Origin of the sequence: Stenotrophomonas maltophilia (assembly GCF_002799245.1) — a bacterium.
In the GTDB taxonomy this organism is placed as follows: Bacteria; Pseudomonadota; Gammaproteobacteria; order Xanthomonadales; family Xanthomonadaceae; genus Stenotrophomonas; species Stenotrophomonas maltophilia_S.
In genome coordinates this window covers 57,672-112,437 of record NZ_NEQV01000005.1, presented here as the reverse complement: position 1 = coordinate 112,437, position 54,766 = coordinate 57,672, and the positions used below count along the sequence as shown (strand labels likewise).

Here is a 54,766-nt window from a genome sequence, read left to right as displayed (position 1 = left end):
GAAGCCGAGCTGGTAGCTTTCACTGAACACCCGCTGCCCACCCAGCTGCGGATCGGGTTGCTTGCGGCGGTCGTAGCTGCCGCCTGCGGTGATGTGCGGCGCCTGGTCAAAGCGGCTTTCGACGAACACCGCGCGGGCCTGGCTGACGCGGGCCACGGCGACGCGAAGATCCAGGTTGTCCGACAGTGCGCCGTGCACCAGCTGTTCCAGCACCGGATCATCGAACTGCGCCCACCAGCTGGCCACCGGCGAGACGGTACTGAAGACCGGCTGCTGAGCGCTCTGCAGGACCACCGGTTCCTGCACCGGGGCCTTGTAGTTCGGGCCGACGCTGACACAGCCCGCCAGCACCAGGCTGGAGACGGCCATCGCCAACGTGCGGATCACCATGGCAGCACCTCGCCCAGGTAGGTGAAGCTGCCGTTCGGGCCTTCGTGGCCGATCAGCGCCATCTGCACGCTGGAGCGTGCGCCCTCGGCGATCTCGATTTCGCCCTGGCCACCGTTCATATCGGTTTTCACGTAACCCGGATGCACCGTGTTGACCTTGATCTGCGAGCTGCGCAGTTCATGTGCCAGGGCCAGCGTCCAGCTGTTCACCGCCGCCTTGGAGGCGTTGTAGGCCGGGATCTTGAAATCGTAGATGCCCGATGCCGGATCGGCGTGCAGGGTCTGCGAACCAAGGATGCTGGAGACGTTGACGATACGCCCGGCCTTGGCCTGCTGCAGCAGCGGCAGGAAGGCCTGGGTCACCGCGACCAGTGCATAGACGTTGGTGTCGAAGGTGCGGCGCCAGGTATCCAGCGACTGCTCCGACGGCAGCTGCGCCGGGTTCTCCAGCAGCACGCCGGCGTTGTTGACCAGGATGTCGAGGCGGCCGTGGCGTTCGCGCACCTGCTGCACGGCGTCGGCGATGCTGGCGCCGTCGGTGACGTCCAGCTGCAGCGCTTCCACCGGCAGGCCCTCGGCCTGCAGTTTCAGCGCCTGCTCCACGGCGGTCTCGCGCTTGCGGCCGGCCAGCAGCGTGTGCACGCCGGCCTGGGCCAGCTGGCGCACGGTCTCTGCGCCAATGCCGCGGGTGGCGCCGGTGACCAGCGCGATCTTGTTCTGATGGGTATTCATGGATGCATGCCTTGTGAGGGGAAAGCCGCCGCCGGCCAGTGACCGGCGGCGACGGGGTTCCATGTCAGTGGTGGATGGTCGGCTCGCCGTGCTGCACCAGCTGGCCACCACCGTTGCGGGTGACGAACTTGCGCAGGGCCACGTAGAACACCGGGGTGAGGAACAGGCCGAACAGGGTCACGCCCAGCATGCCGGCGAACACAGTGATACCGGTCACCGAGCGCACCTCGGCACCTGCACCGTGCGACAACACCAGCGGCACAGTGCCGGCGATGAAGGCAATGGAGGTCATCACGATCGGGCGCAGACGCAGACGGCAGGCTTCCAGCGCGGCTTCAACGATGCCCTTGCCGCCCATCTCCAGCTCTCTGGCGAATTCGACGATCAGGATCGCGTTCTTGCACGCCAGGCCCATCAGCACCACCAGGCCGACCTGCACGAACACGTTGTTGTCGCCACCGGTCAGCCACACGCCGAACAGCGCGGACAGCAGGGTCATCGGCACGATCAGGATCACCGCCAGCGGCAGCGACCAGCTCTCGTACAGCGCGGCCAGCACCAGGAAGGCCAGCATGATCGCCACGGGGAAGACGATGAAGGCCGCCTTGCCCTGGGTCGCCTGCTGGTAGCTCAGGTCGGTCCATTCGGTGGTCATGCCCACCGGCAGCACCTTGCCGGCGATCTCGGTCAGCTTGTTCATCGCCTCGGCCGAGGACAGCAGGCGCGGGTCGGCTTCACCGGCCAGGTCAGCCGCCGGATAGCCATTGAAGCGCAGCACCGGGTCCGGGCCGAAGGTCTGCTTGATGGTGACCATCGAACCGATCGGCACCATCTCGCCGCGGTCGTTGCGGGTACGCAGCTTGCCGATGTCCTCGACCGTCTCGCGGAACGGACCGTCTGCCTGGGCGATCACCTGCCAGGTACGGCCGAACTGGTTGAAGTCGTTGACGTAAGCCGAGCCGAGGTAGGTCTGCAGGGTGTCGAACAGCTCGGTGAGCTGCACGCCCTGCGCCTTGGCCTTGACGCGGTCCACCTCGGCATCCAGCTGCGGCACGTTGGCCTGGTAGCTGCTGATCGGGAACGCCATGCCCGGGGTCTGCGCAACGGTGCCCTGCATCGCCTGCACGGCATTCTGCAATGCGCCGTAACCCAGGTTGCCACGGTCCTCGATGAACATCTGGTAGCCGTTGCCGTTGCCCAGGCCGAGGATCGGCGGCGGCATCATCGCGAACGCGAAGCCCTCCTGCAGGCCCGCGATCTTCTGGTTGATCTCGGCGTTGATCTGCGCAGCGGTGCGGCCATGGCGCTCGGCGAATGGCTTGAGCGGAATGAACGCCACACCGGTGTTCGGCGTGTTGGTGAACTGCAGCGCGTTCAGGCCCGGGAACGAGATGGTGTGGGCCACGCCATCGGTTTCCTGGGCGATCTTGGCGACCTTGCGCAGCATTTCATCGGTACGTGCGATCGACGAACCTTCCGGCAGTTTCACACCGGCGATCAGGTACAGCTTGTCCTGGGTCGGGATGAAGCCCGGCGGCACCAGCTTGAAGATCACGCCGGTACCGACCAGCAGGATCGCGTAGACCACGAACACCGCGCCGCGACGGCCGAGGATGCGGGCCACGCCACGCTCGTACTTCTCCGAGCTGGACTTGAAGAAGCGGTTGAACGGACGGAACACCCAGCCGAACAGGCGGTCGATCAGGCGGCTCGGGCCGTCCTTCGGCGCACCGTGGGCCTTCAGCAGGCGCGCGGCCAGCGCCGGCGACAGGGTCAGCGAGTTGATCGCCGAGATCACGGTGGAAATGGCGATGGTGACCGCGAACTGCTTGTAGAACTGGCCGGTGACACCGGACAGGAACGCCATCGGCACGAACACGGCACACAGCACCAGCGCGATCGCCACGATCGGGCCGGAGACCTCGCGCATGGCCTGGTGGGCCGCTGCGGTGGGCGACAACCCTTCCTCGATGTTGCGTTCGACGTTCTCCACCACCACGATCGCGTCATCGACCACGATGCCGATCGCCAGCACCAGGCCGAACAGGCTCAGCGTGTTGATCGAGAAGCCCAGCAGGTACAGCGCGGCGAAGGTACCCACCACCGACACCGGCACCGCGATGAGCGGGATGATCGAAGCACGCCAGGTCTGCAGGAACAGGATCACCACCAGCACCACCAGCGCGATGGCTTCCAGCAGCGTGGAGACCACGGCCTTGATCGAGTCGCGCACGAAGATGGTGGTGTCATACACCGCTTCGTACTTCACGTCGGCCGGCATGGTCTTCTGCATCTCGTCCATCGTGGCGATGACCGAGTCACGGATCTCCAGCGCATTGGCACCGGGCGACTGGAAGATACCGATACCGACCGCGTTCTTGCCATCCAGCTGCGAACGCAGGGTGTAGTCGCCCGCGCCCAGTTCCAGGCGGGCCACGTCGGCCAGGCGCACGATCTCGCCATCGGTGCCGCTCTTGAGCACGATGTCGCCGAATTCCTTTTCGGTCTTCAGCCGGCCCTGGGCATTGATCAGGGTCAGGAACTTGCTGTCCGGCAGCGGTTCGGCGCCGAGCTGGCCGGCCGACACCTGCACGTTCTGCTCGCGCATGGCGCGCACCACGTCGCTGGCGGTCAGGCCGCGCGAGGCCACCTTGTCCGGGTCCAGCCAGGCGCGCATGGCGTAGTCGCCGCCACCGAAGATCTGCGCATCACCCACGCCCGGAATACGCGCCAGCGCATCCTTGACGTGCAGGCGGGCGTAGTTGCGCAGGTACAGGGTGTCGTACTTTCCTTGCGGCGAGGTCAGGTGCACCACCATCAGGAAGGTCGGTGACTGCTTCTGCGTGGTCACGCCCTGCCGGCGCACATCCTCGGGCAGACGCGCCTGTGCCTGCGCCACGCGGTTCTGCACTTTCACCGCCGCCGCGTCCGGGTCGGTGCCCGGGCGGAAGGTAACGGTCATCTGCAGCACGCCGTCCGAGCCGGCAACCGACTTCAGGTACATCATGCCTTCAACGCCGTTGATGGCTTCTTCAAGCGGCGTGGCGACGGTCTCGGCGATGACCTTGGGGTTGGCGCCCGGATACACCGTGCGCACGACCACCGATGGCGGCACCACTTCCGGGTACTCGCTGATCGGCAGGATTGGAATCGTGATCAGGCCTGCGGCGAAGATCACGATCGACAGCACCGCCGCGAAGATCGGCCTGTCGATGAAGAAACGGGAAAAGTCCATGGAGGAATTCCTGGGAAAGGCATTCGGCGGGCAACAGCCACCCTGCCCCTCGCCAGGATGACGAAGGCAGGGAAGGCTGCCGCTGGCGCCGGCAGCTAAGCGGGGACGCGGATCAGGAGACGGCGGATCAGTGCTTCAGGGCGGCGGTGGCATCACGGCCCGGTGCCGGCGCGGCCTGCGGCTGCATCGCCACGGCCTTGGCCTGCACCGGCATGCCCGGCATGAAGACCTTCTGCACGCCGTCGATGATCACCTTGTCGCCGGCGGCCAGGCCGTGCTCGACAATGCGCAGGCCATCGGCGGTGCGGCCGAGCTGGATGTCGCGGCGCTGGGCCTTGCCATCCTTGTCGACCACGTAGACGTACTTGCGGTCCTGGTCGGTCAGCACGGCCTTGTCATCGATCAGCATGGCCTGGAACTGGCCGCTGCCGAGCAGCTGCACACGGGCGAACAGGCCCGGCGTGAACTGGCGGTCGGCGTTGTCCAGCAGCGCGCGGACACGGATGGTGCCGGTGCTGCGGGCCACCTGGTTGTCGAGGAAGTCGACCTTGCCCGCATGCGGGTAGCCCTCTTCACCGGACAGGCCGACCTTCACCGGCAGCTCGCTGTCACGCTCGCTCGGGCGCTCGCCCTTGCGTGCCATCTGGGCGTAGCGCAGGAAGGTGCTTTCGTCGGCGTCGAAGTAGACGAACACGGTGTCCAGCGAGACCAGCGTGGTCAGCACACTGGCGCTGTCACCCGCGGTGACCAGGTTGCCGGCGGTGACCATCGCGCGGCCGGCACGGCCGTCGATCGGTGCACGCACCTTGGTGAACTCCAGGTTGAGGCGGGCGGCATCCACCGCCGCCTGCGCAGCCTGCACGGCCGCACCGGACTGGTCAGCAGCGGCACGACGCTGCTCGGCGGTCTCGGTGGAGATCGCCTGCTGCTCGGACAGCCGCTTGGCACGCTCGGACTCGCTGCGCGCCAGCGTGGCCTGGGTACGTGCCCGGGCCAGTTCGGCGGCGGCGCGATCGTACTCGGCCTGGTAGCTGCGCGCGTCGATGGTGAAGAGCACTTCGCCCTTCTTCACTTCCTGGCCTTCGACGTAGTTGACCTTGTCGATGTAGCCGGACACGCGTGGGCGCAGTTCAACGCTCTGTACCGCTTCGACGCGGCCGCTGAACTCGTCCCATTGGCTGACCTGCTTGACCAGCACCGGCGCGGCGCTGACCTGCGGCGGCGGCGGTGCACCGGCTTCTTCGGCATGGCCGCCGCTGCAGGCCGCAAGCACGGCCGCGGCGAGGATCGACACGCCGACCATCGCGATGCGATGGCCGAAACGATGTGGGGTGGTATTGGGGGAAGTCATGGCATGCATCCGTACGGAGGGGTGGTACAGCTATATGAAAACGTGTTGCAGAAATCGGCGGCGCATACTGCGACCTCAACCATGGTCGAGGTCAAGCGACGCCTGCGGTATCGCGCCACAGTGGGGGGACATCCAGGTGCAGCAGGCCGCGCGGCAGTTCGGCATCGCTGCTGTCGCAGCGGACGATGGCGCGGTTGTCACGGCAGCCATCAAGCAGGGAGACCACGCGACGGCCCACCAGCAACGAGCTCGGCCACTCGATGCAGGCATTGGCCGCGTTGGCCGGGGTGCATACCGGGCTGCAGACTTCCAGCATCTGCGCGCGCACGCCCAGCGCCTGCGCCTCCTGGTGCACCACCTGCGCATACATGCGCAGCGCGGCGGTGGTGATCGAGGTCTCGCCATAGCCCGCCCAGGGCTTGGCGTTGGCCGGGCTGCCGATCATCACGTAGCGGCGCGCATGCACGTTGTCCTGCAGCAGCGGCAGCAGGTGGCGCACTGCGTGCACGTGCGGCATCAGGTCGGCCTGCATCGCCGCCAGCAGCTCATCGCCGTTGCGGTCCGTCACCCGGCCGCGACGGTAGGGGCCCCCCATTGCCGCGATCACCGCCGCCAGCGGACGCGGGCGCTGCGTGACGCGTTCGGCCAAGGTACGTGCCGAACCGTCATCGCTGAGCGAGCCCAGCAGCGTCTCCAGGCCGGGCTCATCGGCGAACTGTTCATGCAGCGCGGCCAGCCGGCCCGGATCGCGGCCGACCACCAGCACGGGGCTGCCAGCCTCCAGCAGTGCGCCCACCACGCCCTGGCCGACGGCACCGGTGCCGCCCAGGACCAGGACTTCGGGCGTCAGTATCCCATTCACGGGACATTTCCTCCCAAATCCGGGATAGTCCCGATTCGACGCAGGCGGTCGCCCTTGTGCGGGACCAGGCGGATTGCACCGCCACGCTGCTGACGCATGGGCGCGGTAAACTCACGGAAGTCCTTGTGTACCAAGGAACTCGGACGGGCTTCGACGGTCATCGCCTGGTCCAGGGTGTTCTGGCCGGCGTTCCGGAGTCGGGCAAGAATGTTGCGCAGGCTCATAGCGGACGGGCTCCAATTAACGAATGGCGCCACGATAGACCTCAAACCTTTACTTGATTAGTCCTGATTAAGGGGAATAATCATCCCGCTCCCGGTCCAATCGTTCTGTCACGATTGTCCCATCCCCGACGTCCAGGATCCCCGACCATGTCCCACGATCTCAACGAGACGCTGATCTTCGTCAAAGTGGTTGAGCAGGGCAGCTTCATTGCCGCTGCCAAATCGCTCGGCCTGCCCAAGACCACGGTCAGCCGCAAAGTGCAGGAACTGGAAACGCGCCTGGGCGCGCGACTGCTGCACCGGACCACCCGCCGCCTCGGCCTGACCGAAGCCGGCTCGATCTATCACGAGCATTGCCAGCGCATCGCGCGCGAGCTTGAAGAAGCCGAAAGCGCGGTGAGCCAGTTGCAGTCGGGCCCGCGCGGCTGGCTGCGCTTCACCGTGCCCTATTCGATCGGCATCACCTGGATCGCTCCGCTGCTGGGCCAGTTCCATGCGCAGTATCCAGAGATCCGTCTGGACATGCACATGGGCAACGAGAAGCTGGACCTGATCGCCGGCGAGGCGGACCTGGCGCTGCGTGTCGGCGCCCTGCCCGATTCCAACCTGGTCGCACGCAAGCTGGGCAGCCTGCGCACCCAGGTGTTCGCCAGCCCGGCCTACATCGAGCGCTACGGCGAGCCGCTGCATCCGGAAGAGCTGCAGTTCCATCGCATCCTGGCGATGCGCAAGCCGTACCACACCGGCAATTCGCCGCGCTTCACCTGGCAGCTGGGCGAGAACGGTGGCGAGCTGCGCGACTTCCCGGTCACCCCGTTGATGACTGCCAATGACATGTCCGCACTGAACGGCGCACTGGTGTGCGGCGAAGGCCTGCTGTTGACCGGCGACGTGATGGCCAAGCCATTCGTCGAATCGGGCATGGTGCGCCGCGTGCTGGCTGGCTGGACCGGCCCGGAAGTGGATTTCAACGCGGTGTTCGCAGGTGGCCGCCTGGTTTCGCCGAAGGTGCGTGCATTCGTCGACTTCCTGGTCGAGAAGCTCAACTTCGACGCCAACTACATGCTGGCTCAATGCCCGGGCGCGAAGCTGGCGCAGCAGCAGAAGGCGCAGGAAGATGCGGCGCTGGAAAGCAGCGGCAAGCGCATCCTGGAGAAAGTGGCCGCTTCGGCGGCGTAACGGGCTTTTGCAGCCTCGAGCCATGCTCGACTGCGCTTCGGCTGGATGCGGGCCCTGGTCGGCTCGGCGACAAGCGCGAAGTCGAGCATGGCCTGCCTCTACACGTGCTGTGCCAGCACGTGCTCGATCAGCGCGCGCAGTTTCGGTTCGGCCTGGCGACGGCTGGGGTAGTACAGGAAGAAGCCGGCGAAGCGCGGGCAATACGCATCGAGCACGGACACCAGTTCGCCGCGCTGCAGCCAGGGCCGCCAGGTCTCTTCCATGCCGATGGCCAGGCCCGCTCCGGCCAGGGCCAGCCGGACCATCACGCCCATGTCGTTGCTGGTGATTTCCGGCTGCACATCGACGCTGAACTCACGTCCCCGCTCTTCGAATTCCCACCGGTAGGGTGCCCTGCCCGGCGCGCTGCGCCATCCGATGCAGCGGTGGGCGCCCAGCTCCCGTGGGTGCGACGGCAGCGCGTGGGCATCGCGATAGCCCGGCGAGCACACCACCCGCTGGCGCTGCCGCGCCGATACCGGCACCGCCACCATGTCCTGGGCAATGACCTCGCCCAGCCGCACGCCAGCATCGAATCCCGCACCGACAATATCGAACTCGTCATCGGTGACGGTGATGTCCAGCTGCAACGCGGGATAACGTGCAGCAAAAGCGGCCAGCATCGGGCCCGCCAGGAACGCCTCGGCAATCGATGACACCGCGAGCCGCAACTGCCCGGACACCGCTCTCTGGCGGCGCACGCTGGCCTCCAGCGCAGTGCCCAGTTCCGCCAACGCAGGCCTGATCGACGCCAGTAGCGCCTGCCCCGCATCGGTGAGGCTGACGCTGCGTGTGGTGCGCATTACCAGGGCAGCACCCAACGATTGTTCCAGCCTGGCGATGGTCTGGCTGACCGCCGAGCGGGTCACGCCCAGCTGCTGGGCCGCACCGGTGAAGCTGCGACAGTCGGCCACCCGCTGGAAGACGGCCAGGGCATTGAGATCGACAGCCATTGGTTAGATGTACTGAACAAGGCGATCAGGAGTCGCCATCTTATCGCGACACGAGGTGCCGTCTACCGTGGCTGCACCGGGCGCCGCCCGGCTTCCCCGTCCCTTCAAGAGCACTGCCATGAGCCCCTCCCGAACCATCCTGATCACCGGCGCCTCCAGCGGCATCGGCGCCGGCATCGCCCGCTCCCTCGCCCAACCCGGCGCACGCCTGGTACTGGGGGCCCGTCGCGTGGATCGACTGCAGGCGCTGGCCGACGAACTTCGCCTGCAGGGCGCCGAGGTGCTGGTACAGGCGCTGGATGTGACCCGGCGCGCGCAGGTCGAGGCCTTCGCCGAGGCCGCACGACGGCACTTCGGTTCGATCGACGTCATCGTCAACAACGCCGGCGTGATGCCGCTGTCGCTGATGTCCTCGCTGAAAGTGGAGGAGTGGGACCGGATGATCGACGTGAACATCCGTGGCGTGCTGTACGGCATCGCCGCCGTGCTGCCCGGCATGATCGCGCAGCGCAGCGGGCAGATCATCAACATCGCCTCGGTCGGCGCGCTGTCGGTGGTACCGACCGCAGCGGTGTACTGCGCGACCAAATACGCGGTGCGCGCACTCTCCGACGGTCTGCGCCAGGAGCACCGCGAACTGCGGGTGACCTGCATCCATCCCGGCGTGGTGGAAAGCGAGCTGGCCGACAGCATCACCGATCCTGCTGCCGCCGAAATGATGGTCGGTTACCGCGCCATCGCCCTGCAGCCGGATGCGATCGGGCGCGCGGTGCGGTTTGCGATCGAACAGCCTGCGGATGTGGATGTGAATGAGATCGTGGTGCGGCCGACCGCGACCCGGTAGATGCCGACCTTGGTCGGCGCTGTTCGGGAAAGCCGCGCACCGGAGCCACCATCGGCGTGCCGAGCAACGCTCGGCACCTACAGAAATGCCGCCTGCAAGGGCGGCATTTTCGTTCCGGCTGCGCCGGGCTTCCGGTAGATGCCGACCTTGGTCGGCGCTGTTCGGAAAAGCCGCGCACCGGAGCCACCATCGGCGTGCCGAGCAACGCTCGGCACCTACAAAAATGCCGCCTGCAAGGGCGGCATTTTCGTTCCGGCTACGCCGGGCTTCCGGTAGATGCCGACCTTGGTCGGCGCTGTTCGGAAAAGCCGCGCACCGGAGCCACCATCGGCGTGCCGAGCAACGCTCGGCACCTACAAAAATGCCGCCTGCAAGGGCGGCATTTTCGTTCCGGCTGCGCCGGAACCGCAATAACGCTATGCGTTATTGCTTGAGCGGAATCACCCGAATCTCGACGCGGCGGTTCTTGGCACGGCCGGCATCGGTGCTGTTGTCGGCAATCGGATACGACTTGCCGGCGCCCAGCGTTTCGATACGCACGCTCTGCACGCCCTGGCCGATCAGGTACTGCGCGACCGAGTCGGCGCGCTCCTTGGACAGGCGGTTGTTCACCGCATCGCTGCCGATGCTGTCGGTATGGCCGACCACTTCGATCATGGTCTGGTTGTAGTCACGCAGGGTGCCAGCCACGCCGTTGAGCGAGCCATAGAACTGCGGCTTCAGGGTCGACTTGCCGAAGTCGAAGGTGATGCCGTCCGGCAGGTTCAGCATGATGTTGTCGCCCTGGCGCTGCACATCGATGCCGGTGTTGGCGGTGCGCTCGCGCAGTGCACGTTCCTGGCGATCCTGGTACTGGCCGACGGCGGCGCCGCTGAGCGCACCGATACCGGCGCCAATCAGCGCGTGCTGGCGACGCTCGGTGGCGCTGTCGCCGGTCAGCAGGCCGGCGGCCACACCAATCGCGGTACCGATCAGCGCATTGCGGCCTGTGCGGTTCTGCTGCTCGGTCGGGTTGCCGTACTGGTCACTCTGCACGTAGGAGCCGCCGGTGGCGCAGGCCGACAGGACGGCCGCACTCATCAGGGCCAGTGCGACGTTGCGGGTGGTGTTGCGGATCATGAGGTTCTCCTTGGTTTCCGGTCGGGCCGGCGGCTTGCGGGCGCAAAGAGGATAAACAGCCAAATGCGATGTCGGGATGATGATCCGGCCCGCCGACAGGCCCGCGTTCAGCTAACTGACCGGATCGTGCAGGTCACCCTTTACCCCGTCCCCGTCTGGCGATATGCCGCCAGCGCAGCATCGCGGCCAACGGCCAGGTCCACCAGCGGCGTGCGTGGATAGTCAGGCGCGTGCGCGGCCAGCAGCAGCGGATGCTGCCACGGTGCGAAGCGGGCCTTCACCGGCAACGCCGCCAGTTCGGGCACCCAGCGGCTGATGTAGCGTGCCTGCGGGTCGAACTTCTCGGCCTGGGTGACCGGATTGAACACGCGGAAGTACGGCGCGGCATCGGCACCGGTTCCGGCCACCCACTGCCAGCCCATCGTGTTGTTGGCGAGATCGGCATCGACCAGGGTGTCCCAGAACCAGCGTGCGCCGTGCAGCCAGTGCGCGCGCAGGTGCTTGCACAGGTAACTGGCGACGATCATCCGCACCCGGTTGTGCATGTAGCCGGTCTGCCACAGCTCGCGCAGGCCGGCATCGACGATCGGCACGCCGGTGTTGCCGCGTTGCCAGTCATGCAGCTGTGCTGCCGTGGGCGTGGCCCACGGGAAACGGTCGAAGCGCGGGTTGAGGTTGTCGGTCGGCGTCTTCGGGAAGTGGTGCAGCAGGTGGTAGGCGAAGTCACGCCAGCCCAGCTGCCTCAGGTAGCCATCGATGTCGGCGTCGGTGCCGGCACTGCGCAGCCCCTCCAGCGCATGGGCGATGCGCCAGGGCGCGATCTCGCCGAAATGCAGGTGCGGCGACAGCCGAGAGGTACCGACCCGGTCTGGCAGGTCACGCTGCTCGCGGTATCCGCGCAGCGCACCGTCCTCGAACACGGACAGCGCCTCCAGCGCACCGGCTTCACCCGGCTGCCAGTGCTCCCAGAAGCCGGTGTCCCAATCCAGCGCGGGCGCCAGCAGCAGCGCGTCCAGCGCGAGGCTGTCGATCGTGTGTGCCGGCAGCTTCTCCGGGGCGGCCTGCGGTGCGGGCAGGCGCCAGTGGCTGAGCACGTTGCGCCAGTACGGGGTGAATACCTTGTACGGCTGTCCCTGCTGGGTCGCGATGTCCCAGGGCTCGAACAGAAGGCTGCCATTGCAGCTCTGCGCATCGATTCCCAGTTCGCGCAGCGTGCGCTTGATGGTGGCATCGCGTGGTTGCGTGGCCGGCTCGTACTTGCGGTTCCAGTACACGGCTTCGGCGCCGGTCTGTTCGATCAGGGCCTGCAGCGTCGGCAGGCTGTCACCGCTGCGCAGCACCAGCGAGGAGCCCCGCGTGCGCAGGTCGGCATCCAACGCGGCCAGTGACCGGTGCCGCCATGCATCGGAGGCTGCGCCCGGCGCCCACTCACCTTCTTCATGCGGCGCGTGGATGTAGACCGGCACCACCTCGTGACCCGCATCCAGCGCGGCCTGCAGGGCCGGATTGTCCTGCAGCCGCAGATCACGGCGGAACCATACCAACGCTACCGACACAGACATCGCCCTGGTTGTTGAAGGCGCACATGATAGCCAGCAGCTGTGAAGTGGAGTGAAGCCTGCCGCGGCGCGCGGCGCGTCATGGCGGCTTCAAGGCGTGCACCAGGCGCGTCTGCACTGCTCCACATCATGCCCTTAGCGATCACCGCGCGAGGGCGCTGTCCCGTCACGGATCGGCCGCTGCCACGTGGCGCAGAGCATATGTGCCAGCGGCACCAGTATCGGCAGCCCCAGCAAGCCCACCAGGGCCCAGCCGGTCAGACGACCGAACAACAGGCCGACCATCAGGCTTGCCAGGCACAGCGCAACACCCACCCCGGCCCCCACCCGCGCGCCCCACGGCGAGCCACGCAGGGTAAGGCCGTTGAGCAGGAATGCACCCGTCAGCCACCAGAAACCCAGCAGGCCGATGCCTGCCAGCACGGTCCCCACCAGCGTCGGCATCCGGTCCGGATGATCATTGGGCTGCAACAGCACCAACAGGCCGAAGCCATCCAGCAAGGTCACCGGAATCGCCAGCAACAGCAGCTCCAGCACCAGCAGGGTGGCCCCGGCGCCACGTACCCATGTCGATCCACCCATCCACGCTGCCTCCGGGGATTGAGCGGCGATCATATACCGCCGGAGGGCGCCGGCCCGGTCAGGAACCCGGGCGCGCGTCGAAGCGTTGCATCGCTTCGCTGATCAGCGCCCGCGCTTCGGCGGCGTTGCCCCAGCCGTTGAGCTTCACCGGGTTGCGCCCGGCCGGCAGGTCCTTGTAGACCCGGAAGAAGGCCTCGATGCGCTGGCGCTCGATCTCCGGCAGATCCGCCAGGTCGCGGACGTTGGCATAGGTCGGGTCGACCTTGTCGGTTGGCACGCCGATGATCTTCTCGTCATGCTCGCCGCCATCGACCATTTTCAGGTAACCGATCGGCCGGAAACGCACGATCACGCCCGGATGCAGGGGCTCGCGGGTCAGCACCAGCGCATCCAGTGGATCGTTGTCACCGGCCAGCGTGCGCGGCATCGAGCCATAGTTGGCCGGATAGGCGACCGGCATCGACTGGAAGCGGTCCACATGCACCAGGCCGTCTTCCTTGATTTCGTACTTGGTGAAGCTGCCGGCCGGAATCTCCACCGCCAGATTCACCTCCTGCGGCGCCTGCTTCGGCTGGGCCACCAGGAACGGATGCAGCACGGTATCGGCAGCGGTCACCGCGCTGGCCAGCAACAGCAGGGCGCCGCCGATGGCAGCGAGAGGAAGGATGCGGCGGGGCGTGGTCATCGGCGTCTCCTCATTCCCAGCAGCGGTCGGCACGACCCTTGGCGGTCTGCGCACGCGGGCAGTCGCGCGGTGCGATGCGGCCTTCGGTCAGCTCCGTGCGCTGCTTTCCACCCTTGGCATCGCGGCGCAGTTCGAAGGCATCGTAGAGACGGCCGGTCACGGTGCGCGCTTCATAGCGCAGATGCTGCGGGTCGATGTCCAGCACCTGGAACAGCTGGGTGTCCTCGGCCACCGGATCCATGGTCTTTCGCGCTTCGTCGGAAAGGCGGTACTGCTTGGGTCCCGCCACGGTCACCACATACTGCGGCGTTGCGGCCTGCCCCTCGCCACGACGTCCATAGGTGTGATCGTGGCCCTGCAGCACCAGGTCGACGTTGTGGCGGCGTACCACCGGCAGCAGCACGTCACGCAGTGCAGCGTTCTCGCGGCCTTCGCGCGGCGAATAGAACGGCTGGTGCAGCAGCACGATGGTCCACGCCTGCCGATTGCCGGCCAGTACCTTGTCCAGCCACTGCGCCTGTGCCTTGGCCGTGCCGAGATCGAGTGCCGAGGTACCGTCAAGCACCACCACGCGCGCACTCTGCGCATCGAACCAGTAGCTGGTCTGCTGTGCGGCGGCAGCACCATTGCCCGGCAACGCGAACGTCACCGGCCAGTGGCGGCCGAGCACGCGGCGCTCCTGCGGGGTGTCCTCGAACTCCTCGAAGTATTCGTGGTTGCCGATCGCCGGCGCCACCAGCGTTTCCTGCGCAAGCCAGCCGGCGGCGGCGAACCATTCGCCCCACTCACTGTCGTCCATGTTGTCGCCACCGCTGACCAGGTCGCCGGCGAACAGGCTCACTCGCGCCTGCGGTGCAGCCTTCTGCGCGGCACGCACCACGCGGCTGACATGGCTGACGTTCTTGTTCTGGGTGTCGCCGAAGTACAGCAGGGTCAGCGGCTGATCGGCGCCGGCCAGCGTGCGCAGCTGGTTCCAGGCGCTCCAGCTGCCATTGCCCTGCACACGGTAGACGTACTGGGTATCCGGCTGCAGGCCATCGATATCTGCACGATGGTGGTGCGACAGACCGTTTTCGGTCTGCAGCGCGCGGGTCGTCGCACGCACCTGGCGGATGCCTTCGATGGCCGGCGAATCTGCGGCCGGCGCGATCTCCAGCAGCGGCGCCTGCACGCTGCCATCGGTGCGCCAGGCCACGGCGAAAGCATGACTGGCATCGGCCGACGGCGAGGCGACGATGCGGTCCGGCACCGTTGTCGCTGCGTAGTGGCGGCTACCCGCCGGCACCTGGGTATTCGGTTCGGCCGCCGCGAACGACAGCGACGGCAGCGCCAGCAGCAGGCCAAGCGCCAACGCGCGCATCACGCATTGCCCACTCATGCGCCACACTCCAGCGGCAGCGCCAACTGCTTGGCGATGCTTTCCCAGTCGAAGGCCACCACGCCCTGGTCGTCGTGCACGGCATAGAGCGCACCGTGCGGGAAGCGCGCGCTGGGTTGCTGCATCATCCAGATACCATCAGTGTTGGCCACGGTATTGCCCTGGAACGCGCCGACCGGCTTCAGCGTGTGCCGGTCGAACAGGTGGAACACGCTGCGCTGCTTGCCCTGTTCGGTGGTGATCCACCAGCCATCCTTGCCGCAGGTGCGCAGGGTCACGCCTTCGGCCTGGGCCTTGAACACGTCGCGGCCGAACGTGGTGCCGGTGAAGCGGCCCGCCAGGGTATAGACCTTGAACTCGCTGGCGTAGCTCTCGTCCTCTTCGGCGATCAGCAGCCGATCGTTGTCCGGGTCGCCCCAGATCGATTCGACCACGCGCAGCGCCCCCGCCTCGGTGGTGTCTCCGATGTTGGCCACCCGCTTCGCCTCGACCCTGGCACCGTCACGGGTCACGTGGTACTGGCGCACGCGCTTGTCCAGTTCGGCCAGCGGCGGCAGGATGTCATTGCCTTGCGCATCCTCGCCGTTGTCCCAGGAATCGGTGACGTAGACGCTGTAGCCATCGGCACGGCGGTCGACCCACAGCCCGTACGGCTTGCGCAGGTCGTCCGCAGCGAACGTCGCCAGCGGCGCGAAGTCCGGCAGGCTCAGTACCTGGACGCGGTGATTGTCGCGCTCCACGATCCACAGCAGGTCGTCGGTCACCGCGATGCCGTTTGGGCGGTCGAACTGCCCAGGTGCGGTGCCGCTGCTGCCGACGTCACGCAGGTGCTGGCCGGTGCTGCCGTCGTAGATCACCAGCTTGTCGGTGGCCTTGGCGGTGGCGATCAGCCACAGCGCGCCATCCGGTGCGCGCCAGGCCGCCGGCGAGTCGATATTGTCGGCCGGGGTCATCGGCGAAAGGAAGGCTTCGGCGATGGTGGTCACCACGCGCTCGCCACTGGCGGCCGGCGCGGCCGCTCCCGCAACCGGATCGTTGCCGGTGGCCGGCGTGCAGCCGGCAACCAGCGTGAGGGCCAGCGCCGCGGCCAGGACAGCAATGCCACGCGCCATCACAGTGCCACCTTCAGGCCCAGCGCATAGGTGCGGCCGTACTCTTCCATCTGCAGGGTGCGCGAACGGGTGCCCTGGTACAGCTCCAACGGCTTGTCCAGCAGGTTCTGCGCTTCGAAGTACACGCTCACGCGCGGGGTGAACTTGTAGTCCAGCGAGAAATCGAGCTGGGTGTTGGGTGCCACGTAGATGTCGAATGCGCGGCCCTTGCCGATGCTGTCCAGGTACTCGCTGCGGTACACGGCCGCCAGGCGCGTGCTTACACCGTATTTTTCATAGCCGATGTGTGCGCTGTAGACATGCTTGGAGGCGCGCGGCAGCGTGAAGTCCTCGCCCGCACGGTCCTTGATGCCGGCATCGAAACTGGTATCCAGCCAGGTGCCGCTGGCACCGACCAGCAGGCCATCCAGGCCGTCCGGCAGGAAGGCCAGCTGCTGCTGCCAGTTGAATTCCGCACCCCGCACGGTGGCCTTGCGACCGTTGATCGGCTGGGTCACGTCAAACCCGCCGTAGGCCGGATCGTTGGTACGCACGGTTTCCACGATGTAGCCATCGATCGACTTGTGGAACAGGCCCAGCGAAACGATGCCGCTGCTGCCGATGTACTTCTCCACCGACAGGTCGATGTTCTTCGACTCGTACGGATCCAGCTCCGGGTTGCCCAGGCGCACTTCCTCGTCACCCCGGCTGTAGCCCACGCGCGGCGAGACGTCGCCGAAGGACGGGCGCGATATGGTCTTGTTGGCCGAGGCGCGCAGCACCCAGTCATCGGCGGCGTCATAGCGCAGGTGCAGGCCCGGCAGCACATTGGTGTAGCTGCTGTTGGCCACGCGCGGGGTGACGGTGAAGCCACGGCCGTCGGCAGCCACGTCCACCTGGTTGCCGACCGCCTTGAAGCGGGTGTTTTCCACGCGCACGCCGCCGATGATGCGCAGCGCACCTACGTCCCAGGTACCCATGGCGTAGCTGGCGAAGATGTCTTCGCTGGCCACATAGTCCTCTTCCAGCGAGGTCATCGCGTTGCCACCTGCGTCCTGCGGACGGGCGCTGTACTGGCCGCCATTGGCCGCCCAGAAGGCACGCATCGCGGCCGAATCCATGCCGTCGCCGAGGTTGCCGTGGCGGTGTTCGGGCGAGGAGGTGGTCCAGCTCGACAGTGCCACCTTCGGGCCGACACGCAGTTCGCGCTCATCCACATTCACGTCGCGGTCGCGCCAGCGGCCCAGCAGGCCGAACTTGATGCTGCTGCTGTCGCCGTCGAAGCGCACGTTGACCTGTGCGCTGTGCTCCTTGTCGTTCACCTGCTTGGGCGAGAGCACGAAGCGGTCAAACGCGTAGTTGCTGTTGTCCAGCCACTGCGGATTGTCGAAGCTGTAGCTGGGCAGGCGGCTGCTCTGGTCCAGGGTGCCGTTGAAAGCCTTGCCGTTGAGCTTGAAGCGCGCCTCCATCTCGTCGTTCACGCGCTCTTCGGTACGGGTGTAGCCGATGCGGTAATCGACCACGGCATTGGTCAGCTTGTTCTCGCCACCGAGACTGGCCGCGAAGGTGTTTTCCTTCTTGGTGCGGTAGCGCATGCGCTTGTCGATCGAATCCTTCGGCATGCCATCCAGGCGGTACTGGTCGGTGACGGTCCTGACCATCTTCGCGTCGTCGAAGTTGAAGATCACGCGCTGGCGGGTCTCCGCATCGTCGAACTGGCTGTACAGCGTGCGCAGGTAGTACTTGCTGTCTTCGTTGGGGCGCCAGTCGAGGTTGAGGTTGGCGCCGATGCGCTTGCGCTCGATCTCGTACTTGCGGTGCTGCAGGTTGATCGCGGTCACGTCACCGGGGACGGCATCGTCCTCACCGTCGTACTCTACTTCGGTGTTGTCCGACTCGAACCTGCGCTTCTGGTAATTCACTCCCAGCGCTACGCCGAACGTGTCGTTGAACACTTCGCTGTAATTGAAGGCGGCCTTGGGGCTGGTCTCGCCGGACAGCTGCTGGTGGCTGCCCTCGATCTTGCCGCGCAGGCTGCGACCGTCACGGTCGAAGGCCGAAGCCGATTCCACCAGCACGGCACCACCGATGGCATCACCCGGCATGTCCGGGGTCGGCGACTTGACCACGCGCAGGCGCTCGGTGGAGTCGGACGGGATCACGTCCAGCGGCGCGGCACGGCTGGAATCTTCCGGGGTACCGACGGCAATGCCATCCACGCTGACGCTGTTGAGATTGGCATCCAGGCCGCGAATGACCACGAAGCGACCTTCGCCCTGGTCGCGGGTCACGCTGACGCCCGGCAGGCGCTGCAGTGATTCGGCGACGTTCTTGTCCGGGTACTGGCCCAGGGCATCGGAGGACACCGCGTCCTCGATGGCGTCGCTGCTGCGCTTGAGGTCGACCGCGCGGATCTGCGATTCGAGCTGGGCGCGCACTTCGATGCGATCCAGGTCGACCGCGTCGGCAGCCACGGCGCCGGTGGCGGCTACCGCCTGCTGCCCGGCTGCCTGCAGCGGTGCTGCGGCCCCCATCGCCAGGGTCAGGGTGATGGCAACGGCCAACGGAGTCTTGATATGCACTGGGAATCCCCATTCCTGTTAAGAATGGGTCTGCACGGTATGTCCGCAAGGTTGCATGGCCGTGACATGCATCTGCACATTTCATGTACGGCGGCTCCGGCCCGGTTTGGGATTCGACACGCCAATCCGGCAAAATGGCGCCCTCTCTCCCCTTTTCCCCCTTCCCGACCATGAAGATCGTCGAAGTGCGCCACCCGCTGGTGCAGCACAAGATCGGCCTGATGCGCAATGCTGCGCTCAGCACCAAGGATTTCCGCGAACTGGCCAACGAGCTGGGTACGCTGCTGGCCTACGAGGCCACCGCCGACCTGGACACCGAGCCGCACACCCTGCCCGGTTGGGCCGGCCCGGTCACCGTGCAGCGCATTGCCGGCGCCAAGATCACCGTGGTGCCGATCCTGCGTGCCGGCCTGGGCATGCTCAGCGGCGTGCTGTCGCTGATCCCGGCAGCCCGCGTCAGCGTGGTCGGCCTGCAGCGCGATGAAGAAACCCTGCAGCCGGTGCCCTACTTCGAGCGCCTGACCGGCCGCCTGGAAGAGCGCGACGCGCTGATCCTGGACCCGATGCTGGCCACCGGCGGCACCCTGATCGCCACCATCGACATGCTCAAGCGCGCCGGCGCCCGCCGCATCAAGGGCATCTTCCTGGTGGCCGCGCCGGAAGGCATCGACGCGGTCAAGGCGGTGCACCCGGACGTGGAGATCTACACCGCGGCCATCGATGCCCAGCTCAACGACAAGGGCTACATCCTGCCGGGCCTGGGCGATGCCGGCGACCGCATCTTCGGTACCCGCGTCGGTTGATCCGGTGAACCGGGGTCAGATCCCTCTCTTGTCGAGAGGGATCCGACCCCGTGTTTGCTGGGGTCAGATCCCTTTCGCCACGAAAGGGCTCTGACCCCAAGCGCGGTCCTACAGGCCGGCCGCGAACGCTTCCAGCTGGCCGATGACGGTATTCCAGCCGTCGAAGAAGCCCAGCTGCTCATGCTGGTCCCGCAGGGCCTTGTCCGGGTGCATCACCCGCGCGGTGTAGCGACAGCCCTGCCCCTCGTCCTCCATCGTGATGATGGCAGTGAAGCCCAGCCAGGGTGACTGCGGTCGCCAGCCCGCACCCAGCATCGAGGTGAACACCAGGCGCTGCTCCGGCACGATCTCCAGGAAACTGCCCGGATTGTCACTGCTGCCGCCATCCGGGCCCTGCATGAAGGTGTGGAAGGCCCCGCCGGGGCGCAGGTCGAATGCACGCACCTCGGTTGTCCACGGCTTCGGGCACCACCACTGGCGCAGCAGTTCCGGGTCGGTCCAGGCCCGCCACAAGGCCGCGCGCGTTGCGTCCAGCACGCGGGTGATGACCAGATCGGTGTCGGGGTTGCTACCTGCGTCTGCGGCCATGGGCCTGCTCCTGTCGGTGAAGGGATTCGACGAAATCGGCCATGCGGTCGGTGCGCGCTTCCCATGCGGCACGCTGCCCGGCCAGCCATTGCTCGGCCTGGCCCAGCCGCGCCGGCACCAGTTCGCAGGTGCGTATGCGCCCCTGCTTGTGGCTGCGCACCACGCCGCTGCGTTCCAGCACGGCCAGATGCTTCATCAGCGAGGGCAAGGCCATCTCGAACGGCTCGGCCAGCATCGACACCGTGCGCGGCCCCTGCCCCAGCGCAGCCACGATTGCGCAACGGGTCGGGTCGGCCAACGCCTGGAAGATTTCCTGGATTGCGGGATCATACTTACCCATATGGCTAAGTAATACGCTGATCTGAACCGCGGTGCAAGCGGGCGTGGACATGCCGCGATTCTTCACGTGGCCTTGCCAGCCGGAAGCGAATGCTCCGCGCACCCGCCACCGCTTGGAGCACCCTGATGAAAGCCTCTTTCCTGCTGGCCGCCGCCCTGCTGGTCGGCCTGCCCCTGGCTGCCAGCGCCACCACCCCGCAGCAGCAGCGCATGGCCGAATGCTCGGCCAAGAACAAGGGCTTGAAGGGTGATGCCTACAAGACCGCGCAGAGTTCCTGCCTCAGCGGCCACGCCGCCGAAACCAAGGCGGTCAATCCGCAGCAGGAACGCATGCGCAAGTGCAATGCCGATGCGGGCGCCAAGAAGCTGGCCGGTGATGCGCGCAAGACCTTCATGAGCAGCTGCCTGAAGTCGTCGTAACGGCGCCTCATTGATGTGGAGCCGAGCATGGGCTCGGCTCTACATTCATCCCAGCGCGCGCGCCTTCAACTCGCCCTGTTCGTGCAGGGTCACGAAACGTCCCTTGTCATCACGGCCCAGCTGCGCCAACGCCACCTGCGGGTCGTGGGTGAAGAACAGCCGCACGTTGCGCGCCAGCTTATCCTCCAGGAACTGCCGCTTCTCGTCGATCAGCAATTCGGCATTGCGGTCGTAACCCATGGTGATCGGCACGTGCACCCATGAACGCCCTGGAATCAGGTCGGCACAGAACACCACGCCACCGTGCGCACTCTCGCCGGCATGCGCGTGACCGACGATCTCGGCCAGCATCAGCCCCGGCGTATGCCCGTCGCTGTAGCTGAAGCGCACGCTGCGGCCGAGCGCCTTCGAGTACTCCCCGTCCACCACTTCCAGGCGACCACTGGCCTGCAGCAGGCCGGGCAGCTCCGGAATGAAACTGGCCCGATCACGCGGGTGCGGCTGCACGGCGCGCTGCCAGTGCTGCGCACCGACCACATAGGTTGCGTTGGGGAACAGCAACTCGGGCTCACGCCCTTCGCTCCATGCCGCCAGCAGGCCACCGGCATGATCGAAGTGCAGGTGGCTGAGCACGACGACATCGATGTCCTCATGCTCGAAGCCCGCTTCGCGCAACGAATCGATCAGCACGTGCTGGCTTTCCTGCACGCCGTAGCGCTCACGCATGCGCGGATCGAAGAACGCCCCGATACCGGTTTCAAACAGCACCGTCTTGCCTTCCAGCGGGCTGGCAAGCAGCGCACGGCAGGCCAGCTCGATGCGGTTGAGCTCGTCCGGTGCCGCCCATTTTTCCCACAACGCACGCGGTGCGTTGCCGAACATCGCGCCGCCATCGAGGCGCTGCGAGTTTCCACGAATAGACCAGAGTTTCATGCGTCAATTATCGACGCCGGCTCGTTAAATAATCGCTAGAAAGGAAACAGAAAACCCCGCCCTTGCAGGCGGGGTCCGGTGATCGACCAGATGGCCGGCCAGCGGCCGGCGCTACCGGATCAGCGTGCTGGTACGACCTGGGCGCTGCCCACCGGGTTGCGCGGGTCGCTGCCGCCGAACAGCGTGTTCGCCTTGCGGTCCCATTCCACGGTCTGCAGGTTGCCCCACACGTGGCTGGAACCGCGGCCGCCTGCGGCGACGTCGCCCGGCAGGTCGATCTTGTGGCCCATCGCCTGCAGCTGCTTCACCGTCGCCGCATCGAATGCATCGTCCTCGGCTTCGATCAGGTCCGGCAGCCACTGGTGGTGGTAGCGCGGCAGTGCGGCAACCTGCTGCGCATCCAGGCCGGCGTCGTAACCCAGGATGCCCAGCAGCACCATGGTGATGATGCGGCTGCCACCCGGGGTGCCCAGCACCACCACCTTGTCGGCGTTCTCCATGAAGGTCGGGGTCATCGAGCTGAGCATGCGCTTGCCCGCCTTCGGCGCATTGGCCTCGTAGCCCATCACGCCGAACGCGTTGGGCGTACCTGGCTTCAGCGCGAAGTCGTCCATCTCGTTGTTCAGCAGCACGCCGGTGCCCTTGGGAATCAGCCCCGAGCCATACAGCAGGTTGACGGTCTGGGTGGCGCCGACACGGTTGCCGTCACGGTCGATGATCGAGAAGTGCGTGGTCTCGTCGTCTTCCAGCGGCGTCGGGTTGCCCGACAACAGGTCGCTGGGCGTGGCCTTCTCCGGATGGATGGTCGCCCGCAGGCCCTGCGCGTAGTCCTTGCTGGTCAGCACCTTCTGCGGGATCTGCACGAAGTCCGGATCGCCGAGGAAGAACGTGCGGTCGCGGTAGGCACGACGCATCGACTCCACCACCAGGTGGGTGCGATGTGCAGGGTCCATCTTCTTGATATCCCAGCCTTCCAGGATCTGCAGCATGCTGGCCAGCGCGATGCCACCGGACGACGGCGGCGGCGCGGTGGTGATCTTCCAGCCGTTGTAGTTGAACACGATCGGCTCGCGCTGCTTCACGCGATAGCCGGCCAGCTCTTCAGCGGTCCACTTGCCGCCGGCCTGCTTCACGCCGGCCAGCAGCAACGAACCGGTCTGGCCCTTGTAGAAACCGTCGAAACCACCCGTGGCAAGGCGCTCCAGCGTCTGTGCCAGTTCCGGCTGCTTGAACAGGTCACCGGTGGCAATCGGCTTGCCGTTGCGCAGGTAGACCTCGCGCGTGCCGGGGTAGCGCTCCATCACTTCACGGCGTGAGGCATACCCCTTGGCCATGCGGTCATACACCGGGAAACCTTCGCGCGCGATGCGGATGGCCGGCTGCAGCGAGGCCGACAACGGCAGCTTGCCGTGCTTGGCCGACAGCTCGACCAGCGCTGCGGGCAGGCCGGGAATACCCGCCGACCAGGCACCGTTGACCGAACGGTCACGGTCCAGGTTGCCCTGCTTGTCGAGGAAGGCCTGCGGAGTGGCAGCGGCCGGTGCGGTCTCGCGTGCATCCAGCATCACGTCCTTGCCGGTGGCCGCGTCGTGCAGCAGGAAGAAGCCGCCACCGCCCAGGCCGGAACTGATCGGCTCGACCACCGCCAGCGTGGACGACACCGCCACCGCGGCATCGAAGGCATTGCCGCCCTGCGCCAGGATGTCGATGCCGGCCTGCGTCGCCAGCGCGTGGCCACTGGCAATGGCAGCACCATCCGGGCGCTCGGCACGGGCCGGGCTGTCGGCCCAGGCGATCGGGCAAAGCAGCAGGCCGAGCAGCAACAGGGGGCGGACGATCAGCGTCTTCATTCGGATGGGGGCTCCGCATAGAGTTCGGGGTGATCGTGCTGCAGCTGGCGCAGCTTGGCCAGCAGCTGGTCTTCCGTTTCCACGATCTCCGGATCCGGGTCGATGCACTCGACCGGGCAGACGACCACGCACTGTGGCTCGTCGAAATGGCCCACGCATTCGGTGCAGCGCGCAGGGTCGATCACGTAGATGGTTTCACCCATCGCAATGGCCTGGTTCGGGCAGGCCGGCTCGCATACGTCGCAGTTGACGCAGAGCTCGTTGATTTTCAGCGACATGGCGATACTCCTCGCCCGCGCCTTGGGACAAGGACCGGCCAGCGCGGGCGCGCGGGCCGGTCAGGTCATCAGCGGCGCCCTTGCGGGGCGCCGTCCGGGCCATGCCGGAGCACGGCCGCCATGGCTCGGTATTACTTGGCTTCGACGAAAATGTACTCGGCACCGGTCGGCTGGATCGCAGCCTGCACACGGGCGTTGTCGGCCGACTGACCGATGAAGACGACGCGCACGCCCTTCATCGAATCCGGCGACACGTCCTTGAACACGGCCTGGATCATGTCAGCCATCTTGCCCGAGGCCGACGAACCGAAGGCCAGCATGTTGCCCGGCTGCACGCCACGGGCCACGGCCTGGGTCGCGCTCTCGGTCTGGCGCTCGTACTTGGCCTGGAAGTCCGGGTCCGATTCCGGCGAGAGGTAGTACAGGAACGGGCTGTTGGTGATGTTGCCCATGTTCTGGATCGCCACTTCCTGCAGGTACTTCTTCCAGCCTGCATCGTCGTCCTTGGACGGAGCGACCAGGGCCTGCTTGGCCTCATCGACCGGAGCGGCCTCTTCCTTCTTGCAGGCGGTGAAGGCCAGAGCCAACGAAGCGATCAGCATCGCGCGCATGGTGGTGTTCATGGGTTTCCTCCCGGAATGGTGCGTGGTGTTGTACGTAATGGGGTGCGGGTACAGCGGGGCTTACGACTGTGCCGACTTCGCTTCGCGGACCTTGCGCAGGGCTTCGAGCACCGCGGCCGGCACGAAACCGGACACGTCGCCGCCCAGGCGCGCGATCTCGCGGACCAGCGAGGACGAAATGAAGCTGTGCTGCTCGGCCGGGGTCAGGAACAGGGTCTCGACCTCGGGGATCAGGTGGCGGTTCATGCTGGCCATCTGGAATTCGTACTCGAAATCGGACACCGCGCGCAGGCCGCGCAGCAGCACCCCGCCCTGGACCGAACGTACGAAATGGGCCAGCAGGGTATCGAAGCCGATGACTTCGACATTGCCGTGGTGGGCCAGGGCGCCACGAGCCAGCTGCACACGCTGTTCCAGCGGCAGCGCCGGGCCCTTCGACGGGCTCTGCGCCACGCCGACCACGACCTTTTCGAACAGCGGCGCGGCCCGGCTCACAAGGTCGATATGACCGTTGGTGATCGGGTCGAACGTGCCGGGGTAGACGGCAATGCGGCGGTTGGCCACGGTCATGGGCGGATGCAGATGTTCAGATGAGGTCAAAGTGTAGCAGTGGCACGGCGGTACAGGGCAAAGCGCACCTCGCGGGTGCCGCCCCCGCGGTGCAGCAGCCATTCCGGCGGCAGCACCGGGACGTGGCCGGCCGGCGATTCCAGGTACAGCCAGGCATCGGCGGCCAGATGCCGCGGCAGCTGGGCCAGCACGTCCTGCCACAGGCCATCGGCAAACGGCGGGTCGATGAACACCAGATCGGCCTGCTGCGCGGGCGCGCCCTGCAGCCAGCGCAGGGCATCCGCCTGCACGACCATGATCTGATCGGCGGCCTGCAGTTTGGCCACGGCGGCGCCCAGGTTGCGCCCCAGCTGCGCATCGCGCTCGACCAGGGTGGCGTGGGCGGCACCGCGCGATACGGCCTCCAGGCCCAGCGCGCCACTGCCGGCGAACAGGTCCAGCACCCGCGCACCGCCCAGTCTGGGCATCAACCAGTTGAACAGGGTCTCGCGCACGCGGTCGCTGCTGGGCCGCAGCCCCGGCAGGGTCGGCACCGGCAGGCGGGTATTGCGCCAGCGCCCGCCGATGATGCGGACCTGGCCGTCATTGCCCCCACGGCCGCTCATCGGCGCTCCCGGCGGGAGGTATTCGAGAATTTCAGCATGAAGGGGATTGTAGTTCGGCCGGGCTTTGCCCGGCACCCGTCGAAGCCACGGCAACGACCGAAGCAACTTCAAAAGCTGGTTCCCAGGGGGTTGGCGGGGTGGGTCAGGTTGTGGGGGACGCCGTGAACCCCGCTCCGCGGTCCGGCCCAGCCGCTGGCGGCTGTGCCGGACCGCGGAGCGGGGTTTACGGCGTGTCCTGCCAACCCACACCACCCCGCCCAACCAACAGACAGACAGCCAAGAGCCGGCTGTTGCTGTTGCTCTGGCCTCGGCGGGTGCAGGGCGCAGCCCTGCCAGAACAACCCCTTGATTTCGGGACAATCAGCCATACCCCTTGGCAAGGCCGCACGCGCTGGCGCGGCATTGCACACGGAGCCTTATCGATGACCGAGACCACCCAGACCGAAACCCTTGGCTTCCAGACCGAAGTCAAGCAGCTGCTGCAGCTGATGATCCACTCGCTGTACTCCAACAAGGAAATCTTCCTGCGCGAGCTGGTCTCCAACGCCGCCGATGCCGCTGACAAGCTGCGCTTCGAGGCCCTGACCCAGCCGGCCCTGCTGGAAGGCGACAGCGAGCTGCGCGTGCGCGTCAGCTTCGACCCCGCCGCCCATACCATCACCATCGAAGACAACGGCATCGGCATGAGCCGCGCCGACGCCATCACCCACCTGGGCACCATCGCCAAGTCCGGCACCGGCGATTTCCTGCGCCAGCTGTCCGGCGACCAGAAGAAGGACTCGCAGCTGATCGGCCAGTTCGGCGTCGGCTTCTACAGCGCCTTCATCGTCGCCGACGAAGTGGAAGTGACTTCACGCCGCGCCGGCCTGGCCGCAGGCGAAGGCGTGCGCTGGACCTCGCGTGGCGAAGGTGACTTCGACGTCGCCACCGTCGACAAGGCCGAACGCGGTACCCGCATCGTGCTGCACCTGAAGGACGGCGAGCACGACTTCGCCGATGGCTGGCGCCTGCGCAGCATCCTCAAGAAGTACTCGGACCACATCGGCCTGCCGATCCAGATGCCGAAGGAAGGCGAAGAAGGCGCCGCCGGCGAGTGGGAGACCGTCAACCGCGCCAGCGCGCTGTGGACCCGCCCGCGCACCGAGATCAGCGACGCCGAGTACACCGAGTTCTACAAGCACGTAGCGCACGACCACAGCGATCCGCTCGCATGGAGCCACAACAAGGTCGAAGGCAAGCTCGAGTACACCTCGCTGCTGTACGTACCGGGCCGTGCGCCGTTCGACCTGTACCACCGCGATGCACCCAAGGGCCTGAAGCTGTACGTGCAGCGCGTGTTCGTGATGGACCAGGCCGAGCAGTTCCTGCCGCTGTACCTGCGCTTCATCAAGGGCGTGGTCGATTCCAACGACCTGTCGCTGAACGTCTCGCGCGAGATCCTGCAGTCCGGCCCGGTCATCGATTCGATGAAGGCGGCGCTGACCAAGCGCTCGCTGGACATGCTGGACAAGCTCGCCGCCGACAAGCCCGAACAGTACGCCACCTTCTGGAAGGAATTCGGCCAGGTGCTGAAGGAGGGCCCGGCCGAGGACTACAACAACCGCGAGAAGGTGGCCGGCCTGCTGCGCTTCGCCTCCACCCGCGGCGACGGCGATGCACAGAGTGTGTCGCTGGCCGATTACCTCGGCCGCATGACCGAAGGCCAGGACAAGATCTATTACCTGACCGGCGAGAGCTACAGCCAGGTGCGCAACAGCCCGCACCTGGAGGTGTTCCGCAAGAAGGGCGTGGAAGTGCTGCTGCTGACCGACCGCATCGACGAGTGGCTGATGGGCTACCTGACCGATTTCGACGGCAAGGGCTTCGTCGACATCGCCCGCGGCGACCTCGACCTGGGCGCGCTGGAAAGCGAGGCCGACAAGCAGGAGCAGGAAGCGGCAGCGAAGGACAAGCACGGCCTGGTCGAGCGCCTGAAGACGGTGCTGGGCGATGACGTGGCCGAAGTGCGCGTCTCGCATCGCCTGACCGATTCGCCGGCGGTGCTGGCCATCGGCGAACAGGACCTGGGCCTGCAGATGCGCCAGATCCTGGAAGCCAGCGGGCAGAAGGTGCCGGACAGCAAGCCGGTGCTGGAAATCAATCCGGGCCACCCGCTGATCGCCAAGCTCGATGCCGAAGCCGACGGCGCACGTTTCGACGATCTGGGCCGGGTGCTGTTCGACCAGGCCGCACTGGCCGCCGGAGACAGCCTGAAGGACCCCGGCGCCTACGTGGCCCGCCTGAACAAGCTGCTGCTGGAGCTGTCGGCCTGATCGACGGGTGGTCGCCGGGCGTTGCCCGGCGATGCCCTGGCAGATGGCCCCCCTGGTGGGGGCCCCACGATCGGGTAGCCGCCAACCTTGGTTGGCGCCCGCACGGCAGCCGGGTCAAGGTTGGCGCCGGCCAAAGCGGGCTGCTCAGGCCTGGCGGTCCAGCAGTGAGCCCAGCATCTGGTCCTGGCGGCGGATGACCGTGGCATTGGCAGCGAAGGCCACCACCTCGGCTTTCGCCGCCAGCAGGTCCCCCAATGGCGCAGCAGGATCGGCATCGGCAGGAACCACCGCGGCCCGCACCCCACCCTGTTCCGCGGTACCGCGCTGCACCTGCAGGCGCTGGGCATCGGGGGTCGCCAGATTGGCCACGTTGTGCGCGGCCACCTGCACGCCCTGCTGGGCCGCACGCATACCGCCGAGGGCGATTCCCATCACGTTGTTCATGGCGGTCTCCGGGCCGCACGACGCAGCCCTCCGGACCGGTTAACGGCCGGCGGACCGCGACCTTGAGTCCACGTCGGCCCGACAGGCCCGAGTGGTAGCATATCCCTCTGATTTCAGCGCCTTTTGCCAATGCTCAGTTTTTTCCGCCGCAAGAAGCCCCAGGATGCCCCCGCAGCGGAGGCACCCAAGACCCAGCACTACTCGGCTGAAGAGCTGGCGGCGGCGTTCCCGTCGGCCGCGCCTGTCGAGGACAAGGAACCTGCGCCGCCAGCCGCGCCTGCACCGGTAGAGGTAGAACCGCCTCCCGCGGCGGTCACCTCCACCGCCATCGAGCCGGCCCCTGTGGTTCCGGCTCCGGTCATTCCTGCTCCCGTCGTTCCTGCTCCGGTCGTCCCCGCCCCGAGCGCCGCGCAGCCGGCGCCCCGGATCGACGTCGCCCCGGTTGCGGCCCCGGCCATCGAACCGGTGCCTGCGCCGCTGCCGGAGCCCACGCCTGCACCGCCCACGGTCAGCGACGACCTGCCTGCCGCCGCCTCGGTCGACGCCGTTGCGGCTCCTGCCGGCAAGCCGGGCTGGCGCGAACGCCTGCGCAACAGCGTCATCGCGCGCAGCTTCGGCGGCCTGTTCTCGCGCAATCCCAAGCTCGACGACGACCTGCTGGACGAGCTGGAAACCGCACTGATCACCGCCGACGTCGGCGTGGGTGCCACCACCGATCTGGTCGAGGGCCTGCGCAAGCGCATGAAGTCGCGCGAGTTCGCCGACGCCAACGCGCTGCTGGCCGCTCTGCGCGCCGAGCTGATCGCGATCCTGCAGCCGGTGGCCAAGCCGCTGGTGATCGACCGCAATGCCAAGCCCTTCGTGGTACTGACCGTCGGCGTCAACGGCGTCGGCAAGACCACCACCATCGGCAAGCTGGCCAAGCGCTTCAAGGATGACGGCCACAGCCTGATGCTGGCGGCCGGTGATACCTTCCGCGCCGCCGCCGTGGCTCAGCTGCAGGCCTGGGGCGAGCGCAACGGCGTGGCCGTGGTCGCGCAGGGGCAGAACGCTGACGCCGCTTCGGTAGCGTTCGACGCGCTGCAGGCAGGCAAGGCCCGCGGCACTTCAGTGCTGATCGCCGATACCGCCGGCCGCCTGCACACCCAGTCCGGCCTGATGAACGAGCTGGGCAAGATCCGCCGCGTGCTCGGCAAGATCGACCCCACCGCACCGCACGAAGTGCTGATGGTGATCGACGGCACCACCGGCCAGAACGCGCTGTCGCAGCTGCGCCAGTTCAATGCCGCAGTGAACGTGACCGGCCTGGTGGTGACCAAGCTGGACGGAACCGCCAAGGGTGGCGTGGTGTTCGCATTGGCCCGCGAGTTCGGCATTCCGATCCGCTTCGCCGGCATCGGCGAGCGCCCGGAAGACCTGCGCGTGTTCGACCCGGAAGCCTTCGTCGACGCCCTGCTGCCCGAAGCGCTGGGCGCCTGATACACCGCGCAGCCACGCATGGCGTGGCTCTACTGCAGCCCGGTAGAGCCACCCCAAGAGTGGCGGCCTCTCTGGAAATCCAATGCCCCGCCAGCCGCACGCCAGCGCCGAGACTGCAGAACAGGCCGGTTTCGTCGCCCGCCTGCTGCACTGGTTCGACGACCACGGCCGCCACGACCTGCCCTGGCAGCACCCGCGCAGCCCCTACCGGGTCTGGTTGTCGGAAATCATGCTGCAGCAGACCCAGGTGGCCACGGTCATCCCGTACTTCCAGCGGTTCCTGCAGCACTTCCCGACCCTGCCCGACCTCGCCGCCGCCAGCAATGACGCGGTGATGGCGCAGTGGGCCGGGCTCGGCTACTACGCCCGCGCGCGCAACCTGCATGCCGCCGCAAAGCGCTGCGTGGAACTGCACGACGGCGATCTGCCGCGTGATTTCGATGCATTGCATGCCCTGCCCGGCATCGGCCGCAGCACCGCCGGTGCGATCCTCAGCCAGGCCTGGAACGATCCGTTCGCGATCCTCGATGGCAACGTCAAGCGCGTGCTCAGCCGCTACCACGGCATCGACGGCTTTCCTGGCCTGCCGGTCATGGAGAAGCAGCTGTGGGCGATCGCCGAGGCGCACGTGACGCAGGTACCAGCCGGACGCATGGCCGATTACACCCAGGCGCAGATGGACCTGGGCGCCACCGTGTGCAGCCGCGCCAAGCCGGCCTGCGTGATCTGCCCGCTGCAGGACGACTGCGTGGCGCGCCGCGAAGGTCGTACCGCAGAGCTGCCGACACCCAAGCCGGGCAAGTCACTGCCCGAACGCGAGGCGGTCGCCCTGCTGCTGCGCGACGCCCAGCAGCGCGTGCTGCTGCAGAAGCGGCCGGACACCGGCATCTGGGCGCAGTTGTGGACGCTGCCGCAGGCCGACGCCGGCAGCGTGCTGCAGGACTGGTTCGACGCGCACGTGGAAGGTTCGCTGGAAGACGCCGAGGAGCTGCCAGTGCTGCAGCACACCTTCAGCCACTACAAGCTGCATCTGCAGGTACTGTCGCGGCAGGTACACGGCCTGCGGGTGGAGGAACCCACGCTGCGCTGGGTCGCCACCGACGAGCTGCCCGCACTGGGCCTGCCGGCACCCATCCGCAAGCTGTTCGACGGCGCCACGATCAGAACGCCGAAACGAAATTCCAAGAAACCCCGCAACCACGAGTGAGTGCCATGTCCCGAACCGTCTTCTGCCAGTACGAACAACGCGATGCCGAGGGCCTGGACTTCGTGCCCTATCCCGGCGAACTGGGCCAGCGCATCTTCAACAACATCGGCAAGCAGGCCTGGGCCGCGTGGCTCGCACACCAGACCATGCTGATCAACGAAAACCGCCTGTCGCCGCGCAACCCGGAACACCGCGCCTTCCTTGAAGGCGAACTGGTCAAGTTCCTGTTCGAGAAGGACGCGGAAAAGCCCGCCGGCTTCACCCCGGAAGCCTGACACCGAAAAAGGGGACGGAGGGGATTAAGTCGTTTTTGCCCAAATGGCCTAAAAACGACTTAATCCCCTCCGTCCCCTTTTTGATCATTTCGCGGGCGCGGTGGCTTCCTCGCGCTCCTGCACCTGCGCCTGGCGCAGCTCCTGCTCGGAGGTACGCAGTGCCTTCACATCCAGTTTGCGGATGCTGTTGATGAAGCACGGCATGCGCGGGCCTCCGGTCGGGTCGCGTACCAGCACCTTGTCGAAACGCGACGACACCCGGCCCATGCTGCTGGTCAAGCCGATGGCTGTGGCGTAGGACAGGTCCGGACACGGGCCGCTCAGCTCCAGCAGGTAAGCCTCGCTCGGTCGGGTCCAGACCGCCAGCGCACTGTCACCCAGTTCGGTCCAGCCATTGAGGCTGCCGAAGAACTGCATGTCGTTCTGCGGCGCGCCGGCGTGGGCACGGTACAGATCCAGTTTCTCGGTACTGCTGAGCCGGCCGGTGGTGGCGCAGGCGGCCAGCGCCAGGCAGAGTCCGGCGATCAGAATCGGGGTCTTCATGGCGATCTCCTCGGGGAACTGCCGCCATCATGCGCCTGGCCTGGCAACGCCGGCGCGATGACCGGAGGCCCCATTCAGCCACCGGTCGGCGGCTCCCGCAGCCGACCAGGCCGGCATCCGCCGAGGCGGGTTCGAGGCTCCGGATCCGGGTAGTCGCCAACCTGGGTTGGCGCCCGTCCGGCGGCTCAGACGTCGGCGTGGGCCAGTGCGTGCAGGCGCCCTTCGCGCAGCTCCAGCACCCGGTCCAGGCGCCGCGCCAGGCTGCGGTCGTGGGTGACCAGCACCAGGCTGGTGTGGCGCGCGCGATTGAGTTCCAGCATCAGCTCGAACACGGTGCCAGCAGTGCGGTCATCCAGGTTGCCGGTCGGCTCGTCGCCGAGCACGCAGGCCGGATGATTGACCAGCGCACGTGCCACGGCGGCCCGTTGGCGCTCACCGCCAGACAGCTCACCCGGCTTGTGGTCCAGGCGATGGCCAAGGCCGACCGCCTCCAGCAGCGTGGTGGCCCGGCTGCTCGCCTCGGCCACGGCGGTGCCGGCCAGCAGCACCGGCATCATCACGTTTTCCAGCGCCGTGAACTCCGGCAGCAGGTGATGGAACTGGTAGACGAAGCCCAGCGCCTGGTTGCGCAGCAGGCCACGCGCGGTGTCCGACAGCGCCGACATGCGCTGGCCGGTCACATAAACCTCGCCAGCGGTCGGAATATCCAACCCGCCCAGCAGGTGCAGCAGCGTGCTCTTGCCGGCGCCGGAGGCACCGATGATCGCCACCGTCTCGCCGGCGGTGACGGTCAGGTCCAGGCCATCGAACACCGGGGTCTGCATGCGCCCTTCGGCGTAGGTCTTGCCCAGTGCTTCGGCGCGGATCACTTCATCGCCACGGTTGAAGACCTTATTCATAACGCAGGGCCTCCGCCGGCTGGGTGCGTGCTGCCCGCCAGGCGGGGTACAGGGTGGCCAGGAAGCTCATCAGCAGCGCGACCACGGTGATCGCCACCACGTCGCCGGTCTGCATGTCGGTCGGCAGGCCGGTGATGTAGTACACGTCTTCCGGCAGCAGCTTCACGTTGAACACGCTCTCGATGGCGCCGAGGATGCGTTCCAGGTTGAGGGTCAGGGTGATGCCACCGATCAGGCCGGCCAGCGTGCCGAAAATGCCGATCAGCGAGCCCTGCACCATGAACACCTGCATCACGCCTCCCGGGGTCAGGCCGAGGGTGCGCAGGATGGCGATGTCGGCCTGCTTGTCGGTCACCAGCATCACCTGCGAGGACACCAGGTTGAAGGCGCCCATGGCGATGATCAGCGACAGCAGGATACCCATCACCACCTTCTCCATGCGCAGCGAGTGGTAGAGGTTGGCGTTCTGCTGGGTCCAGTCACTCACCCGGTAGGCACCACCGAGGTTCTGCGCCAGATCCACGCCCACTTCCAGCGAGCGGTCCATGTCGTGCAGTTTCAGCCGCACGCCGGTGGCACCATCGCTGCGCAGCACGCGCTCCAGGTCCTGCATGTTGGCAAAGCCGACGCCACGATCGACCTCGTTGTAGCCGGCCTCGAAGATGCCGCTGACGGTGAAGCGTTTCATTCGTGGCACCGCGCCGGCAGGCGTACCCTGCACTTCGGCAAATGTCACCAGCACCTGGTCGCCAACGTCCACGCCGAGCCAGATCGCCAGTTCCTTGCCCAGCAGCAGGTTGAAGCTGCCCGGCTTGAGGCTGTCATAGCTGCCCTTGGTGACCTTCTTGTCGATCACCGAGACGTTCGGCTCCAGCGCCGGATCGATGCCCTGGATGATCGCCCCCTGCACGCGCGGGCCGCTGATCATCGACTGGATCTCGATGTATGGCGCGGCACCGGCCACGCGCGGGTCCTTGCGGGCGATGTCGACCACACGCATCCAGTCCGGCATCGGCTCGCCGTCACGGCTGATGGTGGTGTGCGCGGTCATCTGCAGCAGGCGGCTGCGGATTTCCTTCTGGAAGCCGCTCATCACCGCCAGGGTGGTGATCAACACCGTAACGCCGAGCGCGATGCCCAGGATCGATGCCATCGAGATGAAGGAGATGAAGCCGTTGCGGCGCTTGGCGCGCAGGTAGCGCAGGCCAATGGCCACGGGAATGGGTTTGAACATGCAGGCACGCCGGTCGATTCAGCTTATGGTGCCATCGACCGGGGCCGACGGGAAACGCCGCGTGCGGCCACGGCCAGTCGCAGTTCACGTCGCTGGCCCGAATCGAGCACATCAGGCCAGAACAGCAGGCGCCGACGGTGCCGATCCTCACGCCAGAGCAACAACAGCCACGGCCCGCGCACCACCAGCTGCGGCACATCGATCTCCTGCCCGGCCACCTGCAGTGGTTCGGGAAGCGGGGGCAGCAGCACCTGCACGCGTGGCCTGCGCTGGCGCCAGGCCAGTGCGGTCAACCCGATGCCCCAGGCCAGCAACACCGCCGGCATCAGCAGCCGTGGCGGCAGATCCGATGCGCGCAGCAGCCAGGGGGCGGCCAGCAGCACCGCCAACTGGGCGGCGGCCTGCAGCCGCGAGGGGCGCCACTCAAGGCTTGAGGGCGAGGATCTTCTGCATGAGGGGGATTGCGTGCGCATGCGGGCAGGCCTCATAGCCCATGAACCAGCGCCACAACTTATCGTCCTCGCAATCGAGCAGGAACAGGAAAACCTCGCGCTCTTCGGTCGGTGCAGTGCTCCACTCACGGTCAAGGTAGCGGCCGAACAGCTGGTCCAGTTCGCGCATGCCGCGGCGGCAGCGCCAGCGCAGCTTCTTCAGCAGAACGTCTTCTTCCATTGTGTTTCTCCAGATACAGCAAAGCCACGCATGGCGTGGCTCTGCTGGGGTCATGCAACTACCCTGCGCCGTATCAGGCGCGGCGTTCCATCATCAGCTTCTTGATCTCGGCAATCGCCAGCGCCGGGTTCAGGCCCTTCGGGCAGGTCCGGGCGCAGTTCATGATGGTGTGGCAGCGGTACAGCTTGAACGGATCTTCCAGATCGTCCAGGCGCGCACCGGTGTCCTCATCGCGCGAGTCGATGATCCAGCGGTAGGCCTGCAGCAGGATCGCCGGGCCCAGGTAACGCTCGCCGTTCCACCAGTAGCTCGGGCAGCTGGTCGAGCAGCAGGCGCACAGGATGCACTCATACAGGCCGTCCAGCTTCTTGCGGTCTTCCGGCGACTGCAGGCGCTCACGGTCCGGCGGTGCCGGGGTCTGGGTACGGATCCACGGCTTGATCGACGCGTACTGCGCGTAGAAGTGGGTCAGGTCCGGAACCAGATCCTTGACCACGTTCATGTGCGGCAGCGGGTAGATCGGCACTTCCTTCTTGCCGCAGTCCGAGATGGCTCGGGTGCAGGCCAGGGTATTGGTGCCGTCGATGTTCATCGCGCACGAACCGCAGATGCCTTCGCGGCACGAGCGGCGGAAGGTCAGGGTCGGGTCGATCTCGTTCTTGATCTTGATCAGGGCGTCCAGGACCATCGGGCCACAGGCGTCCAGATCGACTTCATAGGTATCGGTGCGCGGGTTGCTGTCGTCGTCCGGACTCCAGCGGTAGATCTTGAAGGAGCGCACGTTCTTGCCGCCGTTCTTGACGGGGAAGTGCTTGCCCTTCGTGATCTTGGAATTCTTGGGGAGTGAAAACTCGGCCATGGCTGCTCTCGTTGGCTCAGGCGGCCCGCGCCCTTGGGCGCGGATTGCATGGTAGGCGGGGTCGGATCAGTACACGCGCGGCTTCGGCGGCACCACGGACACGTCGTCGGTCAACGTGTACATGTGCACCGGACGGTAGTCGAAGCTGCACTTGCCCTTCTCGTCGACGCTGACCAGGGTGTGCTTCTGCCAGTTGACGTCGTCGCGGTCCGGGAAGTCCTCGTGCGCATGCGCGCCGCGGCTTTCCTTGCGCTGTTCGGCCGAGTTGATCGTCGCCACCGCGTTGAGCAGCAGGTTGTTCAGCTCGTAGGTTTCGATCAGGTCCGAGTTCCACACCAGCGAACGGTCGGAGACCTTCACGTCCTGGAACGAGTCGAAGATCTTGTCCATCTTCTCGCAGCCTTCCTTCAACGTCTGGCTGGTGCGGAAGACCGCCGCGTCGGCCTGCATGGTGCGCTGCATGCGATCGCGGATGACCGAGGTCGGGGTATCACCGTTGGCGTGGCGCAGCTTGTCCAGCAGGCCCAGCGCCTTGTCGCAGGCATCGGCCGGCAGCGGCTTGTGCGATGCGCCCGGCTTGATGGTCTCGGCGCAACGGTTGGCCACTGCACGACCGAACACCACCAGATCCAGCAGCGAGTTCGAGCCCAGGCGGTTGGCACCGTGCACGGACACGCAGGCCGCTTCGCCGATGGCGTACAGGCCCGGCACCACGGCATTGTCGTTGTCGCCGACCTTCTGCACCACTTCACCGTGGTAGTTGGTCGGGATGCCGCCCATGTTGTAGTGCACGGTCGGGATGACCGGGATCGGCTGCTTGTGCACGTCGACGCCGGCGAAGATGCGGGCGCTTTCAGCGATGCCCGGCAGCTTCTCGTCGATCACGCCCGGGCCGAGGTGGGTCAGGTCGAGCAGGATGTGATCCTTGTGCTCGCCAACGCCGCGGCCTTCGCGGATCTCGATGGTCATCGAACGGCTGACCACGTCGCGCGAGGCCAGATCCTTGTAGTGCGGTGCATAGCGCTCCATGAAGCGCTCGCCGCTGCTGTTGCGCAGGATGCCACCTTCACCGCGGACACCCTCGGTGATCAGGCAGCCGGCGCCGTAGATGCCGGTCGGGTGGAACTGCACGAACTCCATGTCCTGCATGGCGATACCGGCACGCATGGCCAGGCCGCCACCGTCGCCGGTGCAGGTGTGCGCCGAGGTGGCGCTGAAGTAGGCACGGCCGTAACCACCGGTGGCCAGCACCACGCCCTGGGCGCGGAACAGGTGCAGGGTGCCATCGGACATGTCCAGGGCCAGCACGCCGCGGCAGGCGCCCTCATCGTCGAAGATCAGGTCGAGTGCGAAGTACTCGATCATGAAGCGCGCATCGTGCTTCAGCGACTGCTGGTACAGGGTGTGCAGCATCGCGTGGCCGGTACGGTCGGCCGCCGCGCAGGTACGCTGCGCCGCCGGGCCTTCGCCGTACTTGGTGGTCATGCCACCGAACGGGCGCTGGTAGATCTTGCCTTCGGCGGTACGCGAGAACGGTACGCCGTAGTGTTCAAGCTCGATGATGGCCGGGATGGCCTCACGGCACATGTACTCGATGGCGTCCTGGTCGCCCAGCCAGTCCGAACCCTTGATGGTGTCGAAGAAGTGGTAGCGCCAGTCGTCCTCGCCCATGTTGGCGAGTGCGGCCGAGATACCGCCCTGGGCGGCAACGGTGTGCGAACGGGTCGGGAAGACCTTGGTCAGGCACACGGTCTGCAGGCCCTTGGCGGCCAGGCCGAACGTGGCGCGCAGGCCGGCACCGCCGGCGCCGACCACGACCATGTCGTACTTGTGTTCGGTGATCTTGTAAGCGGACATCTAATCTGGATTCCTGTGTTGGTGCCTGGGCTCAGGCAACGCCGAGGGCGATGCGGCCCACCGCAAACACACTGACGATCATGCCGAGCACGGCGACGAACTTCACCGCGGTCTGCAGCACCAGGGCCAGCAGCGATTCGTGGATGTAGTCTTCCAGCACGACCTGCATGCCGAGCTGCGCGTGCCAGAACATGGCGATCAGCAGGCCGATCAGCGGCACTGCATTCCACGGCTTGGCCACGGCGGCGGCGGCGGTCGCATAGTCCGAGCCCAGCAGGCCCAGCACGAAGACCAGGAACCAGATGCCCAGCGCCACCAGGGCGGCGGCGGTCAGGCGCTGGTGCACGAAGTGCTCGGTGCCGGTCTTGGCCGAACCAAGGCCGCGCACGCTCTTCAACGGGGTACGGAACTTGCTCACGCAGCACCTCCGAACATCACATAGGCCCACACCAGCAGGGTGATCACCAGGCTGCCGATGACCGACAGCCAGCTGCTGCGGATGAAGGCGGGGATGCTGAAGCCGATGGCGAAGTCCTGCACCACATGGCGGATGCCATTGCACAGGTGATAGGCGAACGACCATGTCCACGCGAACAGGAACACGCGGCCATACCAGGCCCCGGCATGGCCGGTGAAGCAGTTCCAGGACTCGGGCCCCATCATCAGGGCCAGCAGGCCGGCGGCGATGATGAGGGCACCAACAGACAGAAAGACGCCAGTGGCTCGATGCAGGATCGAGGTGGCCATCTGAATCTGCCAGCGATACACCTGAAGGTGCGGGGAAAGTGGGCGTTGTCTGGTCGCCATTCGCTGGGCTCGTTGTCTCGGCTGGGCGGCACGCGGCCGCGTTGGCTCAATGCTGATCAGAAATCGATGCAGCGTCCGTTTTTCTCCCAATCGCCGTACCGCACCGGATCAAGTCCGCCGCGGCCGCCGAATTCCTCTGCCTTCTCATGTTCCACGGGCACGGGTGCCGCGGGGACCAGCGGGGCTTCAGATTCGTCGTCGGGAGTGGGGGTTGTTTGGCCTATCATGTTCGGTCTCGCAACGCACAAATTTTAGACCTCGTTCACGTGCCTGACAACCTGCCCCCTGCTTTCGTTGGATATCCGCGCCTGCCCGGCCACCAGCTGCTGAGCCTGCAAGGCCCGGATGCGGCTGCCTTTGCCCACGCCCAGTTCAGCAGCGATGTCACTGCCCTGCCCCTGCTGCACTGGCAGTGGAGTGCCTGGCTGAGCGCCAAGGGCCGCACTCTGGCGGTGTTCCAGCTGCTTCGGCTGGCCGACGACCATGTGATGCTGGTGCTGGCTGACGGCGACGCCGATGCGATTGCGTCGCAACTGCAGCGCTTCGTGTTCCGTCGCAAGGTGAAGGTATTGCTGCGCGACGATCTGGCGGTGGCCGGGGCCTTCACCGCGCCCGAGGCCGCCAGCGGCGCTGCGATCGCGCACACCGCAGGTGACGGCTGGGAACTGGATCTGGGCAGCGATGCCCTGCCGCGCAGCCTGCGGCTTGGCAATGCCGATGCCTTTGCCCCCACCGGTGAAGCCGATCAAGCCGCTTTCGCCCTGGCCTGGCGCCAGGCCGACCTGCGCTACGGCCTGCCGCGGCTGGAAGAAAGCCAGCGCGAAGTGTGGACCCCGCAGCAGCTGGGCCTGGACCGCCTGAACGGCTACAGCGTGAAGAAGGGCTGCTATCCGGGCCAGGAGATCGTCGCCCGCACCCACTTCCTCGGCAAGGCCAAGCGCGCGGTGCAGCTGCTGCACACCGCTGCACCGGCGCAGGCCGGCGATGGCGTGCAGCAGGACGGCGCGGCACTGGGCACGATCGCCAGCGTGGCCGGCGACCTGGCACTGGCGGTGCTGCCGCTGGAGGCCAGCGACGCCGACCTGCAGGTGGGCGATGCCATCGCGCAGCGCGTGCCACTCCTGGATGGCTTGGCACGCTGAGCCTGAAGGGCTCTCATCCACGCATGGCGTGGATCTGCTGAACCCACCTTCTGTAGAGCCGAGCCCATGCTCGGCTTCTCCCTGAAATGCAGCCGAGCGTGGGCTCGGCTCTACAGAATCAGAGGCGCTCGCCGCTCTCGGCGTTGAAGAAATGCAGGCCCTGCGGGTGGATCGCCACGCGGATCTCCTCGCCTACCGCTGGCAGCGCCTGCGGCGCCACGCGCATGGTCAGCGCATGCTGGCCACTGCTGAGGTTGACGAAGATCTCGTTGCCGACCGGCTCGATGCCCTCAATGCGCGCGGTGAACGCGTGTGCATCATCAGCAGCCGCCGGCTGCAGGTGCTCCGGCCGCACGCCCACCGCGATCGGCTTCTGCAGCCATGCCGGATCGATCGTGGCCTGGCCCAGCGGTGCACGCCATTCGCCGTCGACCACGGTCACGCCGCCGGCATCGCCCTGCAGCGTGCCACGCAGCACGTTCATCGCCGGGCTGCCGAGGAAACCGGCCACGAACAGGTTGGCCGGGCGGTCGTACAGCGCCATCGGCGTATCGATCTGCTGGATGACACCGTCCTTCAGCACCACGATGCGCTGGCCCAGGGTCATCGCTTCGACCTGGTCGTGCGTCACGTAGATCATGGTGGTGCCCAGCTTGCGGTGCAGCTGCGCGATTTCGGTGCGCACGCTGTGGCGCAGCTTGGCATCCAGGTTGGACAGCGGCTCGTCGAGCAGGAACACCGCCGGCTCGCGCACCAGCGCACGACCCAGCGCAACACGCTGGCGCTGGCCACCGGACATCGCCTTGGGCAGCTTGTCCATCATCTCGGTCAGGCCCAGCGTCTGCGCCGCTTCGGCGATGCGCTTGTCGATGGTCGCCTTGTCATGCCCACGCAGCTTCAACCCGAAGGCCAGGTTCTCGGCCACGGTCATGTGCGGGTACAGCGCGTAGCTCTGGAACACCATCGCGATGTCGCGATCCTTCGGCGCCACGTCGTTGACCACACGATCACCGATGGTCAGCGTGCCGCCGCTGATTTCCTCCAGGCCAGCCACCATCCGCAACAGGGTCGACTTGCCACAGCCGGACGGTCCGACCAGCACCATCAGCTCGCCATCGGCGACCTCGAAGCTGGCGTCCTTCACCGCGACCTGGCCGTTGTCATAGACCTTGCGCACACCCTGCAACTGCACTTTTGCCATATCACCTATCCGGTCCGCCCGAAGCCGGGCTGTCTTTTGGGACTGCCTCGGCCCTCCCGATGGCAGTGATGATTGCGCGCCTGCCGCATGGCGGCGAGCACTGCAATCGAATACAGTTGCCCATTCTGCCATGTAAACGTTTTCACGTGGCACTATCCGATGATCGGTGCGCACCGATCTGCGTCGGCGGTTGAACGAAGGTTCCGCCGAGGTAGTGGTTTCGAATGGAACGATCCTCCGGTAGCCCGGAGAACGCCCCCGACGAACCTCGGACAGGCAGTTGCGCGGATGTCCCCCGAACCCAGCCATGAAGCGATTGACAACGATGTCACCCGGATCTGAAACTCGAGCGATGCACGACACCCTCTTCCTGTTCGGTGCCACAGGTGATCTGGCCCAGCGCTACCTGTTCCCTTCGCTGCTTCGCCTGCTTGGCGACGGCCTGCTGCCGGAGGACTTCCGCATCCGCGCACTGGCCCTGTCCGGGCATGACACCGAAGCCTTCCATGACATCCTGCGGCCGCGCCTGCAGCAGGCCATGCCGATGGCCACGCAGGACGATATCGGTGCCCTGCTGCGCCGCATCGACTACCGTTCGGTGGACCTGCGCGACGTCGACTCGGTCGCCGCTGCGGTCTCCGACCTGGTGCACCGCAAGTGCGTCAGCTACCTGGCCATTCCGCCGGGCCTGTACATCTCCACCTGCGAAGGCCTGGCCAAGGGCGGCGCCCTCGCCGCGCCGGCACGGCTGATGCTGGAGAAGCCAATCGGCAGCGACAGCGAGAGCGCCGAGGAAATCATCAGCACCATCGGCCAGTGGATCGACGAGGACCGCGTGTTCCGTCTCGACCACTACCTCGGCAAGGCCGCAGTGCAGAACCTGATCGCGCTGCGCTTCGGCAATACGCTGCTGGAAGCGGTATGGAACCGCAACTACATCGAATCGGTGCACATCCTGGTCGCCGAGAGCGAAGGCGTGGACGGCCGCGACGCCTACTACGCGCGATCCGGCGCGCTGCGCGACATGGTGCAGAGCCACATCCTGCAGCTGCTGTGCATGGTGGCGATGGAACCCCCGGCTTCGCTGGAAGCCGACCGCATCCGCGACGAGAAGGTCAAGGTGCTGCGCGCCCTGCGCCCGCTCGATGCGAAGCACGCCGCGCGTGACAGCATCCGTGGCCGCTACACCGCCGGTACCATCAACGGCCAGCCGGCCCAGGCCTACCAGCCGCCGGAAGGCAGCGATGTGGAGACCTTTGCCGGTGTCACCGCGCACATCGACAACTGGCGCTGGAGCGGCGTGCCGTTCCACCTGGTCACCGGCAAGCGCCTGCCCGAGCGCACCACCCGCGTGGTGGTCACGCTGAAGCCGGTCACCCACTGGCTGTTCGAGCGCCCGCAGCGCGCGCAGGCCGCACCGAACCGCCTGGTGTTCCAGCTGCAGCCGCAGGAAAACATCGAACTGGGCCTGATGAGCAGCCTGGCCGGCCCGGAATGGGGTGCACTGGAACTGCATCCGCTGGAACTGGAACTGTCGGTGCCGACCGGCCTGCACCGGCGCATCGCTTACGAACGCCTGTTCCTGGATGCCTTCAACGGCAACCACACGCTGTTCGTGCGCGACGACGAAGTGCGCGCAGCGTGGGCCTGGATCGACAGCGTCGCCGACGCCTGGAAGGACGCCAAGCTGCCGCTGGAGCCCTACCCCGCTGGCCAGTGGGGCCCGAGCAACGCCGGCGAGTTCCTGCCGCAGGGCGTGGACGCGCCGGACAACGGAGCCTCGGCATGAGTGCCAGCTCGCAGCCGGTGCTGGTCGCCGACATCGGTGGCACCAATGCCCGCTTCGCCCTGGCCGACACCGCGCAGGACGCACCACTGCAGAAGGACAGCATCCGCGAGTACGCGGTGGCGGAGTTCCCTTCGCTGGGTGATGCCGCGCGCCACCATCTCGAACAGATCGGTGCCACCGCAAGCCGCGGCGTGTTCGCGGTGGCCGGTCGCGTTGATGGTGACGAAGCACGCATCACCAACCATCCGTGGGTGATCTCGCGCAGCCGCACCGCAGCGATGCTCGGGTTCGACGAGCTGCACCTGATCAACGATTTCGCCGCACAGGCGATGGCGATTTCACTGCTGCAGCCTGATGATGTGGTCCAGGTCGGCGGTGCCGCCTGGGTCCCGGGCAAGCCGGGCCAGCCGCGCAACTACGCGGTGATCGGGCCGGGCACCGGTCTGGGTGTCGGCGGCCTGATCCTGCGTCATGGCCGCTGCTACCCGCTGGAAACCGAAGGCGGCCATGTCAGCTTCCCGCCGGGAACCCCGGAGGAAATCCGCATCCTGGAAATCCTGTCCGAGCAGTTCGGCCGCGTCTCCAACGAGCGCCTGATCTGCGGCCCCGGGCTGGTCAACATCCATCGCGCCGTATGCGAGATGGCCGGCATCGATCCGGGCCAGCTGCAGCCGGTGGACGTGACCGCCCGCGCCCTGCACGGTGATCCGCAGGCGATGCGCACCGTGGATGTGTTCTGCGCCGTGTTCGGCGCCATCGCCGGTGATCTGGTACTGACCCAGGGCGCCTGGGACGGCGTGTTCCTGACCGGCGGACTTACCCCGAAGATGCTCGATTCACTGCAGCACTCCGGTTTCCGCCAGCGCTTCGAACACAAGGGACGCTTCTCCTCGATCATGGCGCGCGTGCCCTCATTGGCGGTGATGCATCCCCACGCCGGATTGCTGGGTGCCGCCGCCTATGCCGCCGACGCCGAACGTGACGCACCAGGAGTTGCCGCATGAACCCCAGCTTCCACGACGACCGAATCGAGTTCATCCAGCACGGCGATGCCGATGGCTGGATCGAGGCGGTGGCCGCCGAGATGGCACAGGCCCTCAATCACGACATCAATGAAGTGGGACGCGCCCGCATCCTGCTGTCCGGCGGCACCACGCCGGCGCCGGTCTACCGCGCGCTGGCCGAACTGGACGTGCACTGGGACCGGGTTGAAGTGAGCCTGGCCGACGAGCGCTGGCTGTCTCCGCAGGATCGCGACAGCAATGCCTGGCTGGTGCGCGAGCACCTGCTGAAGCGCGCCGAAGGTGCCCATTTCGATCCGCTGGTGCGGATCGGCAAACCGCTGCCCGAATGCGTGTACACCGCCAACCTGCAGGCCCAGCACAGCCAGCCACCGAGCCTGGTGGCACTGGGCATGGGCAACGACGGCCACACCGCCTCGTTGTTCCCGGGCTCCAAGGACCTCGCCCGCGCACTGGAAAGCACCCTGCCCTATGCCGCGCTGGATGCTACCGGCTGCCCGGGCGCGAACCAGTGGCCGCTGCGCATCACCCTGACCCCACACGGCCTGCGCCAGTGCCGCCAGCGCCTGCTGCTGCTGCGCGGCAAGCAGAAGCTGCAGGTACTGCGCCAGGCGCTGGACAGCAGTGACGCCCAGCAATATCCGATCCTCAACGCCATCAACCTGGAAGGCGCGCGCCTGCGCGTCCACTGGGCTGATTGATGTCGGCGGCGGCGCCCCGCCGCCGCTTGCCTCTCGCCACCTCGAACGCCGGTAGCCAATGAGCCTCCATCCGCAACTGCAAGCCATCACTGAGCGCGTCATCCGTCGCAGCGCCGCCTCGCGCGCCGCCTACCTGGCCGCGATCGACGCCTCCCTGCGTGACGGCCCGTTCCGCAGCCGCCTGAGCTGCGGCAACCTCGCCCACGGATTCGCCGCCTGCGGCGGTACCGACAAGAGCCGCCTGCGCGGCGGCGTGACGCCGAACCTCGGCATCATCACCGCGTACAACGACATGCTGTCGGCGCACCAGCCGTTCGAGACCTATCCCGAACAGATCCGCGAGATCGCCCGCGAGCTGGGTGCCACCGCACAGGTGGCCGGCGGCGTGCCGGCGATGTGCGACGGCGTCACCCAGGGCCGTGGCGGCATGGAACTGTCGCTGTTCTCGCGTGATGTGATCGCGCAGGCCACCGCGATCGGACTCAGCCACGACATGTTCGATACCACCGTCTACCTCGGTGTGTGCGACAAGATCGTACCCGGCCTGCTGATCGGTGCGCTGGCGTTCGGCCATCTGCCGGCGGTGTTCGTGCCGGCCGGCCCGATGACCCCGGGCATCCCGAACAAGCAGAAGGCCGAAGTGCGCGAGCGCTACGCTGCCGGTGAAGCCACCCGCGAAGAGCTGCTCGAAGCCGAGTCCGCGTCGTACCACGGCGCCGGCACCTGCACCTTCTACGGCACCGCCAATTCCAACCAGGTGCTGCTGGAAGCGATGGGCGTGCAGCTGCCGGGTGCGTCGTTCGTCAATCCGGGCACGCCGCTGCGCGATGCACTGACCCGCGAAGCGACCGAACGTGCGCTGGATATCACCGCACTGGGCGACGACTTCCGTCCGCTGGGCCGGATCATCGACGAGCGCGCGATCATCAACGCGGTCATCGCGCTGATGGCCACTGGCGGTTCGACCAACCACACCATCCACTGGATCGCCGTGGCGCGTGCGGCCGGCATCGTGCTGACCTGGGACGACTTCGACGAACTGTCGCAGCTGGTTCCGCTGCTGGCCCGCGTCTATCCGAACGGCGACGCCGATGTGAATCGTTTCGCCGCCGCGGGCGGCCCGGCGTTCGTGTTCGGCGAGCTGATCAAGGCTGGCCTGATGCACGGTGACCTGGTCAGCGTGGCGCGCGGCGGCATGGCCGACTATGCGCGCGAGCCGCAGCTGCGCGACGGCCAGCTGGTCTATCTGCCCGGCCTGGAACGCAGCGCCGATGACGAGGTGGTGCGTGGCGTCGACCATCCCTTCGAGCACCATGGCGGCCTGCGCCTGCTGCGCGGCAACCTGGGCAAGTCGCTGATCAAGCTGTCGGCGGTGAAGCCCCAGTACCGCACGATCGAAGCACCGGCGGTGGTGGTCGATGCACCGCAGGTGCTGAACAAGCTGCACGCCGGCGGCCTCCTGCCCGAGCACTTCGTGGCGGTGGTGCGGTACCAGGGCCCGCGCGCCAACGGCATGCCGGAACTGCATTCGCTGGCACCGCTGCTGGGCCTGCTGCAGAACCAGGGCCGGCGCGTGGCGCTGGTCACCGACGGCCGCCTGTCCGGCGCCTCCGGCAAGATTCCGGCGGCGATCCACGTGACACCGGAAGCAGCGCGCGGCGGCCCGCTGGCCAAGGTCCGCGAGGGCGACATGATCCGCCTGGACGGCGAGGCCGGCACGCTGGAAGTGCTGGTGGATGCGGCCGAATGGGCAGCGCGTGCACTGGCGGCGAACACCGCACCTGCCGCGCATGACCTGGGCCGCAACCTGTTCGCGATCAACCGGCGCGTGGTGGGCCCGGCCGACCAGGGCGCGATTTCGATTTCGTGCGGGCCGGCGGCTGCCGATGGCGGGCCGTGGAACTACGACGCGGAATACGAGCTGGGGCACGATGCCGCGGCGGCGGCGGCGCCGCATGAGGCGAAGGACGCCTGAAGGTTGAAGAGCGTTGCGGGTTTGTCGCGGCGGTGAGTTTTCTGGCTGAGGGCGCGGTCAGCCCCAGCCGGGACACGCCGTAAACCCATCCATGGGGGCTCGGTCGCGGCATCCATGCCGCTCACGGTCCCGTCTGGGGCTGACCGCGCCCTCCTGACACTCTCCGGCGCATCAACGCCGCGAAGTGATCACTGAAAATCAAATTCAAAAGCAGAAGCAAAGGCAGAAGCAGAGCTATGGGTATCGAACAACATCAGGTGAAGGCGGCGGAGCTGTTGCATGCGGCGGGCATCCTGCCGGTGGTGACGATTCATACGCTGGACCAGGCGCGTGCGGTCAGTGCGGCGCTGCTGGAAGGTGGCCTGCCGGCAATCGAGCTGACGCTGCGCACCCCGGTGGCGATGGAAGCGCTGGCAATGCTCAAGCGCGAGCTGCCGGACGTGGTGGTGGGTGCCGGTACGGTGCTGACCGTGGAGCAGATGCAGCAGTCGATCGATGCGGGTGCGGACTTCCTGGTGACCCCGGGTACGCCGCCAGCCTTGGCCGATGCACTGGCCGCCGCCCCGCTGCCGGTGGTGCCGGGTGCGGCGACGCCGACCGAACTGCTGTCGCTGTATGCGCGGGGCTTCCGCGTGTGCAAGCTGTTCCCGGCCACGGCCGTGGGCGGGCTGGCGATGATCAAGGGTGTGGCAGGCCCGATCGCCGACCTCAAGCTGTGCCCGACCGGCGGCATCACCGAAAACACCGCCGCCGAGTATCTCGAGCAGAAGAACGTGGTCTGCATCGGCGGCTCGTGGATGGTGCCGGGCAACTGGATCGCCGACGGCCAGTGGGACAAGGTGCGCGCCAGCGCCGCCGACGCGGCGAAGATCATCAAGCGCGTCCGCGGGCACTGAGCCCCGGATCGGGGTCAGATCCCTTTCCCGACGGGAAAGGGATCTGACCCCGCGCTACGAATTCCTTCAGGTGTAGAGCCGAGCCCACGCTCGGCTCCGCGCCAGCGGACCGGAAAGCAGCCGAGCATGGGCTCGGCTCTACAGAACCAACCTGCCGAGCGCGCGCAGCGCGCGGGGGGCTCAGCCGTTGGGCGAAACCCTCACAACGGCCGTGCCGGATCCACCAACCCGTACTGGCTGGCCATGCGCGCCAGCGCGATGTTGTCGTGGATCCCCATCTTCTCGAACAGCCGTGCCTTGTGCGTGTTCACCGTCTTCGCACTCAGGCTCAGGCGCCGCGCAATGTCTTCCTGGCGTAGGCCCTGGGTCAGCAGCAACGCCACTTCCAGCTCGCGCGGCGACAGGCTGTCGAACGGCGAACCATTGCCTTCCACGGTCGACAGGGCCAGGTTCTGCGCGATGCTGGTGCCCAGGTAACGACGCCCCACCGCCACATCGCGCACCGCACGCAGCAGCTCCTGCGCATCGCAGCCCTTGCCGATGTAACCGGCAGCCCCCGCCTCCAGCAGGCGCTTGGGCAACGGCCCGTCTTCCAGCACCGATACGATCACCACGCGGGTGTTGCGGTGGCTGCGGACGATGCGCTCGGTCACTTCCATGCCACTCACACCGGGCAGGTGCAGGTCGCACAGCACCACGTCCGGCAGCAGCTGGCGGACGTCACGCAGTGCGTCTTCACCGGTCTCGGCTTCGCCCACCACCTCGATGTCGGTCTCCCCCGACAGGATCATCTTCATCCCGGTGCGGACCAGCGCGTGGTCATCCACCAGGTAGACTCGAATCGTCATTCCCGTACCTCTTCGAATGCGGCCATTGCAGGTCAAGCTAGGCAGGGCGCCGATACCCCTGCAAGCGCGTTCGAGATGCGGCCCAGGCGTTCTGCCTTGCGCATCACAATACCGCGCGTTGTGCTTGCCCCCTGTCTTGCAGAACCTGCTGCAACGAAACAATTGATCTATTACGTAGACGCCCCGGAAGGGCCATCCACGTCAATCCCCCTGTGATGATGCTTCGCTGGCCGTCGCTGGCGGCGAATCCTGACGTCGCCAAGGATGCCGGCGACTGAACATGACCAGATAGCACCCTACCACCCAAACCAGCGCGGCACACCATCCGGCCAGGATGTCCGAGGGGTAATGCACACCCAGATAGACCCGCGATACGCTTACCAGCAGGCTGAACGAAGGCGCCAGCAGCAGCACCGGCCAGCGCCAGCGGGTGTTCCAGGCCAGCAGCACCAGGGTCACGGCCAGGGTCATCGAGCCCATCGCGTGGCCGCTGGGAAAGCTGAACGTCGATTCCGGCGCGATCGATTCCCACAGGCTGGGGCGTTCACGCTGGAAAAAGTGCTTGCTGCCCATGTTCAGCAACGCCGAGCCGACGAAGCTGACCGCCACGAACGTCGCCTCGCGCCACCGCCGGTAGCCCAGCAGCACGCCGATGATCAGCACGTCGGCCGGAATCAGGAACCATTCGTAGCCCAGTTTCGAGATGAGCACGAAGAAGCGGTCCAGCAGTGGCGAATGCAGGCCATGCATCTGCCACAGCAGCGGTGCATCGAAATGGAACGATTCAAACTCGTGCACTTCGTCGGCCAGAGCGACGAAACCGGCCAGCGGCAGCAGCACGCCCCCGAACAGCAGCACCAGGCGCCAGGCATTGCGTGCCATCCAGTGGCGGAAACCGGAGGCGGACTCCGGCGCAGCGAGGATCGCGGGCTTATCCGGCGCTTCGGGCATAGGTGCGTTCGACGTAATCGTCGATCAGGGCGACGAACTCCTGGGCGATGTTGTCGCCTCGCAGGGTCACCTTCTTCTCGCCATCGACGAATACCGGTGCAGCCGGCGTCTCGCCCGTACCCGGCAGCGAGATGCCGATGTTGGCATGGCGCGACTCACCCGGCCCATTGACGATGCAGCCCATCACCGCCAGGGTCATGTTCTCCGCCCCCGGGTGATGGATCTTCCACAGCGGCATCTTCTCGCGCACGTGGTTCTGCACCACTTTGGCCAGTTCCTGGAAGAACTCGGAGGTGGTGCGGCCGCAGCCCGGGCAGGCCGTGACCAGCGGCGTGAAGGCGCGCTGGCCGGTGGTCTGCAGCAGCTCCTGGGCGACGATCACTTCCTGCGTGCGCGACTGGCCCGGTTCCGGGGTCAGCGAGATGCGGATGGTGTCACCGATGCCTTCCTGCAGCAGCACGCTCAATGCTGCCGACGAGGCGACGATGCCCTTGCTGCCGATACCGGCTTCGGTCAGGCCCAGGTGCAGGGCGAAGTCGGAGCGCTGGGCCAGGTCGCGGTACACCGCGATCAGTTCCTGCACGCCGCTGACCTTGGCCGACAGCACGATGCGATCGCGCGGCAGGCCGAGTTCCACCGCCTGCTCGGCCGAATCCAGCGCCGAACGGATCAGCGCCTCGCGCAGCACGCGGCCGGCGTCCCAGGGCTGCTCGCGCAGGTTGTTCTCGTCCATCAGCTTCGCCGCCAGGGCCTGGTCCAGCGAGCCCCAGTTGGCGCCGATGCGCACCGGCTTGTTGTAACGGATCGCGAACTCGATCAACTGGGCGAACTGCAGGTCCTTCTTCTTGCCGAAGCCGACGTTGCCCGGGTTGATGCGGTATTTGGCCAGCGCTTCGGCGCACGCCGGTTCGGCGGTGAGCAGCTGGTGGCCGTTGTAATGGAAATCGCCGATCAGCGGTACGTCGATGCCCATCATCGCCAGCTTGTCGACGATACGCGGGATGGCCGCAGCCGCTTCCACGGTGTTGACGGTCAACCGCACCATTTCCGAACCGGCACGCCACAGCTCGGCCACCTGCTTCACGCTGGAGGCCACGTCGGAGGTATCGGTGTTGGTCATCGACTGCACCACCACCGGCTTGCCTCCGCCTACGGTGACCCCGCCGATCTGGACGGCATGGGTCTGGCGACGGGGCCAGGCGGTGGCATCGGAGGGGGGAGTCGGGCGGGTGACGGCGTCGTGCATGCGGGCATTCTAGCGCCCGGCCCCGCATTCCGGGTGACTCGCATTCAGCCGGCGGCACGGCTGCGGCCGATTGTCGCAGGCATGTACACGCATGAACGCATACGATGAGCGTGAATGACCGGTCCCGACGCCCCGTTTCTCCGTACCCTGTGCAGCCTGCGCTGGCTTGCCGTGGGCGGCCAGGCCGCGACCATCCTGGTCGCCACCTGGGTGCTGGGCCTGCCCTTGCCGCAGCTGCCGCTGTGGGCCGGCGTGGCGGTGCTGACCCTGTTCAACGTCTATACCCAGCTGCGCCCGGAAGCGGCCGACACCGCACCACTGACCGCATTCGGCCACATCCTGGTGGACGTGATCATCCTGACCTGGATGGTGGGCTGGAGCGGCGGCATGGCCAACCCGTTCAGTTCACTGTTCCTGATCCTGATCGCACTGGCTGCGTTCGCCCTGCCCCTGCGCTGGGCGCTGGCGGTCGCGCTGGCCTGCCTGCTCGGCTATGCCGCCAGCGGCATCTTCGGGCAGCCGCTGCCGGACGGCTATTTCCGCGCGCAGGACCTCAACCGCTGGGGCGTGGTCGCCAACTTCCTGATTTCCGCTGCGGTGGTGCTGGCCTTCTCCACCCGCCTGGCACTGGCCCTGCGCGAGCGCGAACTGGAACTGTCGGCACTGCGCGAGCGCTTTGCCCGCAACGAAGGCATCGTCGCCCTGGCCACCCATGCCGCTTCGGTCGCACATGAACTGAACACACCGCTGGCGACCATGACCCTGCTCGCCGACGATGTCGCCGAGCGCAGCGAAGAACCTGAAGTGCGCGAAGACATGGAAACCCTGCGCGAGCTGTTGGTGCAGTGCCGGGAGCGCGTGCTGGCGCTGGCCGCACCGGCCTCGGCCGACGCACCGGGCCGCAGCCACTCCAGCGCCCAGCAGGTGCTGGAGCAGTGGCGCCTGGTGCGGCCGACCATCGACCTGCACCGCAACGACGATGCACCGCTGCGGCTGCCACTGGACCCGGGCGTGGGCCACCTGCTGATGGTCCTGCTCAACAACGCCGCCGATGCCGGCGAGAAGGCCGGCCGGCCGCGCGTGGACCTGGACCTGCGCATCGAAGGCGACGACCTGATCGGCGAAGTGCGCGACTATGGCCATGGCTTCGACGCCCGCGCCGCCGTCCTGCCGGGCAAGCTGTTCGGCAGCAGCAAGAGCGAGGGCATGGGCGTCGGCCTGGCCCTGTCCCATGCCACCATCGAACGCCTCGACGGCGAGATGTGGATGCGCCCGGCCCAGGGGGCCGGCAGCCGCGTCGGCTTCCGCCTGCCGCTGGCCCCACGCGAGGACACCCCATGAGCCTTCACCATTCCACCCTGGGCCTGCTGGTCGACGACGACGAGCTGTACCTGCGTACCCTGCAGCGCAGCCTGGCCCGCAAGGGGCTTGAAACGCAGACCGCGCAGGATGCCGCCAGCGCACTGGCGCTGGCCCGCCAGCATCCGCCTGCGTTCGCACTGATCGACCTGAAGCTGGGCAGCGATTCCGGCCTGGCGCTGATCCAGCCGCTGCGCGCGCTGCGTGCGGACATGCGCATCCTGCTGGTGACCGGCTACGCCAGCATCGCCACCGCCGTGGAGGCGATCAAGCTGGGGGCCGATGATTACCTGCCGAAACCAGCCACGGTGCCGATGATCCTGCGCGCCCTCGGTGAGGAGGACGACGGCCCGGCCGACGACGGCGAAATGGAAGTACCGGACGCGATGACGCCGATCAGCCGCCTGCAGTGGGAACACATCCAGCAGGCGATGCACGAGACCGGCGGCAATGTTTCGGCGGCCGCGCGCCTGCTCGGCATGCACCGCCGTTCGCTGCAGCGCAAGCTGGCCAAGCGGCCCAGCCCGGAACGCGACCCGAGCCGGTAGTGCCGGCCGCTGGCCGGCACCAGAACCTCAGCGCTTCAGCTGCGCCAGGATCTCGCGGGTCATCGGATCGGCAATCGCCACATCCTCGCCCTGCAGCGCCGGCAGCAGGCCACTGGCCAGCTGCTTGCCCAGCTCGACACCGAACTGGTCGAAGGCGTTGATGTTCCAGATCACCGACTGCACGTACACGGCGTGTTCGTACATGGCGATCAGCGCACCCAGCGCCTGCGGGGTCAGCGCGTCGAGCAGGATCAGCGTGCTCGGGCGGCCGCCCGGGTAATCACGGTGCGGATCCTCGCTGCTCTGGCCATTGGCCAGCGCTTCGGTCTGCGCCAGCAGGTTGGCCAGCAGTGCCTGGTGATTGATCGTGTACGGATCGTCGTTGTGCACGCAGCCGATGAAATCGGCCGGAATGATGCTGGTGCCCTGGTGCAGCGCCTGGAAGAAGCTGTGCTGCACGTCGGTGCCTGCCCCGCCCCACCACACCGGCACGGTGTCGGTGGTCACCGGCTCGCCGTCACGCTGCACGCGCTTGCCCAGGCTTTCCATCACCAGCTGCTGCAGGTAGGCCGGCAGCAGCGCCAGCCGCTGGTCGTAGGTCATCACCGCGTGCGTGGCATGGCCCAGCAGGTTGCGGTTCCAGATGTCGGTCAGGCCGTGCAGCACCGGCAGGTTGCGCTCCAGCGGTGCATCCAGCGCGTGCGCATCCATCTGCGCTGCGCCTTCCAGCAACTGTTCAAAGCGCTCGAAGCCGATCGCCAGCGCGATCGGGAAACCGACCGCCGACCACAGCGAATAACGGCCACCGACCCAGTCCCACATCGGCAGTACGCGATCGGCGGCGATCGCGAAGGCCTTGGCGGCACGTTCGGGATTGGCACTGACCGCGTAGAGGCGCTCGCTGCCGCCCAGCCAGTCGTGCAGGATCTGGCCGTTGAGCAGGGTTTCCTGCGTACCGAAGGTCTTGGAGATCAGGATGCCGGCGGTCTTGGCCGGATCCAGCGTGGCCAGCGTGCGCTGCATGGCGGCGCCGTCCACGTTCGACACGAAATGCACGCGCAGGCGCGCACCGCTGACCGGTCGCAGCGCGTCGGCGACCAGTCGCGGGCCCAGATCGGAACCGCCGATGCCGACGCTGACCACATCGGTCACGCCGCTGCCTTCCAGCGCGCGCACCAGCACGCCCATGCGCTGGCGGATTTCGCGCGCGGTGGCATAGGCCTCGGCCGCCACCGGCGCATCGACCACGTCGCCACGCAGCGCGGTATGCAGCGCCGCGCGACCTTCGGTCAGATTGACCTGTTCGCCGCGGAACAGGCGGGTGATGGCACCGCCGACATCACGGTCGGCAGCCAGCGCCAGCAACGCCTGCAGCGCCGCGGCATCGTATTTCTGCCGGGCGAAGTTGACGTACAACGGACCGACCCGCAGCGCCAGGTCCTGGACACGGCCGGGTTCGGCGGCGAGCAGGCTGGGGATGCTTGCGCCCTTCAGGCGCTGGGCGTGGGAATGCAGCGAGTCGAATCCGTTGTTCGTTGTCATGCGGCCTGGGTCGGGATCGTGTCGTTGGTGTGGGTGATCTGGTTCTTGCCATCAACGTACACCAGCTTCGGCTTGAAGCTGTCCGCTTCCTGCTCGGTCATGCTGGCGAACGCGGCGATGATGATGATGTCACCGACCTGCACGTGGCGCGCTGCGCCACCGTTGAGCGAGACAACGCCGCTGCCGGCTTCGGCGCGGATGGCGTAGGTCGAGAAGCGCGCACCGTTGGTCACGTCCCAGATGTGCACCTGCTCGAACTCGCGGATGCCCGTGGCAGCCAGCAGGTTGTCGTCGATGGCGATCGAGCCTTCGTAGTTCAGCTCGGAATGGGTGACGGTGGCGCGGTGGATCTTGGTCTTGAGCAGGGACAGGTGCATGGGGGCGCTGCAACGGCAAAGGAAAGAGCGGATTCTAGCACCCGCTTGGCCGTCGTCAGGGAGCTGCAGCAGGACGCTGAAGGCCGTTCAGGCGCCCTCGCCCCGCAGCGCTGGTGGCGCTGGGCCAACGGCACCGGTCAGCGACAGGCGGAACGCTGCATGGAAGGCCCAGCCGGCGACCGCCCCGAAGCCCCCTGCGGCCAGCACCGTCAGCCCGTAGCTGATCACATCGAAGGTATCGACATAGCGCAGGCGCTGCAGCAGTGGGCCGCTGTCCTCGCCCGGCCAGGAACAGGTGGCCATGGCCAGTGCGCCGAGGCCGAACCCCGCGAGGACGAAGACGATCCGGCGCAGGCGCCGCTGAGACTGCAGGATCAGCGCCATCGGCAACAGCACGGCGATGGCATTGCAGACCGCCAGCACGAACATCAGACCGGCACCGATCAGCGCCGGCACCGGCGTGCGCCCGAGGTCCAATGCGAACAGCAGGCCGCCAAACAGCTGGGCCGGCAGCATGCCGGCGGCCAGCACGGCGAGGATCGATGCCTGGGCAAGGTGGCCGGCGTCAGTGGTGGGGGTCTTCATGTCCAGCTCCCGTCCGTGGGATGGTGAGAGGCACCCGTTGCGGGCGCCCCGGAGCCACGTGCGGCTCAGAACTCCAGGTTGTCGATCAACCGGGTGGTGCCCAGGCGCGCGGCAATCAGCGCCACGCGGCCACCGCCGTCGAACGTCGGCTCGGCCAGCTCCGGGGTGCGCAGCACCGCGTAA

At 66.9% G+C, this 54,766-nt stretch carries 57 protein-coding genes (2 of these 57 only partly in view); 16 read left to right on the top strand and 41 right to left on the bottom strand.

Annotated elements, in window-relative coordinates:
* The 6 genes from B9Y64_RS15345 to B9Y64_RS15320 form a co-directional block, all read right to left on the bottom strand.
* Positions 1-390, bottom strand: partial view of an efflux transporter outer membrane subunit gene (locus tag B9Y64_RS15345; protein WP_100441453.1) — the 5' end (the start) only. It extends 1,032 nt beyond the left edge of the window; the window shows 390 of its 1,422 coding nt (coding positions 1-390); it begins with the start codon at positions 388-390; its stop codon lies beyond the left edge, outside the window.
* Positions 384-1,121, bottom strand: a complete 738-nt coding sequence (locus B9Y64_RS15340; RefSeq protein WP_049445446.1) for an SDR family oxidoreductase — start codon at positions 1,119-1,121, stop codon at positions 384-386. Before B9Y64_RS15340 ends, B9Y64_RS15345 begins: the two co-directional genes overlap by 7 nt.
* 64 nt (positions 1,122-1,185) lie before the next feature.
* Entirely contained in the window at positions 1,186-4,356 is a 3,171-nt protein-coding gene (locus tag B9Y64_RS15335) for an efflux RND transporter permease subunit (RefSeq protein ID WP_100441452.1), read from the bottom strand.
* 127 nt (positions 4,357-4,483) lie between these two features.
* A complete protein-coding gene (locus B9Y64_RS15330) occupies positions 4,484-5,707 on the bottom strand; it encodes an efflux RND transporter periplasmic adaptor subunit (protein WP_100441451.1) in 1,224 nt (407 codons plus the stop codon).
* Positions 5,708-5,798: 91 nt separating this feature from the next.
* Positions 5,799-6,569: an SDR family NAD(P)-dependent oxidoreductase gene (locus B9Y64_RS15325; protein ID WP_100441450.1), complete on the bottom strand. Its 771-nt coding sequence runs from the start codon at positions 6,567-6,569 to the stop codon at positions 5,799-5,801.
* Positions 6,566-6,793 carry a hypothetical protein gene (locus tag B9Y64_RS15320; protein ID WP_100441449.1) on the bottom strand — a complete coding sequence of 76 codons (228 nt, stop codon included), beginning with the start codon at positions 6,791-6,793 and terminating at the stop codon, positions 6,566-6,568. Before B9Y64_RS15320 ends, B9Y64_RS15325 begins: the two co-directional genes overlap by 4 nt.
* A 147-nt stretch (positions 6,794-6,940) precedes the next feature.
* On the opposite strand from B9Y64_RS15320, the gene B9Y64_RS15315 reads away from it, so the two are divergent.
* On the top strand, positions 6,941-7,972 hold the full coding sequence (locus tag B9Y64_RS15315) for a LysR family transcriptional regulator (RefSeq protein WP_005416157.1): 1,032 nt from the start codon (positions 6,941-6,943) through the stop codon (positions 7,970-7,972).
* Between the two features lie 98 nt (positions 7,973-8,070).
* Here the strand turns inward: B9Y64_RS15315 and B9Y64_RS15310 are convergent, their stop codons facing one another.
* Positions 8,071-8,964: a LysR family transcriptional regulator gene (locus B9Y64_RS15310; RefSeq protein WP_100441448.1), complete on the bottom strand. Its 894-nt coding sequence runs from the start codon at positions 8,962-8,964 to the stop codon at positions 8,071-8,073.
* Between the two features lie 118 nt (positions 8,965-9,082).
* Here B9Y64_RS15310 and B9Y64_RS15305 point away from each other — a divergent pair, with 118 nt between their 5' ends.
* A complete protein-coding gene (locus tag B9Y64_RS15305; protein WP_100441447.1) occupies positions 9,083-9,808 on the top strand; it encodes an SDR family oxidoreductase in 726 nt (241 codons plus the stop codon).
* A 423-nt stretch (positions 9,809-10,231) separates the two neighbouring features.
* On the opposite strand, the gene B9Y64_RS15300 is transcribed toward B9Y64_RS15305, so the two are convergent.
* The 7 genes from B9Y64_RS15300 to B9Y64_RS15270 form a co-directional block, all read right to left on the bottom strand.
* On the bottom strand, positions 10,232-10,927 hold the full coding sequence (locus B9Y64_RS15300) for an OmpA family lipoprotein (RefSeq protein ID WP_010484399.1): 696 nt from the start codon (positions 10,925-10,927) through the stop codon (positions 10,232-10,234).
* A 140-nt stretch (positions 10,928-11,067) separates the two neighbouring features.
* The gene (locus B9Y64_RS15295) at positions 11,068-12,483 is read right to left on the bottom strand and encodes a cryptochrome/photolyase family protein (protein WP_162292382.1); all 1,416 of its coding nucleotides are present in this window, start codon (positions 12,481-12,483) and stop codon (positions 11,068-11,070) included.
* 138 nt (positions 12,484-12,621) lie between these two features.
* Positions 12,622-13,068 (bottom strand): hypothetical protein, encoded by a 447-nt coding sequence (locus B9Y64_RS15290; protein ID WP_100441445.1) that lies wholly within the window; start codon positions 13,066-13,068, stop codon positions 12,622-12,624.
* Between the two features lie 58 nt (positions 13,069-13,126).
* The gene (locus tag B9Y64_RS15285) at positions 13,127-13,753 is read right to left on the bottom strand and encodes an inorganic diphosphatase (RefSeq protein ID WP_100441444.1); all 627 of its coding nucleotides are present in this window, start codon (positions 13,751-13,753) and stop codon (positions 13,127-13,129) included.
* Positions 13,754-13,763: 10 nt separating this feature from the next.
* A complete protein-coding gene (locus B9Y64_RS15280; RefSeq protein ID WP_100441443.1) occupies positions 13,764-15,131 on the bottom strand; it encodes a purple acid phosphatase family protein in 1,368 nt (455 codons plus the stop codon).
* A complete protein-coding gene (locus B9Y64_RS15275; protein WP_100441442.1) occupies positions 15,128-16,243 on the bottom strand; it encodes a phytase in 1,116 nt (371 codons plus the stop codon). The genes B9Y64_RS15280 and B9Y64_RS15275 overlap by 4 nt, the downstream gene beginning before the upstream one ends.
* Positions 16,243-18,756 (bottom strand): TonB-dependent receptor, encoded by a 2,514-nt coding sequence (locus tag B9Y64_RS15270; RefSeq protein WP_413482108.1) that lies wholly within the window; start codon positions 18,754-18,756, stop codon positions 16,243-16,245. Before B9Y64_RS15270 ends, B9Y64_RS15275 begins: the two co-directional genes overlap by 1 nt.
* 218 nt (positions 18,757-18,974) lie before the next feature.
* On the opposite strand from B9Y64_RS15270, the gene upp reads away from it, so the two are divergent.
* Positions 18,975-19,607 carry a uracil phosphoribosyltransferase gene (gene upp / locus B9Y64_RS15265; protein WP_049457648.1) on the top strand — a complete coding sequence of 211 codons (633 nt, stop codon included), beginning with the start codon at positions 18,975-18,977 and terminating at the stop codon, positions 19,605-19,607.
* A gap of 108 nt (positions 19,608-19,715) precedes the next feature.
* Here upp and B9Y64_RS15260 read toward each other — a convergent pair whose 3' ends face one another.
* A complete protein-coding gene (locus B9Y64_RS15260) occupies positions 19,716-20,195 on the bottom strand; it encodes an SRPBCC family protein (RefSeq protein ID WP_100441440.1) in 480 nt (159 codons plus the stop codon).
* Positions 20,176-20,535: an ArsR/SmtB family transcription factor gene (locus B9Y64_RS15255; RefSeq protein WP_100441439.1), complete on the bottom strand. Its 360-nt coding sequence runs from the start codon at positions 20,533-20,535 to the stop codon at positions 20,176-20,178. The genes B9Y64_RS15260 and B9Y64_RS15255 overlap by 20 nt, the downstream gene beginning before the upstream one ends.
* A gap of 125 nt (positions 20,536-20,660) precedes the next feature.
* Here B9Y64_RS15255 and B9Y64_RS15250 point away from each other — a divergent pair, with 125 nt between their 5' ends.
* Complete coding sequence (locus B9Y64_RS15250) at positions 20,661-20,954, top strand: PsiF family protein (protein ID WP_100441438.1); 294 nt, start codon at positions 20,661-20,663, stop codon at positions 20,952-20,954.
* 45 nt (positions 20,955-20,999) lie between these two features.
* Here B9Y64_RS15250 and B9Y64_RS15245 read toward each other — a convergent pair whose 3' ends face one another.
* The 6 genes from B9Y64_RS15245 to rsmD all read right to left on the bottom strand — a co-directional run bounded on the left by B9Y64_RS15245 (position 21,000) and on the right by rsmD (position 25,813).
* Positions 21,000-21,887 (bottom strand): MBL fold metallo-hydrolase, encoded by an 888-nt coding sequence (locus B9Y64_RS15245; RefSeq protein ID WP_019338337.1) that lies wholly within the window; start codon positions 21,885-21,887, stop codon positions 21,000-21,002.
* 119 nt (positions 21,888-22,006) lie between these two features.
* Positions 22,007-23,737: a gamma-glutamyltransferase gene (gene ggt, locus B9Y64_RS15240; RefSeq protein WP_100441437.1), complete on the bottom strand. Its 1,731-nt coding sequence runs from the start codon at positions 23,735-23,737 to the stop codon at positions 22,007-22,009.
* Positions 23,734-24,015, bottom strand: coding sequence for a YfhL family 4Fe-4S dicluster ferredoxin (locus B9Y64_RS15235; protein WP_004153175.1), 282 nt, complete (start codon positions 24,013-24,015; stop codon positions 23,734-23,736). The genes ggt and B9Y64_RS15235 overlap by 4 nt, the downstream gene beginning before the upstream one ends.
* Before the next feature lie 131 nt (positions 24,016-24,146).
* Positions 24,147-24,638 carry a hypothetical protein gene (locus tag B9Y64_RS15230; protein ID WP_004153167.1) on the bottom strand — a complete coding sequence of 164 codons (492 nt, stop codon included), beginning with the start codon at positions 24,636-24,638 and terminating at the stop codon, positions 24,147-24,149.
* Positions 24,639-24,698: 60 nt separating this feature from the next.
* A complete protein-coding gene (coaD, locus tag B9Y64_RS15225) occupies positions 24,699-25,208 on the bottom strand; it encodes a pantetheine-phosphate adenylyltransferase (RefSeq protein ID WP_014036814.1) in 510 nt (169 codons plus the stop codon).
* A 26-nt stretch (positions 25,209-25,234) separates the two neighbouring features.
* On the bottom strand, positions 25,235-25,813 hold the full coding sequence (gene rsmD / locus B9Y64_RS15220; RefSeq protein WP_100441436.1) for a 16S rRNA (guanine(966)-N(2))-methyltransferase RsmD: 579 nt from the start codon (positions 25,811-25,813) through the stop codon (positions 25,235-25,237).
* A 422-nt stretch (positions 25,814-26,235) separates the two neighbouring features.
* On the opposite strand from rsmD, the gene htpG reads away from it, so the two are divergent.
* The gene (gene htpG, locus B9Y64_RS15215) at positions 26,236-28,125 is read left to right on the top strand and encodes a molecular chaperone HtpG (protein ID WP_100441435.1); all 1,890 of its coding nucleotides are present in this window, start codon (positions 26,236-26,238) and stop codon (positions 28,123-28,125) included.
* A gap of 144 nt (positions 28,126-28,269) precedes the next feature.
* Here htpG and B9Y64_RS15210 read toward each other — a convergent pair whose 3' ends face one another.
* A complete protein-coding gene (locus tag B9Y64_RS15210) occupies positions 28,270-28,569 on the bottom strand; it encodes a hypothetical protein (protein WP_100441434.1) in 300 nt (99 codons plus the stop codon).
* A 129-nt stretch (positions 28,570-28,698) separates the two neighbouring features.
* Here B9Y64_RS15210 and ftsY point away from each other — a divergent pair, with 129 nt between their 5' ends.
* The 3 genes from ftsY to B9Y64_RS15195 all read left to right on the top strand — a co-directional run bounded on the left by ftsY (position 28,699) and on the right by B9Y64_RS15195 (position 31,530).
* Positions 28,699-30,048, top strand: a complete 1,350-nt coding sequence (gene ftsY, locus B9Y64_RS15205) for a signal recognition particle-docking protein FtsY (RefSeq protein ID WP_100441433.1) — start codon at positions 28,699-28,701, stop codon at positions 30,046-30,048.
* 82 nt (positions 30,049-30,130) lie between these two features.
* A complete protein-coding gene (mutY, locus tag B9Y64_RS15200; RefSeq protein ID WP_100441432.1) occupies positions 30,131-31,255 on the top strand; it encodes an A/G-specific adenine glycosylase in 1,125 nt (374 codons plus the stop codon).
* A gap of 5 nt (positions 31,256-31,260) precedes the next feature.
* Positions 31,261-31,530 (top strand): oxidative damage protection protein, encoded by a 270-nt coding sequence (locus B9Y64_RS15195; RefSeq protein WP_100441431.1) that lies wholly within the window; start codon positions 31,261-31,263, stop codon positions 31,528-31,530.
* An 84-nt stretch (positions 31,531-31,614) separates the two neighbouring features.
* Here the strand turns inward: B9Y64_RS15195 and B9Y64_RS15190 are convergent, their stop codons facing one another.
* The 10 genes from B9Y64_RS15190 to B9Y64_RS15145 all read right to left on the bottom strand — a co-directional run bounded on the left by B9Y64_RS15190 (position 31,615) and on the right by B9Y64_RS15145 (position 38,628).
* Positions 31,615-32,073 (bottom strand): DUF6491 family protein, encoded by a 459-nt coding sequence (locus tag B9Y64_RS15190; protein ID WP_100441430.1) that lies wholly within the window; start codon positions 32,071-32,073, stop codon positions 31,615-31,617.
* Between the two features lie 185 nt (positions 32,074-32,258).
* Positions 32,259-32,972, bottom strand: coding sequence for a lipoprotein-releasing ABC transporter ATP-binding protein LolD (gene lolD, locus B9Y64_RS15185; RefSeq protein WP_014036806.1), 714 nt, complete (start codon positions 32,970-32,972; stop codon positions 32,259-32,261).
* Positions 32,965-34,206, bottom strand: coding sequence for a lipoprotein-releasing ABC transporter permease subunit (locus B9Y64_RS15180; protein WP_100441429.1), 1,242 nt, complete (start codon positions 34,204-34,206; stop codon positions 32,965-32,967). Before B9Y64_RS15180 ends, lolD begins: the two co-directional genes overlap by 8 nt.
* A gap of 23 nt (positions 34,207-34,229) precedes the next feature.
* A complete protein-coding gene (locus B9Y64_RS15175) occupies positions 34,230-34,679 on the bottom strand; it encodes a hypothetical protein (protein ID WP_100441428.1) in 450 nt (149 codons plus the stop codon).
* Positions 34,630-34,878: a succinate dehydrogenase assembly factor 2 gene (locus tag B9Y64_RS15170; RefSeq protein WP_004153155.1), complete on the bottom strand. Its 249-nt coding sequence runs from the start codon at positions 34,876-34,878 to the stop codon at positions 34,630-34,632. Before B9Y64_RS15170 ends, B9Y64_RS15175 begins: the two co-directional genes overlap by 50 nt.
* 73 nt (positions 34,879-34,951) lie before the next feature.
* On the bottom strand, positions 34,952-35,737 hold the full coding sequence (locus B9Y64_RS15165; protein ID WP_049468745.1) for a succinate dehydrogenase iron-sulfur subunit: 786 nt from the start codon (positions 35,735-35,737) through the stop codon (positions 34,952-34,954).
* 66 nt (positions 35,738-35,803) lie between these two features.
* Positions 35,804-37,594: a succinate dehydrogenase flavoprotein subunit gene (sdhA, locus tag B9Y64_RS15160; RefSeq protein WP_100441427.1), complete on the bottom strand. Its 1,791-nt coding sequence runs from the start codon at positions 37,592-37,594 to the stop codon at positions 35,804-35,806.
* 31 nt (positions 37,595-37,625) lie between these two features.
* Positions 37,626-38,012: a succinate dehydrogenase, hydrophobic membrane anchor protein gene (sdhD, locus tag B9Y64_RS15155; protein WP_032128865.1), complete on the bottom strand. Its 387-nt coding sequence runs from the start codon at positions 38,010-38,012 to the stop codon at positions 37,626-37,628.
* On the bottom strand, positions 38,009-38,401 hold the full coding sequence (sdhC, locus tag B9Y64_RS15150) for a succinate dehydrogenase, cytochrome b556 subunit (protein ID WP_024958620.1): 393 nt from the start codon (positions 38,399-38,401) through the stop codon (positions 38,009-38,011). Before sdhC ends, sdhD begins: the two co-directional genes overlap by 4 nt.
* 56 nt (positions 38,402-38,457) lie before the next feature.
* The gene (locus B9Y64_RS15145; RefSeq protein ID WP_100441426.1) at positions 38,458-38,628 is read right to left on the bottom strand and encodes a DUF1674 domain-containing protein; all 171 of its coding nucleotides are present in this window, start codon (positions 38,626-38,628) and stop codon (positions 38,458-38,460) included.
* 39 nt (positions 38,629-38,667) lie between these two features.
* Between B9Y64_RS15145 and B9Y64_RS15140 the strand changes: the two genes are divergently transcribed.
* The gene (locus B9Y64_RS15140) at positions 38,668-39,543 is read left to right on the top strand and encodes a YgfZ/GcvT domain-containing protein (protein WP_100441425.1); all 876 of its coding nucleotides are present in this window, start codon (positions 38,668-38,670) and stop codon (positions 39,541-39,543) included.
* A 118-nt stretch (positions 39,544-39,661) separates the two neighbouring features.
* Here B9Y64_RS15140 and B9Y64_RS15135 read toward each other — a convergent pair whose 3' ends face one another.
* Positions 39,662-40,744 (bottom strand): ABC transporter ATP-binding protein, encoded by a 1,083-nt coding sequence (locus tag B9Y64_RS15135; protein ID WP_100441424.1) that lies wholly within the window; start codon positions 40,742-40,744, stop codon positions 39,662-39,664.
* Positions 40,745-41,096: 352 nt separating this feature from the next.
* Between B9Y64_RS15135 and zwf the strand changes: the two genes are divergently transcribed.
* The 5 genes from zwf to eda all read left to right on the top strand — a co-directional run bounded on the left by zwf (position 41,097) and on the right by eda (position 47,127).
* Positions 41,097-42,533, top strand: coding sequence for a glucose-6-phosphate dehydrogenase (gene zwf, locus B9Y64_RS15130; RefSeq protein ID WP_100441423.1), 1,437 nt, complete (start codon positions 41,097-41,099; stop codon positions 42,531-42,533).
* Positions 42,530-43,537 (top strand): glucokinase, encoded by a 1,008-nt coding sequence (gene glk, locus B9Y64_RS15125; protein WP_100441422.1) that lies wholly within the window; start codon positions 42,530-42,532, stop codon positions 43,535-43,537. Before zwf ends, glk begins: the two co-directional genes overlap by 4 nt.
* Positions 43,534-44,256 (top strand): 6-phosphogluconolactonase, encoded by a 723-nt coding sequence (gene pgl, locus B9Y64_RS15120; protein WP_100441421.1) that lies wholly within the window; start codon positions 43,534-43,536, stop codon positions 44,254-44,256. The genes glk and pgl overlap by 4 nt, the downstream gene beginning before the upstream one ends.
* 58 nt (positions 44,257-44,314) lie before the next feature.
* Entirely contained in the window at positions 44,315-46,231 is a 1,917-nt protein-coding gene (gene edd, locus B9Y64_RS15115; RefSeq protein ID WP_100441420.1) for a phosphogluconate dehydratase, read from the top strand.
* A 236-nt stretch (positions 46,232-46,467) separates the two neighbouring features.
* Positions 46,468-47,127: a bifunctional 4-hydroxy-2-oxoglutarate aldolase/2-dehydro-3-deoxy-phosphogluconate aldolase gene (gene eda, locus B9Y64_RS15110; RefSeq protein WP_100441419.1), complete on the top strand. Its 660-nt coding sequence runs from the start codon at positions 46,468-46,470 to the stop codon at positions 47,125-47,127.
* A gap of 200 nt (positions 47,128-47,327) precedes the next feature.
* Here eda and B9Y64_RS15105 read toward each other — a convergent pair whose 3' ends face one another.
* From B9Y64_RS15105 to ispG, 3 genes are all read right to left on the bottom strand, one after another.
* Entirely contained in the window at positions 47,328-47,975 is a 648-nt protein-coding gene (locus B9Y64_RS15105) for a response regulator (protein WP_100441418.1), read from the bottom strand.
* Between the two features lie 201 nt (positions 47,976-48,176).
* Complete coding sequence (locus B9Y64_RS15100) at positions 48,177-48,926, bottom strand: phosphatase PAP2 family protein (RefSeq protein WP_100441417.1); 750 nt, start codon at positions 48,924-48,926, stop codon at positions 48,177-48,179.
* Positions 48,907-50,172, bottom strand: a complete 1,266-nt coding sequence (gene ispG / locus B9Y64_RS15095; protein ID WP_100441416.1) for a flavodoxin-dependent (E)-4-hydroxy-3-methylbut-2-enyl-diphosphate synthase — start codon at positions 50,170-50,172, stop codon at positions 48,907-48,909. Before ispG ends, B9Y64_RS15100 begins: the two co-directional genes overlap by 20 nt.
* A gap of 114 nt (positions 50,173-50,286) precedes the next feature.
* Here ispG and B9Y64_RS15090 point away from each other — a divergent pair, with 114 nt between their 5' ends.
* Positions 50,287-51,513 (top strand): ATP-binding protein, encoded by a 1,227-nt coding sequence (locus B9Y64_RS15090; protein WP_100441415.1) that lies wholly within the window; start codon positions 50,287-50,289, stop codon positions 51,511-51,513.
* Positions 51,510-52,079 carry a response regulator transcription factor gene (locus B9Y64_RS15085; RefSeq protein ID WP_012510702.1) on the top strand — a complete coding sequence of 190 codons (570 nt, stop codon included), beginning with the start codon at positions 51,510-51,512 and terminating at the stop codon, positions 52,077-52,079. The genes B9Y64_RS15090 and B9Y64_RS15085 overlap by 4 nt, the downstream gene beginning before the upstream one ends.
* A gap of 27 nt (positions 52,080-52,106) precedes the next feature.
* Here the strand turns inward: B9Y64_RS15085 and pgi are convergent, their stop codons facing one another.
* The 4 genes from pgi to panC all read right to left on the bottom strand — a co-directional run.
* On the bottom strand, positions 52,107-53,621 hold the full coding sequence (gene pgi, locus B9Y64_RS15080; protein ID WP_100441414.1) for a glucose-6-phosphate isomerase: 1,515 nt from the start codon (positions 53,619-53,621) through the stop codon (positions 52,107-52,109).
* Positions 53,618-53,998, bottom strand: coding sequence for an aspartate 1-decarboxylase (gene panD / locus B9Y64_RS15075; RefSeq protein ID WP_005409061.1), 381 nt, complete (start codon positions 53,996-53,998; stop codon positions 53,618-53,620). The genes pgi and panD overlap by 4 nt, the downstream gene beginning before the upstream one ends.
* 87 nt (positions 53,999-54,085) lie before the next feature.
* Positions 54,086-54,583, bottom strand: a complete 498-nt coding sequence (locus B9Y64_RS15070; protein WP_100441413.1) for a hypothetical protein — start codon at positions 54,581-54,583, stop codon at positions 54,086-54,088.
* Positions 54,584-54,648: 65 nt separating this feature from the next.
* Positions 54,649-54,766: the final stretch of a pantoate--beta-alanine ligase gene (gene panC, locus B9Y64_RS15065; RefSeq protein ID WP_100441412.1), read on the bottom strand. The gene runs 722 nt beyond the window's last position; 118 of the gene's 840 nt are visible here — the last part of the coding sequence; the start codon falls outside the window, past its right edge; its stop codon occupies positions 54,649-54,651.

Excerpts from the sequence above, each read along its gene's own strand:
- B9Y64_RS15340 (WP_049445446.1), bottom strand. The coding sequence starts at position 1,121 with ATGAATACCCATCAGAACAAGATCGCGCTGGTCACCGGCGCCACCCGC.
- B9Y64_RS15335 (WP_100441452.1), bottom strand. The coding sequence starts at position 4,356 with ATGGACTTTTCCCGTTTCTTCATCGACAGGCCGATCTTCGCGGCGGTG.
- B9Y64_RS15330 (WP_100441451.1), bottom strand. The coding sequence starts at position 5,707 with ATGACTTCCCCCAATACCACCCCACATCGTTTCGGCCATCGCATCGCG.
- B9Y64_RS15320 (WP_100441449.1), bottom strand. The coding sequence starts at position 6,793 with ATGAGCCTGCGCAACATTCTTGCCCGACTCCGGAACGCCGGCCAGAAC.
- B9Y64_RS15315 (WP_005416157.1), top strand. The coding sequence starts at position 6,941 with ATGTCCCACGATCTCAACGAGACGCTGATCTTCGTCAAAGTGGTTGAG.
- B9Y64_RS15310 (WP_100441448.1), bottom strand. The coding sequence starts at position 8,964 with ATGGCTGTCGATCTCAATGCCCTGGCCGTCTTCCAGCGGGTGGCCGAC.
- B9Y64_RS15305 (WP_100441447.1), top strand. The coding sequence starts at position 9,083 with ATGAGCCCCTCCCGAACCATCCTGATCACCGGCGCCTCCAGCGGCATC.
- B9Y64_RS15300 (WP_010484399.1), bottom strand. The coding sequence starts at position 10,927 with ATGATCCGCAACACCACCCGCAACGTCGCACTGGCCCTGATGAGTGCG.
- B9Y64_RS15290 (WP_100441445.1), bottom strand. The coding sequence starts at position 13,068 with ATGGGTGGATCGACATGGGTACGTGGCGCCGGGGCCACCCTGCTGGTG.
- B9Y64_RS15285 (WP_100441444.1), bottom strand. The coding sequence starts at position 13,753 with ATGACCACGCCCCGCCGCATCCTTCCTCTCGCTGCCATCGGCGGCGCC.
- B9Y64_RS15280 (WP_100441443.1), bottom strand. The coding sequence starts at position 15,131 with ATGAGTGGGCAATGCGTGATGCGCGCGTTGGCGCTTGGCCTGCTGCTG.
- B9Y64_RS15275 (WP_100441442.1), bottom strand. The coding sequence starts at position 16,243 with ATGGCGCGTGGCATTGCTGTCCTGGCCGCGGCGCTGGCCCTCACGCTG.
- B9Y64_RS15270 (WP_413482108.1), bottom strand. The coding sequence starts at position 18,756 with ATGGGGGCCGCAGCACCGCTGCAGGCAGCCGGGCAGCAGGCGGTAGCC.
- upp (WP_049457648.1), top strand. The coding sequence starts at position 18,975 with ATGAAGATCGTCGAAGTGCGCCACCCGCTGGTGCAGCACAAGATCGGC.
- B9Y64_RS15260 (WP_100441440.1), bottom strand. The coding sequence starts at position 20,195 with ATGGCCGCAGACGCAGGTAGCAACCCCGACACCGATCTGGTCATCACC.
- B9Y64_RS15255 (WP_100441439.1), bottom strand. The coding sequence starts at position 20,535 with ATGGGTAAGTATGATCCCGCAATCCAGGAAATCTTCCAGGCGTTGGCC.
- B9Y64_RS15250 (WP_100441438.1), top strand. The coding sequence starts at position 20,661 with ATGAAAGCCTCTTTCCTGCTGGCCGCCGCCCTGCTGGTCGGCCTGCCC.
- B9Y64_RS15245 (WP_019338337.1), bottom strand. The coding sequence starts at position 21,887 with ATGAAACTCTGGTCTATTCGTGGAAACTCGCAGCGCCTCGATGGCGGC.
- ggt (WP_100441437.1), bottom strand. The coding sequence starts at position 23,737 with ATGAAGACGCTGATCGTCCGCCCCCTGTTGCTGCTCGGCCTGCTGCTT.
- B9Y64_RS15235 (WP_004153175.1), bottom strand. The coding sequence starts at position 24,015 with ATGTCGCTGAAAATCAACGAGCTCTGCGTCAACTGCGACGTATGCGAG.
- B9Y64_RS15230 (WP_004153167.1), bottom strand. The coding sequence starts at position 24,638 with ATGAACACCACCATGCGCGCGATGCTGATCGCTTCGTTGGCTCTGGCC.
- coaD (WP_014036814.1), bottom strand. The coding sequence starts at position 25,208 with ATGACCGTGGCCAACCGCCGCATTGCCGTCTACCCCGGCACGTTCGAC.
- rsmD (WP_100441436.1), bottom strand. The coding sequence starts at position 25,813 with ATGAGCGGCCGTGGGGGCAATGACGGCCAGGTCCGCATCATCGGCGGG.
- htpG (WP_100441435.1), top strand. The coding sequence starts at position 26,236 with ATGACCGAGACCACCCAGACCGAAACCCTTGGCTTCCAGACCGAAGTC.
- B9Y64_RS15210 (WP_100441434.1), bottom strand. The coding sequence starts at position 28,569 with ATGAACAACGTGATGGGAATCGCCCTCGGCGGTATGCGTGCGGCCCAG.
- ftsY (WP_100441433.1), top strand. The coding sequence starts at position 28,699 with ATGCTCAGTTTTTTCCGCCGCAAGAAGCCCCAGGATGCCCCCGCAGCG.
- mutY (WP_100441432.1), top strand. The coding sequence starts at position 30,131 with ATGCCCCGCCAGCCGCACGCCAGCGCCGAGACTGCAGAACAGGCCGGT.
- B9Y64_RS15195 (WP_100441431.1), top strand. The coding sequence starts at position 31,261 with ATGTCCCGAACCGTCTTCTGCCAGTACGAACAACGCGATGCCGAGGGC.
- B9Y64_RS15190 (WP_100441430.1), bottom strand. The coding sequence starts at position 32,073 with ATGAAGACCCCGATTCTGATCGCCGGACTCTGCCTGGCGCTGGCCGCC.
- lolD (WP_014036806.1), bottom strand. The coding sequence starts at position 32,972 with ATGAATAAGGTCTTCAACCGTGGCGATGAAGTGATCCGCGCCGAAGCA.
- B9Y64_RS15180 (WP_100441429.1), bottom strand. The coding sequence starts at position 34,206 with ATGTTCAAACCCATTCCCGTGGCCATTGGCCTGCGCTACCTGCGCGCC.
- B9Y64_RS15175 (WP_100441428.1), bottom strand. The coding sequence starts at position 34,679 with ATGCGCACGCAATCCCCCTCATGCAGAAGATCCTCGCCCTCAAGCCTT.
- B9Y64_RS15170 (WP_004153155.1), bottom strand. The coding sequence starts at position 34,878 with ATGGAAGAAGACGTTCTGCTGAAGAAGCTGCGCTGGCGCTGCCGCCGC.
- B9Y64_RS15165 (WP_049468745.1), bottom strand. The coding sequence starts at position 35,737 with ATGGCCGAGTTTTCACTCCCCAAGAATTCCAAGATCACGAAGGGCAAG.
- sdhA (WP_100441427.1), bottom strand. The coding sequence starts at position 37,594 with ATGTCCGCTTACAAGATCACCGAACACAAGTACGACATGGTCGTGGTC.
- sdhC (WP_024958620.1), bottom strand. The coding sequence starts at position 38,401 with ATGGCGACCAGACAACGCCCACTTTCCCCGCACCTTCAGGTGTATCGC.
- B9Y64_RS15145 (WP_100441426.1), bottom strand. The coding sequence starts at position 38,628 with ATGATAGGCCAAACAACCCCCACTCCCGACGACGAATCTGAAGCCCCG.
- B9Y64_RS15135 (WP_100441424.1), bottom strand. The coding sequence starts at position 40,744 with ATGGCAAAAGTGCAGTTGCAGGGTGTGCGCAAGGTCTATGACAACGGC.
- zwf (WP_100441423.1), top strand. The coding sequence starts at position 41,097 with ATGCACGACACCCTCTTCCTGTTCGGTGCCACAGGTGATCTGGCCCAG.
- glk (WP_100441422.1), top strand. The coding sequence starts at position 42,530 with ATGAGTGCCAGCTCGCAGCCGGTGCTGGTCGCCGACATCGGTGGCACC.
- pgl (WP_100441421.1), top strand. The coding sequence starts at position 43,534 with ATGAACCCCAGCTTCCACGACGACCGAATCGAGTTCATCCAGCACGGC.
- edd (WP_100441420.1), top strand. The coding sequence starts at position 44,315 with ATGAGCCTCCATCCGCAACTGCAAGCCATCACTGAGCGCGTCATCCGT.
- eda (WP_100441419.1), top strand. The coding sequence starts at position 46,468 with ATGGGTATCGAACAACATCAGGTGAAGGCGGCGGAGCTGTTGCATGCG.
- B9Y64_RS15105 (WP_100441418.1), bottom strand. The coding sequence starts at position 47,975 with ATGACGATTCGAGTCTACCTGGTGGATGACCACGCGCTGGTCCGCACC.
- B9Y64_RS15100 (WP_100441417.1), bottom strand. The coding sequence starts at position 48,926 with ATGCCCGAAGCGCCGGATAAGCCCGCGATCCTCGCTGCGCCGGAGTCC.
- ispG (WP_100441416.1), bottom strand. The coding sequence starts at position 50,172 with ATGCACGACGCCGTCACCCGCCCGACTCCCCCCTCCGATGCCACCGCC.
- B9Y64_RS15090 (WP_100441415.1), top strand. The coding sequence starts at position 50,287 with ATGACCGGTCCCGACGCCCCGTTTCTCCGTACCCTGTGCAGCCTGCGC.
- B9Y64_RS15085 (WP_012510702.1), top strand. The coding sequence starts at position 51,510 with ATGAGCCTTCACCATTCCACCCTGGGCCTGCTGGTCGACGACGACGAG.
- pgi (WP_100441414.1), bottom strand. The coding sequence starts at position 53,621 with ATGACAACGAACAACGGATTCGACTCGCTGCATTCCCACGCCCAGCGC.
- panD (WP_005409061.1), bottom strand. The coding sequence starts at position 53,998 with ATGCACCTGTCCCTGCTCAAGACCAAGATCCACCGCGCCACCGTCACC.
- B9Y64_RS15070 (WP_100441413.1), bottom strand. The coding sequence starts at position 54,583 with ATGAAGACCCCCACCACTGACGCCGGCCACCTTGCCCAGGCATCGATC.